This window comes from Pantoea sp. EKM101V (genome assembly GCF_011800325.1).
GTDB lineage: Bacteria > Pseudomonadota > Gammaproteobacteria > Enterobacterales > Enterobacteriaceae > Pantoea > Pantoea anthophila.
Window position 1 is genome coordinate 56,007 of record NZ_JAALFP010000001.1, and the last position, 55,685, is coordinate 111,691.

General features: G+C 55.3%; 55 protein-coding genes, 1 tRNA gene and 1 pseudogene (2 of these 57 cut by a window edge). 33 read left to right on the forward strand and 24 right to left on the reverse strand.

Annotation, left to right across the window (positions count from 1 at the left end; all coding sequences use genetic code 11):
• The 6 genes in view from HFD92_RS00315 to fliF are tightly spaced (at most 19 nt apart) and all read right to left on the reverse strand, a layout consistent with a single transcriptional unit that may run on beyond the window.
• Nucleotides 1–470, reverse strand: partial view of a flagellar hook-length control protein FliK gene (locus tag HFD92_RS00315; RefSeq protein WP_167428085.1) — the 5' portion only. It extends 820 nt beyond the left edge of the window; only the first 470 of its 1,290 coding nucleotides appear in the window; it begins with the start codon at nt 468–470; the stop codon falls past the left edge of the window.
• Nucleotides 467–910: a flagellar export protein FliJ gene (fliJ, locus tag HFD92_RS00320; RefSeq protein WP_009089556.1), complete on the reverse strand. Its 444-nt coding sequence runs from the start codon at nt 908–910 to the stop codon at nt 467–469. The genes HFD92_RS00315 and fliJ overlap by 4 nt, the downstream gene beginning before the upstream one ends.
• Before the next feature lie 19 nt (nt 911–929).
• Nucleotides 930–2,300: a flagellar protein export ATPase FliI gene (gene fliI / locus HFD92_RS00325; protein ID WP_009089558.1), complete on the reverse strand. Its 1,371-nt coding sequence runs from the start codon at nt 2,298–2,300 to the stop codon at nt 930–932.
• Nucleotides 2,300–2,992 carry a flagellar assembly protein FliH gene (gene fliH / locus HFD92_RS00330; RefSeq protein WP_046102078.1) on the reverse strand — a complete coding sequence of 231 codons (693 nt, stop codon included), beginning with the start codon at nt 2,990–2,992 and terminating at the stop codon, nt 2,300–2,302. Before fliH ends, fliI begins: the two co-directional genes overlap by 1 nt.
• A complete protein-coding gene (gene fliG, locus HFD92_RS00335; RefSeq protein WP_009089561.1) occupies nt 2,985–3,977 on the reverse strand; it encodes a flagellar motor switch protein FliG in 993 nt (330 codons plus the stop codon). Before fliG ends, fliH begins: the two co-directional genes overlap by 8 nt.
• Nucleotides 3,974–5,701, reverse strand: a complete 1,728-nt coding sequence (gene fliF / locus HFD92_RS00340; protein ID WP_111208693.1) for a flagellar basal-body MS-ring/collar protein FliF — start codon at nt 5,699–5,701, stop codon at nt 3,974–3,976. The genes fliG and fliF overlap by 4 nt, the downstream gene beginning before the upstream one ends.
• Before the next feature lie 232 nt (nt 5,702–5,933).
• Between fliF and fliE the strand changes: the two genes are divergently transcribed.
• Complete coding sequence (gene fliE / locus HFD92_RS00345) at nt 5,934–6,245, forward strand: flagellar hook-basal body complex protein FliE (RefSeq protein ID WP_167428086.1); 312 nt, start codon at nt 5,934–5,936, stop codon at nt 6,243–6,245.
• A 31-nt stretch (nt 6,246–6,276) separates the two neighbouring features.
• Here fliE and HFD92_RS00350 read toward each other — a convergent pair whose 3' ends face one another.
• Entirely contained in the window at nt 6,277–7,182 is a 906-nt protein-coding gene (locus HFD92_RS00350; protein WP_255461678.1) for a site-specific integrase, read from the reverse strand.
• Nucleotides 7,183–7,269: 87 nt separating this feature from the next.
• On the opposite strand from HFD92_RS00350, the gene HFD92_RS21710 reads away from it, so the two are divergent.
• Together HFD92_RS21710 and HFD92_RS00360 are read left to right on the forward strand one after the other, a co-directional pair.
• Nucleotides 7,270–7,551: a hypothetical protein gene (locus tag HFD92_RS21710; protein ID WP_370525213.1), complete on the forward strand. Its 282-nt coding sequence runs from the start codon at nt 7,270–7,272 to the stop codon at nt 7,549–7,551.
• A 580-nt stretch (nt 7,552–8,131) separates the two neighbouring features.
• On the forward strand, nt 8,132–8,341 hold the full coding sequence (locus HFD92_RS00360; RefSeq protein ID WP_167428087.1) for a hypothetical protein: 210 nt from the start codon (nt 8,132–8,134) through the stop codon (nt 8,339–8,341).
• Nucleotides 8,342–8,353: 12 nt separating this feature from the next.
• Here the strand turns inward: HFD92_RS00360 and HFD92_RS00365 are convergent, their stop codons facing one another.
• Nucleotides 8,354–9,385: an acyltransferase gene (locus HFD92_RS00365; RefSeq protein ID WP_167428088.1), complete on the reverse strand. Its 1,032-nt coding sequence runs from the start codon at nt 9,383–9,385 to the stop codon at nt 8,354–8,356.
• Nucleotides 9,386–9,676: 291 nt separating this feature from the next.
• Here HFD92_RS00365 and HFD92_RS00370 point away from each other — a divergent pair, with 291 nt between their 5' ends.
• From HFD92_RS00370 to HFD92_RS00380, 3 genes and pseudogenes are all read left to right on the forward strand, one after another.
• Nucleotides 9,677–9,916 (forward strand): hypothetical protein, encoded by a 240-nt coding sequence (locus tag HFD92_RS00370; RefSeq protein WP_058957687.1) that lies wholly within the window; start codon nt 9,677–9,679, stop codon nt 9,914–9,916.
• Nucleotides 9,916–11,177 (forward strand): annotated as a pseudogene (umuC, locus tag HFD92_RS00375) (translesion error-prone DNA polymerase V subunit UmuC). Before HFD92_RS00370 ends, umuC begins: the two are co-directional and overlap by 1 nt.
• 502 nt (nt 11,178–11,679) lie before the next feature.
• Nucleotides 11,680–12,021, forward strand: a complete 342-nt coding sequence (locus HFD92_RS00380; protein WP_167428089.1) for a hypothetical protein — start codon at nt 11,680–11,682, stop codon at nt 12,019–12,021.
• A gap of 117 nt (nt 12,022–12,138) precedes the next feature.
• Here the strand turns inward: HFD92_RS00380 and HFD92_RS00385 are convergent, their stop codons facing one another.
• Nucleotides 12,139–12,495, reverse strand: coding sequence for a hypothetical protein (locus HFD92_RS00385; RefSeq protein WP_167428090.1), 357 nt, complete (start codon nt 12,493–12,495; stop codon nt 12,139–12,141).
• Between the two features lie 245 nt (nt 12,496–12,740).
• Nucleotides 12,741–12,941, reverse strand: a complete 201-nt coding sequence (locus tag HFD92_RS00390; RefSeq protein WP_046102075.1) for a hypothetical protein — start codon at nt 12,939–12,941, stop codon at nt 12,741–12,743.
• A 207-nt stretch (nt 12,942–13,148) separates the two neighbouring features.
• Between HFD92_RS00390 and HFD92_RS00395 the strand changes: the two genes are divergently transcribed.
• Entirely contained in the window at nt 13,149–13,397 is a 249-nt protein-coding gene (locus HFD92_RS00395; RefSeq protein WP_009089591.1) for a hypothetical protein, read from the forward strand.
• A 63-nt stretch (nt 13,398–13,460) separates the two neighbouring features.
• Here the strand turns inward: HFD92_RS00395 and HFD92_RS00400 are convergent, their stop codons facing one another.
• Nucleotides 13,461–14,093: a helix-turn-helix domain-containing protein gene (locus HFD92_RS00400; protein WP_111208690.1), complete on the reverse strand. Its 633-nt coding sequence runs from the start codon at nt 14,091–14,093 to the stop codon at nt 13,461–13,463.
• A 136-nt stretch (nt 14,094–14,229) separates the two neighbouring features.
• Here HFD92_RS00400 and HFD92_RS00405 point away from each other — a divergent pair, with 136 nt between their 5' ends.
• The 3 genes from HFD92_RS00405 (at nt 14,230) to HFD92_RS00415 (ending at nt 15,360) form a co-directional block, all read left to right on the forward strand.
• Nucleotides 14,230–14,616 (forward strand): hypothetical protein, encoded by a 387-nt coding sequence (locus HFD92_RS00405; protein ID WP_009089595.1) that lies wholly within the window; start codon nt 14,230–14,232, stop codon nt 14,614–14,616.
• On the forward strand, nt 14,600–14,935 hold the full coding sequence (locus HFD92_RS00410) for a hypothetical protein (protein ID WP_033736205.1): 336 nt from the start codon (nt 14,600–14,602) through the stop codon (nt 14,933–14,935). Before HFD92_RS00405 ends, HFD92_RS00410 begins: the two co-directional genes overlap by 17 nt.
• Before the next feature lie 158 nt (nt 14,936–15,093).
• Nucleotides 15,094–15,360, forward strand: a complete 267-nt coding sequence (locus HFD92_RS00415) for a hypothetical protein (protein ID WP_009089598.1) — start codon at nt 15,094–15,096, stop codon at nt 15,358–15,360.
• Between the two features lie 38 nt (nt 15,361–15,398).
• Here the strand turns inward: HFD92_RS00415 and HFD92_RS00420 are convergent, their stop codons facing one another.
• Nucleotides 15,399–15,638, reverse strand: a complete 240-nt coding sequence (locus HFD92_RS00420) for a DinI-like family protein (RefSeq protein WP_009089600.1) — start codon at nt 15,636–15,638, stop codon at nt 15,399–15,401.
• Between the two features lie 177 nt (nt 15,639–15,815).
• Here HFD92_RS00420 and iraP point away from each other — a divergent pair, with 177 nt between their 5' ends.
• Complete coding sequence (gene iraP / locus HFD92_RS00425; protein WP_009089602.1) at nt 15,816–16,103, forward strand: anti-adapter protein IraP; 288 nt, start codon at nt 15,816–15,818, stop codon at nt 16,101–16,103.
• 69 nt (nt 16,104–16,172) lie between these two features.
• On the opposite strand, the gene HFD92_RS00430 is transcribed toward iraP, so the two are convergent.
• Nucleotides 16,173–16,496 carry a DUF6388 family protein gene (locus HFD92_RS00430; RefSeq protein ID WP_009089604.1) on the reverse strand — a complete coding sequence of 108 codons (324 nt, stop codon included), beginning with the start codon at nt 16,494–16,496 and terminating at the stop codon, nt 16,173–16,175.
• Nucleotides 16,497–16,748: 252 nt separating this feature from the next.
• Here HFD92_RS00430 and yedD point away from each other — a divergent pair, with 252 nt between their 5' ends.
• Nucleotides 16,749–17,222, forward strand: a complete 474-nt coding sequence (gene yedD / locus HFD92_RS00435; protein WP_058958303.1) for a lipoprotein YedD — start codon at nt 16,749–16,751, stop codon at nt 17,220–17,222.
• An 83-nt stretch (nt 17,223–17,305) separates the two neighbouring features.
• Here yedD and amyA read toward each other — a convergent pair whose 3' ends face one another.
• From amyA to fliD, 4 genes are all read right to left on the reverse strand, one after another.
• Nucleotides 17,306–18,787 (reverse strand): alpha-amylase, encoded by a 1,482-nt coding sequence (gene amyA / locus HFD92_RS00440; protein WP_111208689.1) that lies wholly within the window; start codon nt 18,785–18,787, stop codon nt 17,306–17,308.
• A gap of 103 nt (nt 18,788–18,890) precedes the next feature.
• Nucleotides 18,891–19,256: a flagella biosynthesis regulatory protein FliT gene (gene fliT, locus HFD92_RS00445; protein ID WP_009089609.1), complete on the reverse strand. Its 366-nt coding sequence runs from the start codon at nt 19,254–19,256 to the stop codon at nt 18,891–18,893.
• On the reverse strand, nt 19,256–19,663 hold the full coding sequence (gene fliS / locus HFD92_RS00450; RefSeq protein WP_009089611.1) for a flagellar export chaperone FliS: 408 nt from the start codon (nt 19,661–19,663) through the stop codon (nt 19,256–19,258). Before fliS ends, fliT begins: the two co-directional genes overlap by 1 nt.
• 8 nt (nt 19,664–19,671) lie before the next feature.
• Nucleotides 19,672–21,090 carry a flagellar filament capping protein FliD gene (gene fliD, locus HFD92_RS00455; protein ID WP_111208688.1) on the reverse strand — a complete coding sequence of 473 codons (1,419 nt, stop codon included), beginning with the start codon at nt 21,088–21,090 and terminating at the stop codon, nt 19,672–19,674.
• A gap of 337 nt (nt 21,091–21,427) precedes the next feature.
• Here fliD and HFD92_RS00460 point away from each other — a divergent pair, with 337 nt between their 5' ends.
• The 9 genes from HFD92_RS00460 (at nt 21,428) to HFD92_RS00500 (ending at nt 30,373) form a co-directional block, all read left to right on the forward strand.
• Nucleotides 21,428–22,711, forward strand: coding sequence for a FliC/FljB family flagellin (locus HFD92_RS00460; RefSeq protein ID WP_111208687.1), 1,284 nt, complete (start codon nt 21,428–21,430; stop codon nt 22,709–22,711).
• 220 nt (nt 22,712–22,931) lie between these two features.
• Nucleotides 22,932–23,900, forward strand: a complete 969-nt coding sequence (locus tag HFD92_RS00465; protein WP_009089620.1) for an HNH endonuclease signature motif containing protein — start codon at nt 22,932–22,934, stop codon at nt 23,898–23,900.
• 144 nt (nt 23,901–24,044) lie between these two features.
• Nucleotides 24,045–24,767 carry an RNA polymerase sigma factor FliA gene (locus HFD92_RS00470; RefSeq protein ID WP_058958307.1) on the forward strand — a complete coding sequence of 241 codons (723 nt, stop codon included), beginning with the start codon at nt 24,045–24,047 and terminating at the stop codon, nt 24,765–24,767.
• A gap of 50 nt (nt 24,768–24,817) precedes the next feature.
• Nucleotides 24,818–25,321 carry a flagella biosynthesis regulatory protein FliZ gene (gene fliZ / locus HFD92_RS00475; RefSeq protein WP_009089624.1) on the forward strand — a complete coding sequence of 168 codons (504 nt, stop codon included), beginning with the start codon at nt 24,818–24,820 and terminating at the stop codon, nt 25,319–25,321.
• Nucleotides 25,322–25,513: 192 nt separating this feature from the next.
• Nucleotides 25,514–26,500 (forward strand): D-cysteine desulfhydrase, encoded by a 987-nt coding sequence (locus HFD92_RS00480; RefSeq protein ID WP_111208686.1) that lies wholly within the window; start codon nt 25,514–25,516, stop codon nt 26,498–26,500.
• Between the two features lie 113 nt (nt 26,501–26,613).
• Nucleotides 26,614–27,414 carry a cystine ABC transporter substrate-binding protein gene (tcyJ, locus tag HFD92_RS00485; protein ID WP_009089627.1) on the forward strand — a complete coding sequence of 267 codons (801 nt, stop codon included), beginning with the start codon at nt 26,614–26,616 and terminating at the stop codon, nt 27,412–27,414.
• Nucleotides 27,414–28,082 (forward strand): cystine ABC transporter permease, encoded by a 669-nt coding sequence (gene tcyL / locus HFD92_RS00490; RefSeq protein WP_111208685.1) that lies wholly within the window; start codon nt 27,414–27,416, stop codon nt 28,080–28,082. Before tcyJ ends, tcyL begins: the two co-directional genes overlap by 1 nt.
• On the forward strand, nt 28,079–28,831 hold the full coding sequence (tcyN, locus tag HFD92_RS00495; protein ID WP_009089631.1) for an L-cystine ABC transporter ATP-binding protein TcyN: 753 nt from the start codon (nt 28,079–28,081) through the stop codon (nt 28,829–28,831). Before tcyL ends, tcyN begins: the two co-directional genes overlap by 4 nt.
• Nucleotides 28,832–29,290: 459 nt before the next feature.
• Nucleotides 29,291–30,373, forward strand: coding sequence for an acyltransferase family protein (locus HFD92_RS00500; protein ID WP_111208683.1), 1,083 nt, complete (start codon nt 29,291–29,293; stop codon nt 30,371–30,373).
• An 818-nt stretch (nt 30,374–31,191) separates the two neighbouring features.
• On the opposite strand, the gene putA is transcribed toward HFD92_RS00500, so the two are convergent.
• Nucleotides 31,192–35,139, reverse strand: coding sequence for a trifunctional transcriptional regulator/proline dehydrogenase/L-glutamate gamma-semialdehyde dehydrogenase (gene putA / locus HFD92_RS00505; protein WP_167428091.1), 3,948 nt, complete (start codon nt 35,137–35,139; stop codon nt 31,192–31,194).
• A 451-nt stretch (nt 35,140–35,590) separates the two neighbouring features.
• Here putA and putP point away from each other — a divergent pair, with 451 nt between their 5' ends.
• From putP to phoH, 5 genes are all read left to right on the forward strand, one after another.
• Nucleotides 35,591–37,075, forward strand: coding sequence for a sodium/proline symporter PutP (gene putP / locus HFD92_RS00510; protein ID WP_140923187.1), 1,485 nt, complete (start codon nt 35,591–35,593; stop codon nt 37,073–37,075).
• 190 nt (nt 37,076–37,265) lie between these two features.
• Nucleotides 37,266–38,090 carry an iron uptake transporter permease EfeU gene (gene efeU / locus HFD92_RS00515; RefSeq protein WP_058958334.1) on the forward strand — a complete coding sequence of 275 codons (825 nt, stop codon included), beginning with the start codon at nt 37,266–37,268 and terminating at the stop codon, nt 38,088–38,090.
• 52 nt (nt 38,091–38,142) lie between these two features.
• Complete coding sequence (gene efeO / locus HFD92_RS00520) at nt 38,143–39,258, forward strand: iron uptake system protein EfeO (RefSeq protein WP_111207734.1); 1,116 nt, start codon at nt 38,143–38,145, stop codon at nt 39,256–39,258.
• Between the two features lie 2 nt (nt 39,259–39,260).
• Complete coding sequence (gene efeB, locus HFD92_RS00525; RefSeq protein WP_140923184.1) at nt 39,261–40,541, forward strand: iron uptake transporter deferrochelatase/peroxidase subunit; 1,281 nt, start codon at nt 39,261–39,263, stop codon at nt 40,539–40,541.
• Between the two features lie 571 nt (nt 40,542–41,112).
• Complete coding sequence (gene phoH / locus HFD92_RS00530) at nt 41,113–41,901, forward strand: phosphate starvation-inducible protein PhoH (protein ID WP_009089645.1); 789 nt, start codon at nt 41,113–41,115, stop codon at nt 41,899–41,901.
• Nucleotides 41,902–42,086: 185 nt separating this feature from the next.
• On the opposite strand, the gene HFD92_RS00535 is transcribed toward phoH, so the two are convergent.
• The 6 genes from HFD92_RS00535 to eptA form a co-directional block, all read right to left on the reverse strand.
• Nucleotides 42,087–42,174: transfer RNA gene (locus tag HFD92_RS00535), tRNA-Ser, on the reverse strand.
• A 254-nt stretch (nt 42,175–42,428) separates the two neighbouring features.
• A complete protein-coding gene (gene msrA, locus HFD92_RS00540; RefSeq protein WP_111207736.1) occupies nt 42,429–42,962 on the reverse strand; it encodes a peptide-methionine (S)-S-oxide reductase MsrA in 534 nt (177 codons plus the stop codon).
• A 59-nt stretch (nt 42,963–43,021) separates the two neighbouring features.
• A complete protein-coding gene (locus HFD92_RS00545) occupies nt 43,022–43,588 on the reverse strand; it encodes a flavin reductase family protein (RefSeq protein ID WP_009089649.1) in 567 nt (188 codons plus the stop codon).
• 292 nt (nt 43,589–43,880) lie between these two features.
• Entirely contained in the window at nt 43,881–44,939 is a 1,059-nt protein-coding gene (pmrB, locus tag HFD92_RS00550; protein ID WP_167428092.1) for a two-component system sensor histidine kinase PmrB, read from the reverse strand.
• Nucleotides 44,936–45,616, reverse strand: coding sequence for a two-component system response regulator PmrA (gene pmrA / locus HFD92_RS00555; RefSeq protein ID WP_046102013.1), 681 nt, complete (start codon nt 45,614–45,616; stop codon nt 44,936–44,938). The genes pmrB and pmrA overlap by 4 nt, the downstream gene beginning before the upstream one ends.
• Nucleotides 45,613–47,244: a phosphoethanolamine transferase EptA gene (gene eptA / locus HFD92_RS00560; protein ID WP_111207738.1), complete on the reverse strand. Its 1,632-nt coding sequence runs from the start codon at nt 47,242–47,244 to the stop codon at nt 45,613–45,615. Before eptA ends, pmrA begins: the two co-directional genes overlap by 4 nt.
• 454 nt (nt 47,245–47,698) lie before the next feature.
• Between eptA and otsB the strand changes: the two genes are divergently transcribed.
• From otsB to cheA, 7 genes are all read left to right on the forward strand, one after another.
• Nucleotides 47,699–48,487 (forward strand): trehalose-phosphatase, encoded by a 789-nt coding sequence (gene otsB / locus HFD92_RS00565; RefSeq protein ID WP_009089658.1) that lies wholly within the window; start codon nt 47,699–47,701, stop codon nt 48,485–48,487.
• On the forward strand, nt 48,484–49,920 hold the full coding sequence (gene otsA, locus HFD92_RS00570) for an alpha,alpha-trehalose-phosphate synthase (protein WP_009089660.1): 1,437 nt from the start codon (nt 48,484–48,486) through the stop codon (nt 49,918–49,920). The genes otsB and otsA overlap by 4 nt, the downstream gene beginning before the upstream one ends.
• Nucleotides 49,921–50,933: 1,013 nt before the next feature.
• Complete coding sequence (flhD, locus tag HFD92_RS00575) at nt 50,934–51,287, forward strand: flagellar transcriptional regulator FlhD (RefSeq protein WP_009089661.1); 354 nt, start codon at nt 50,934–50,936, stop codon at nt 51,285–51,287.
• Nucleotides 51,284–51,862, forward strand: a complete 579-nt coding sequence (gene flhC, locus HFD92_RS00580) for a flagellar transcriptional regulator FlhC (protein ID WP_009089663.1) — start codon at nt 51,284–51,286, stop codon at nt 51,860–51,862. Before flhD ends, flhC begins: the two co-directional genes overlap by 4 nt.
• A 132-nt stretch (nt 51,863–51,994) precedes the next feature.
• A complete protein-coding gene (gene motA / locus HFD92_RS00585) occupies nt 51,995–52,882 on the forward strand; it encodes a flagellar motor stator protein MotA (protein WP_009089665.1) in 888 nt (295 codons plus the stop codon).
• Entirely contained in the window at nt 52,879–53,823 is a 945-nt protein-coding gene (gene motB, locus HFD92_RS00590) for a flagellar motor protein MotB (protein WP_009089667.1), read from the forward strand. The genes motA and motB overlap by 4 nt, the downstream gene beginning before the upstream one ends.
• Nucleotides 53,824–53,834: 11 nt before the next feature.
• On the forward strand, nt 53,835–55,685 hold the 5' portion of the coding sequence (gene cheA, locus HFD92_RS00595) for a chemotaxis protein CheA (protein ID WP_185185185.1). 132 nt of this gene lie beyond the right edge of the window; the window shows 1,851 of its 1,983 coding nt (coding positions 1–1,851); it begins with the start codon at nt 53,835–53,837; the stop codon falls past the right edge of the window.

A 55,685-nucleotide genomic window follows, 5' to 3' on the forward strand; every position in this document is an offset into this window, starting at 1 on the left:
CCGCCATCGCTCTGACTGATTACCTCACCCGATTCACTGCTGACGGGCGGTGGCGTGCTGGCTGTCGCCGTAGCCGCACCCGGCAGCATGGCGAACAGCGCCTGCACATTCTGCAGCTCGCTGGCGCTTAAGGATGCCGCGTCCAGGCTCTCTTTATCATCGGCTGATTTTGACCCAGCTTTAATATTTTCCGGTTTCAGCAGGGCAGCCAGGGCAGCAGGATTATCCCGTGTTGCCAGCAGCGCACTGAGCGGGGAAGCCAGTCGACGCTCATCGGCCATTTCTGCTTTTGCGTCAGCGGATTGCGCCGCTTTTCCCTGCTGTTTTGCCAGACCAAGCAGCTGGTTTCCCAGCGCGGTCAGAAAGTCCTGAGGCAGGGTATCTGACCCTGCCGCCGCGTCGGTTGCGACTGATGGTTCTGCGTCGGTTTTAGCCGTCGCTTTCATGGCAATGTTTGGCAGCGTAATCATTCGCCTCTCCTCAATGCGGCCCGTTGGGCAAATTCGTCCATCCGTTTCTGGTCGAGACGGTTTTCCTGTCGTAATGCATTTTCCGCTGCCCGCGTGATCAGGGTCTGATAGGCGTTCAGCCGCTGCTGTTTGTCACGCCAGTTGATCAGCGCCTGCTCCAGGCGCTGATTCCAGTTATTAAGCTGATTACGGTGCTGCTCAATCGCTTTTTCCAGCGTCTGAATAAACTGGTGATAGTTAGTCCAGCGGGTACTGGCAATGCCGCTCGACATGTCATCGTTAAGTTTGTTGCGATATTCATCCTGATAGTCGAGCAGCATCGTCAGCTGCTCGTTGGCGGCATGCTGGCCGCGGCGCATATCGCCCAGATAGATGGCGGCCCGTTCGAGATCCTGCTCCGCTAAGTCGCGCAGCGTATCGATAGCATTTGCCGTTTTCATAGCCATTACCTCGCGTTAATCAGGTTGAGGCGCCAAACAGCGCATGGAGATGCAGGCTGGCGTCGTCATAATCGCTGCGCTCAAAGATGCCCTGTTGCAGGAAAGCCTCCATCTGCGGATAGAGCCGGATGGCTTTATCCAGCATCGGGTCGCTGCCGGCGGCATAGGCGCCCACGCTGACCAGATCGCGGTTACGCTGGAAGCTGGAGAGCAACTGCTTGAACTGGCGCACCTGGGCATAGTGGTTCTCATCGATCAGCGAGGTCATCGCACGACTGATCGACGCTTCAATATCAATGGCCGGATAGTGACCCGCTTCACCGAGCCGGCGCGACAGCACGATATGGCCGTCGAGAATCGCACGCGCGGAGTCGGCAATCGGGTCCTGCTGATCGTCACCTTCGGTCAGGACGGTATAGAACGCGGTGATGGAACCGCCGCCGTCGATACCGTTACCGGCACGCTCAACCAGCGCAGGCAGTTTGGCGAACACGGAAGGCGGATAGCCTTTGGTTGCCGGGGGTTCGCCGATCGCCAGGGCAATTTCACGCTGCGCCATGGCGTAGCGGGTCAGGGAGTCCATAATCAGCAGCACATGCTTACCGCGGTCGCGAAAATCTTCCGCGATACGGGTCGCGTAGGCGGCACCCTGCATACGCAGCAGCGGTGAAACGTCTGCCGGGGCGGCGATGACAACCGAACGGGCGCGGCCTTCAGCCCCGAGAATGTTCTCGATAAAATCTTTAACTTCGCGACCACGTTCGCCAATCAGGCCAACCACGATCACGTCCGCTTTGGTGTAGCGCGCCATCATGCCAAGCAGCACGCTTTTACCCACGCCTGAACCGGCAAACAGGCCCATACGCTGCCCGCGACCCACCGTCAGCAGGGCATTAATGGCACGCACGCCGGTATCCAGTACGTCGGTAATCGGCGTACGCTGCAGCGGGTTAAAAGGCGGCGTGATCAGCGGGGCGCGATAGCCGGTATCCGGTGATGGCAGACCATCCAGCGGCCGGCCACTGCCGTCGAGTACGCGGCCCAGCAGTTCGGGGCCCAGCATCAGCTGTTTGCCCGCCTGCGGATTGTCGCCGCTCTGGCGCGCATAGACCCGCGCACCGGGTAAAATGCCGTCCACCTCTTCCAGTGGCATCATCAGCAGCTTCTGACCGTTGAATCCCACCACTTCGCTTTCGATTTCGCTGATGTTTTTGCCATCGTTGCGTTCGATGATGCAGGTTGCGCCCAGCGGCAGCTGTAAGCCTGTGGCTTCCAGCACCAGGCCGGTGGCGCGGGTCAGACGGCCATAACGGCGTACCGGCTGCACCTGGGAAATGCGTTTTTCAAAGGCATCCAGCGAGCCCAGCCAGCGGTTCAGACGGGTGGTCATCAGATTTCTCCCGGTGCGGCGAGGCGGCAGAGTTCCTGCCAGCGTGTCGCGACGCTGGCATCCAGATCGCCATCTTCCGCGCTGAGTTTGCAGCCGCCAGGGTGCAGGGTGCTGTCAGCGATCAGCCGCCAGCCGTGCAGATCCAGCGTCGGACCCAGGGTCTGTTCAATGCGCTGCAGATCGTCAGGGTGGACGCGCAGCTGAGGTTTGCCGCTGAACATCGGTTCCTGTTGCAGTAAACCCTGAATCTGACGCAGCAGGGCGGTGCCATCCACCGTGGTGGCCTGGCCAATCACCGAGCGCGCGGCTTCCAGCGCCAGCTGCATCAGGCGGGCAGCGATGACGCTGTCCAGCGACTCCAGCGTGTTCTGAAACTCGGTGACCAGCTGGGACATCCGCGCCTGCAGGGGGGCCTGCTGCTGCTGAGCATCGGCCAGACCCTGCTGAAAACCGGCGTCGTAGCCCGCTTTCTGGCCTTCGGTGACGCCCTGCTGAAAGCCTTCGTTGTAACCCTGGCCCTGCGCCTCTTTGCGCATCTGCTGCTGCAGACGTTCAAGCTGCTGCTGCTGCTCATCAACGCCGTCGTCAGATTCAGCGATCTCCGGCAGTGCCTCCGGTTCAGGCTCATCAAAACGACCCAGATCGGTAGGCTGCCACAGCTGCCACGGGCGGGCAGAAAATGCATCAGACATAGGTTTCCTCGCCACCACCAATCACCATCTCGCCAGATTCGGCCAGGCGGCGAACAATCAGCAGGATTGCTTTCTGTTCGTTCTCTACAGCAGACATCCGCACCGGACCGCGGTTGGCCAGATCGTCGCGCAGAATGTCGGCCGCACGGGCTGACATGTTTTTGAGGAACTTCTCGCGCAGCGGCTGTTCGGCCCCTTTCAGTGCCACCAGCAGCTGCTCGGACTCCACTTCCTGCAACAGGCGCTGGATGCTGCGGTCGTCCACTTCCACCAGGTTTTCGAACAGGAACATCTCGTCGATAATTTTCTGCGCCAGCTCGCCATCGAAGTCGCGAACGGCTTCGATAACCGCCTCTTCCTGCTGGGTTTTCATCAGGTTGATGATCTCGGCTGCGGTTCTCACGCCGCCCATCTTCGCGCGCTTGAGGTTGGTGCCATCCAGCAGGCCGTTCAGCACTTCGGTCAGCTCGGCCAGCGCGGCAGGCTGCACCCCACCAAAGGTCGCGATACGCAGCATTACATCATGGCGCAGACGCTCGTCGAACAGCGCCAGAATATCGGCCGCCTGACCCCGTTTGAGGTGAACCAGGATGGTGGCGATGATCTGAGGATGCTCGTCGCGGATAAGGTCGGCAGCGGCCTGCGGCTCCATAAAGTTGAGCGTTTCCATCCCGCTGGTGGTTTCCCGCGTTTCGAGAATATCTTCCAGCAGACTGGCGGCGCGCTCCTCGCCCAGCGCACGGGTCAGCACCGAGCGCAGGTATTCGTTGGAGTTCAGGCTCAGCGCCGCAAACTGCTCGGCATCGGTTTCGAACTCACGCAGTATCTCGGTCAGCTGCTTGTGTGACACCTGACGCATGCTGGCCATCGCGGCGCTGAGGTGCTGCACTTCGCGCTGGTTCAGATGTTTAAACACTTCCGCGGCGCGCTCTTCGCCAATGGTCATCATCAGGATGGCGCTTTTTTCAGTTCCGGTCAGACTCATAGCTCTTTACTCATCCATTCGCGAATCACCAGCGCAACAACGCGCGGATCGTTTTCTGACATGTCGCGGATGCGTTGACTCATCACTTCTGCGCTCATGCGGTTGTTAGACTTACGTTCCTGCTCCAGCTCATCTTTGCTGAGCTGCACACTAAAGGCTTCCTCTTCTTCCTGCTGCGTGGCGCGGGCGGCAACGGCTTCGGCGGCGGCTTTCTCGGCAGCCTGCTTACGCACCAGATGCGGACGCACCATCTTGCGGTAGAGAATGAAGGCCACCAGGGCAATCAACAGCCATTTACCCGCACTCATCAGCTGATCAAAGAAGGACTGCTGCTGCCAGAAGGGCAGGTCGGTGCTCACCGGCTCAGTCGAGTTGAACTGCGAGTTCACCACGTTGATGCTGTCGCCACGCGTCTGGGAGTAACCCATCGCTTCACGGGTCAGATCTTCAATCTGCTTCAGCTGCGCTTCATTCAGCGCGACCGTTTTGCCTTTGTCGTCGGTACGGAAGTTCACCACCACCGCAACGGAAAGCCGCTGCACGTCACCCACGTTGAGTTTGGTATGACGAATGGTGCGGTCCAGCTCGTAGTTCACGGTGTCATCACGACGTGAGTTGGTCGGCGTCGCGCTGGCTGTGGCGGTGCTGGTGGTCTGGCCGGCGTTGTTCTGTCCGTTAGCATTCTGACCATTGGCGTTCTGGCCATTGGCCGCAGTGTTATTTGGCGTTGTGACCGGCGCTGAGTTAGCTGGCGCAGGCTGGTTAGAGAGTGCGCCCGGCACGCCACCCGGATACGGGCTGCCCGACTGATCGCTGGTGCTGGTCTGACGCGAACGGATCGCCGTATTCGACGGATTCGCGTTAGGCTGATATTTCTCGTCAGTCTGCTCGCTGGTATCGAAGTTAATCTGCGCGGTGACCTGCGCATGCACGTTGCCCTGGCCCACGATAGGATTCAGGATCGCTTCAATACGTTGCTGATAACGCGCTTCCACTTCAGAGGCATATTTCAGCTGTGCATCATTCAGATCGCGCCCGACTGAGTCGGAGCGGGTCAGCAGGCGACCGGTCTGATCAACGACCGTCACGTTGCCCGGCGGTAAACCCGCGACGCTGCTGGAGACCATGTGGACGATGGCCTGAATCTGGCCTTCATCGAGCGCACGGCCAGGCTGCAGCGTTAAGGTGACAGAGGCAGACGGGGCTTTCTGCTCACGCACGAACAGGGTCGGTTTTGGCATCGCCAGATGGACACGGGCGCTTTTGACCGGGCCGAGTGATTCGATCGTACGGGCCAGTTCGCCTTCCAGCGCGCGCTGATAGTTAACCTGCTCGCTGAACTGGCTGATGCCGAACTTCTCTTTATCGAGCAGTTCAAACCCCACCGAGCCGCCTTTCGGCAGACCCTGCTGAGCCAGACGCAGACGCAGCTCGTGCACGTTAGCCTCAGGCACCATCAGTGCGCCGCCGTTTTCAGCGAAGCGATAGGGGATGTTCATCTGCGTCAGCTGGGTGACGATAGCCCCGCCATCTTCATCAGAGAGGTTGTTGTAAAGCACGCTGTAGCTGGGCTGTTTTGCCCACAGCACCATCGCGATGACGATTGCGATAACGGCGGCGGCGGCGACGATAAGAGGAATACGCGGATTGGCGCGCAGGCGAGCGAGCAGGTCACCGAAGCCTTTCTTTTCTTGATCTGGTGTGGCGGCTGTACTCGCATTCATGACCGATTCCTGCCTGACGTAATTGACCGGGTAAGTTGAGATGGCAAAACAGACTCCCTGACCTGCGTAGATAAAATTTCCACTTCAATGCCAGGCATTATTAGGTGATAAGCAAAATTCGATGCGTGGATAAGGTAGGTTTTTTGCTTTCATTTAGCGCCTTTGTCTCATTGACAACGTGTTAACTTTTGCCTACAGAAAAAATCCCACCCTCTTTTATAAGGTATCGTTCATGTCTATTCAGGCTATTGACGGCGTACTCCAGCAGCTTCAGGTCACCTCACTGCAGGCCAGCAACCGCAGCAGTGAAGTCACAAATCAGATCGACTTTGGTGCAACCATGAAGGCCGCACTGGATAAGATCAGCGAAACGCAGACGACCGCACGCACCCAGGCGCAGGATTTTGAGATGGGGAAACCCGGCGTGGCGCTGAATGATGTGATGGTCGATCTCCAGAAATCTTCTATCTCCATGCAGATGGGGATTCAGGTCAGAAACAAGCTGGTCTCAGCGTACAGCGAGATCATGAATATGCAAGTTTAGGCGGGTAACTGTCTGAAGATGCTGAATTTTATCATACTGCCACTTTGGTGAAGCACGTATGTACCACAAGATCGCTCATTTTCGTGTTGATGAGTGATAGCTGGTCGGTATTGTTCTCTGACATCCAGGCGCCATAAACCCGGTAAACCATCTGCGCATCGGAGTGACCCATTTGCGATGCAACGTAGTTCGGGTTTGCGCCTGCTGAAAGAGCCCAGCATGCGAACGTGTGACGCGACTGATAGGCTTTCCGGTGACGCAGGCCTGCACGCCTCAGTGCGCCGGTCCATATCTGTCCCAGTGACTCTGTTGAGTAATATGCTCCCGACCTGCCGTTGACTGCGTTCACGCCGGGATTAAAGACGAATGTCTTCTGCTCCTCAATTTGCTCGCCATACTCCCTGGTATGAAAAGTGAAAGAGGTCTGAGGATACATTCTGGTCAGCTCCCTTTGGTCACGCAGAATTTCGACAGCTGCATCCATCAGGCATATGACGCGGTTCCCTGCTTCTGTCTTCGGCGGCGTGAACAGACCCTGTGGCGTAAGGTTGCGGCTGACCGTCAGCTTTTTCGCCTCAAGGTCCACATCCTCCCATGCCAGAGCGCATATCTCGCCATGACGTAATCCGGTCAGGATGGCAAGCGACCACATGTTCGCCGTCTGTCGTGTTGAACATGCCGCGATGAGGCGAGGGTACTCTTCCCGGGTAATCGGATTCGGACGCTTATTGGATTTTTTGAGAGGTTTTATTCCTGTCATAGGATTTGCCTCGATATATCCGTTGCCATGAGCAAAGGCGAAGATCGCTTTCAGGTCTGCTATGCTGGCATTAACCGTGGCCGCCGTCCTGCCTTTCTTTTCTATATTCATCTTTCTGCCGGTAAAGTAGCTGCCATTGAGAAGTTCAATGCGCAGGTTGAGCAGGTCTTTTTGCATGACAGACCGGATGTAGTTTTTTGGCTTTAATATTGATAATGACTATATAGCCGGGTTTGACGAATGCGCATGGGGAGTGAATCTTTAATGGCTACAAATAATTTTAAACCACTTGCTATTGGCAGTAGGGCTAATGTCACTAGCCAGGCTGATTACGAAGCTCTGGCTGCTTTAGCTACTAATTTTCAGGCAGGAAAAGCCTCATCTGCCCAAATTAATAAGGCACTCCGACAGGCCACAGTTATGGCTTATGTTTTGGCTCAATACATTTGTGATGCTGCCGCTGTGGACGTCCTAGACAATGGGTCGCCTGCAACTTTGCTAGCAAATCTAAAAGCAGAGCTTCTCTCTTCAAATACAGGACGTTAATAGGGAGCTGCGAAAGTATTTACTGCTTCGGGATCTTACACTAAAACACCGGGAACACGTCTGTTAAGAGTCAGGGTTTGGGGAGCTGGCGCTGGCGGACAAGGTATAAGCGCTGCTGACACAAGTTATACTTCTGGAGCGGTAGGAGCATAGGCGGAATCATATGTAGATGTATCTGGTGCAAGCAACAGTATTCCCGTAATTGTAGGAGTAGGGGGGCAATGCAGTTGCAGCGGGCTCTAGTGCATTCGGTGGATCAGGGGGAGAGAGTTCATTTGGTAGTTATATTACCTGCACGGGAGGTAAAACTAACGCATCAGGTACGACTGGAGGTATAGCGACAGGCGGTAATATTTTTAACGTTTTTGGACAAACAGGCCAGGGTGGTCGCTATGTTTCGTCACTATCATCGATAATTGGCGGGACTTGGTGCATATGGTGCATTGCCGCACTCATCAATACCCGGAGATACAGGTGGTTATCCTGGAGGAGGTGAAGCTGTGGGCTGTCTCTTATCTTCTTCCACTAGCTATGCCTCAGTTGCGGGTGCTTCAGGTCGGGTTATTATTGAGGAGTATGCATGATGAGTTCTTGTGCAGTCATTCAAAACGATATAGTTGAAGTTTTAAACACAATCATTGCAGATCCAGATTTTGAAATCGAAGGCTTTTACTTAATAGAATATGATTCAGATAAGGGCTTCTGCCAGAAAGGAATGTTTTATAATGAAAAGGATGGTGTTTTTTATGATGAAGAAGCTTTTAAATATATAAACGGCACTGAGATGTGAATTAAAAGCCCGTCATTTCGACGGGCTAGCCATTACTTTTTGAACTCTATGTCTGAAGGTTTCTATATTTTTTTCAAAAACAAAGTAAATGATAGCACCTAATAGCAATGAGGCTACTATCGATAGAAGCATCATAGGTATGCTGTCAGTGTACTTTTTTGCAAGCTGAGTCAACACAAACCAATGAGCTAAGTAGGTTGAGAAGCTATGATTTCCAATTTTACGCATTAGCGAACTTGAAAGAATACTTGATGTTACACCTGTGTCTAATAAAGAAAAATAGATAAAAATAGCCCAGACAATGCTTATAGATAGGTAACTTGTCGCCAGGTTTGGCACAATAACTGTACCAGTTATAAGCTTGCAGAAAGATGGTATTATTAATAGTATTAAAAACAATAAGGCAAGAATGTAAAAGCCGTATTTTCGAGGTGGGATATTCAGGTTTCTCAGAATGTAAGATAAAATAATCCCGACGATGAAACTAGATATATACCAGCGGGTTTCTATTGAGTTTTCCTGAAGTAGGCTAACAGGATAGAAGTATCTAAATGCAATAGTGATTAAAATTGCCAAAAACGCAACTGAGAACACTCCAAATCGTTTTTTAATGGCCTGAAATGCTATCAAGAATATCGGCAGCATGAAATAAAACTTAAACTCTACTGGGATAGTCCAAAGGTGTGCAAATCCTTGCTGAAAAGCCAGGACGTTTTTTAGTGTTTCTGTATTATAATAGCCCATGTAAAAATAGAATGCTGAAGCTATAAAAAATAGCGGTAATATCCTTAAAAATCTCCCAAGAAAGTATTCCGAGACGGATTTTATATTTATTCCCTTTTTTAAAAACTTATTTGTAAGCAAAAAAGCACTAAGAACAAAAAAGAGCCACACACCTATTTTCCCCGTTCCTCCTAAATAAGGCCTCGTAGCTGGTATGAACATAACTAACGCATGGGCAACCAGAACAACCAGCACTGCTAGTCCCCTGATTCCATCGGCTGCCGGGAAGTGACCGGCTAAGTTACTTCTTTGCTCTGTCAAAATTACACCATGTTCTGTTGGTTTAAGATTTTCCGCATACTTTGATTAATAAGTAGCTTACCGTCAAATGATAAATAAAAAAGCCCCGGCGATGGGGCAGAGTTATATCGCGCCTCTCTATGGAGGATACGGGGTGGGTGATTTGAGATTAGTCACAATGCAACCGCTAAGCCAACAAAAATCCCAGTGACCTCAGAGGCTTTACAAAACTGCGTCCCGCTTCAGCTTGCTCAAATCTATCGATAGATATTACTGTTCATCCATACAGTATTCATCAAAGAAGGATTTGTCATGCCGCGTGACTACGAAATCATGATTGCTTTCCGGCAGGCTATAAAGCGCGATACTGCCGGTCGCTACACCATCAGCACACTGGATTTCATCAGAGAGCTTGACCGCATTAACTGGCATTACACGCTAAAGGCGGCCAACAAATGGATCGAGATGCACACCACAGCATTCCGCGACATCTCAACCACTGACGGCGAAGAGCGCCTGTTTCAGTTGTACAATCCGAATGGTGTTGTGTGATGTTTGCCCTGGTCGATGTTAATTCGTTTTATGCAAGTTGCGAAACAGTATTCAGGCCCGATCTGCGGGGAAAGCCGGTAGTCGTGCTGAGCAACAATGACGGATGCGTCATTGCCCGTTCAGCAGAGGCTAAAACGCTTGGGATACTCATGGGGGCGCCGTACTTCAAACTTAAGACGAGTTTCGCCGGCACAGGGTTCAGGTTTTCAGCAGTAACTATGCGCTTTATGCCGATATGAGTAACCGGGTAATGACGACGCTGGAGCAGATGGCACCCAGCGTGGAAGTCTATTCGATTGATGAGGCGTTTCTGGACCTGAGCGGCGTGCGCAACTGCATTGTTCTGGAAAACTTCGGCAGGGAGGTGCGGGAAACGGTTAAGCGTAATACGCATCTGACCGTTGGCGTGGGAATTGCGCAGACCAGGACGCTCGCCAAACTGGCTAACCATGCTGCAAAAAAATGGAAGCAAACTGGCGGAGTCGTTGACCTGTCAAATGTTGAACGCCAGCGCAAGCTCATGGCACTGGTGCCGGTTGAGGATGTCTGGGGCGTTGGTCGGCGCATCAGCAAAAATCTCAACGCAATGGGTATCCTGACCGCCAAAGACCTGTCAGAACAAAGCACCTATACCATACGCAAACACTTTAATGTCGTGCTGGAAAGAACCGTGAGAGAGTTACGCGGTGAGCCATGCCTGCAGCTGGAAGAGTTCGCGCCCACCAAACAGCAGATCGTTTGCTCCCGTTCATTCGGTTCCAGAATCACGCAGTACGACGACATGCGAGAAGCCGTGTGCACCTTCGCAGCGCGAGCCGCAGGTAAATTACGCGGAGAACGTCAGTATTGCAGTCAGATAGCGGTATTCGTCAGGACCAGCCCGCACGCTGTGGGGGAAGTATTCTACGGTAATCAGTCTACCGGCAAGGTGCTTACGCCAACCAATGACACCCGCGATATTATCCGGGTGGCCATTGAGGCGCTTGATCGCATCTGGGTCGATGGACACCGCTACATGAAGGCAGGCGTAATGCTGGGTGACTTCTTCAGCCAGGGTGTGTCACAACTGAACCTGTTTGATGAAAACAAACCACAGGCCAACAGCGAGGCGCTGATGCGCGTTATGGACGGCATAAACCTGAGCGGGAAGGGTAATCTGTGGTTTGCAGGGCAGGGTGTTCAGAACACCTGGGCGATGAAGCGGGAAATGCTTTCACCGGCTTATACCACAAGATTCTCTGATCTGCCGGTGGTGTTTTGACCGCCGGCTTTAAGAGCGAGAGATAAAAGGCGGGGGTTGGCCTGAAGGGATTGTCGAACAGGGAAAAGTCACAGCTGAGGTTCTGGCTTTGTATGAGCCTTACCGGCCGACAATTTAGGCGTAGCACACATGTAGCACAAAAAAATACCGCAAATCACCTTAAAACCATCACTAAGGCAGTTTGTGACTTGCGGTATGTCTCTGTAAAACCACACCTCAACGCACAGCAACCTGATATGCTAAATATTCAAAGTGAAATTATGAATATGCAGGTGTAGCAAAACTGAACCGGCTGGACGGGTAAAAGCAGCGTGTGAAGGGTGAGGTCGCATAACGGACCTCCCTCCCAATCCTGCACAGAACGGTGGGGCGAAGAACAGTGGCATCAGCAATCGCGCCACCCTTCGCTATACTCCTTCACATCCCGGGCGGCGAGGGAGGAAACACGGTTTCCCCTGCATCGCTGATCTGTTTCCCTTCGCTCCAGCAGGACGCCAGCATTATGAATAAAAGAGTTACCCTGATAGCCTGTCTGTTCGCCTTGTCAGCCCCCGCCTTCTCTGCCATGCAGTGCGGGCCGTTCTATCTGAAAGCGGATAAAAATCACTGGTTCTCCGTCAATGGCGAACGTGCGAAAACGCAGAAAGTGACGTTCAGTAAGGAGAAGGGGGATTACGAAAACGCAACGGTAAAGCTGCGGGCCAAAAACGCCCGGGCGCCGGGCATGGTTGATTTAGAGCAGACAACGCTTGCGGGGAAAGCAGAGCTCAGGGCTGAAATCGTCCGAACCAGCCAGAATCAGATTCGGATACGCGGATCTTACGATTGTGTAGAGGCGGAGTAAGCCGGGCTGCCATAGCCGCCTCTGTCAGCGTGTCGCCGCTTCCGGTGGTCAGCATCGGACAAAGAGCGGCACATGATGCCTGCGTGCAAACGCCATGATCAAGGCCAGGCTATCAGACTATCGTGATGTCTGGCACGCTGTGACCATATCTGAAATCGCGGCCTGAACATCAGACGCCTTCGGGTCTGCGTAGAAGGTGGCACTGGTCTGATTGCGGCTGAACCTGTCAATCTCGACCCACGCGACCGTTTCGCCATCCTGTTCGAGGTTAAATCTTTTTGTTCCTCCCGGCAGCGGATCATCCTGAGCCAGGTAAAGCTGCTGATTCTGTGCCGCCTCACTCAGGCAGGACTCAAGCTGCCAGGGATGCCCGTCAAAATACGCCATTTTTACCTGAGGATGCAGTCCGACGCGTCCCATGTCCACGCATCCGCTCAGCAGAATCAGGCTCAGGGCAATAACGCTTTTTTTCATTCCAGACACTCTCATCGTTGCTGACACTCTGCGCCGTGACAAAGAAAACGGCTCCCTGTCATTCCGGACAGATAATAGCGTATTACGCAATGATAATCCGGCTGCGTTACGATGGTCGTGTGCTGTTCAGCGTCGTAAAAGAGAAGGGGGGAAGCAGGCTGCGCATCAGACCGGTCAATTAACAGTGGGTAGGGCGACCGAGTGCGTGACAGACCAGCGCGCCCGGAGGACGCGCCTCACAGGAGTTACTGCGCTTTGAAAGGATCTTTTTTATCATCCTGGCTGTCATCATTTTTGCGCGGCACTTCCCCGTGATCTTTTGGGGCATCCGTCGCAGGGTGATCATCTTCCTCATAAGCGTTGCCCACGTGCGGCGCTGCTTCCGGCAGACTCTTGCTCACATCACCTTCATGCTTACGTTCTTCGTTCGTTTTATGCTTAAACATCATTCGCTCCTTTTGGTTCCCAGTGCTGTAAGTCTAGACCAGCGCTGAGATCTCGCCTCCGGCCCTGTCAGAGACATCGACGTGAAAGGAGCTCTCTTCACTGCGGGCAACGCCAGCACCAGGCTGTCAGTAACTTCGATTAAAAAATTCGATTGAACTGATTAATAAAAGGCATATAGTGAGCTGCGTTACCAGGAGATAGAAATTATGTTACGAGATCATTTAAAGATTGAAGCGGAAGACCAGTTAATCGAGCAGCGGTCGCTGAGCCTGCGAAATCGGGGTCAGGAAGAGGTCACCGAGTGGATTATTGTTAACCGCGAAGGGATTAAAAAGGGCGGCGTCACGCTGTTCGATAAACTCACAACCCGCCGTTCATGGCCGGTCAGCTACCGGATTATGCAGACCGATCTGCAGGGTAATGTGGTTGTTGATCGGCTGACCGACGCACTCTGATTTCCCGACATATTGTCACTACGGTTAAATGCAGAACCGATAACCCGCACCCGGCGGGTTTTTTTATGGCTGACGAAAGCGGCGCAGTTCGACCAGTGTACCAATCAGCTTCAGGTTATCGCGCCGGGAGTGCAGCTCAGGGAAATTGATATTGACCGGTGCGAGTTCAAACTGCGTGACACCCTCTTCACTGCCTCGCTGACGCCAGGTTCGCAGCAGGGCGACCTGTTGCTGTAGCGCCAGCACGCTGTCGCCAGGCTGCGGTGACAGGCTGGGATCGATAATCACCACATCATCGCGCAGAATCGCCGGTGCCATCGACTGATCCTCTACCCGAAAGGCAAAACTCTGCTGAGACAGCGCCATATCGTTATGCATCAGACGATCCTGCCGGACAGAACCGGCATCACTCAGCCATTGCGCCACATCGCGCTGCGCCAGCAAAGGAATCTGGTGCAGCCCGGCCCAGGCGCTTTCGCTGAAAACAGGACCATCACCCTCTATCAGAAAGGCCGGTGCGCAGCCCAGTGCTTCAGAGAGCCGAAGCAGGTTTTCGCCACGCGGCAGGGTCTCCTCTTTTTCCCATTGCGAAACGGCCACATGGGACACGTTTACCTGCTGCGCCAGCTGCTTCTGCGTTAACTGCAGTGACTTGCGTCGGAGTCGGATGCGATCACCCAGGGTTTCGTTTTTCATCTGCTTGACTTTTTGGTTAAGAGTGACTTAAGTATACTTAAACCTGGTATTTAAGCAATCTTAAATTCGTGGGGGAAAAGGTGGCTGTTAAGCATGCCGTGAGTTCCAGAGACCTTACCGGAAAAAGGGGTGTGGCATGGAAAGTAGTCTGATTACCAGTATGGGTGCGTTAGTTCTGGGTGGGGGCGCCGCAGCACTTTTCTGGAAACCGTTGTTGGCGGGTATCGCCTCAATCGTGACCAGTAATCGGGCAGGCGGCGAAATTATTACCAGTTACAAAGAGCAGGTGGTGTTGCTGAAAGAGAGCAATGCGCTGATACGGGAGGAGAATGATGAGTTACGCGAACGGCACGACAGAAATCTGCGGCGTATTGCCACGCTTGAAACCGATCTCCGGTTAATCAAAAACGCAGTGGGTATTTTACTGGCAATGACCGAAACCGATCAGAACGATAAGTTTCGTAATGAAATTGATCGGCTTATCTCAACTCTGGAGGATCGCAGTGATGACACCGATAAATAGTCCTTTGACCGTTCTGACATACCGGCGAAAAGTGATTCTTGGCGGGATTCTGCTGAGCTGTTCGATGATCTGCATCCTGATGACCATCATTTTTCTCTATGTCAGCAACACCGCAAATAAACGGGTCGAGGAGATCCGGGCGGATTACCGGGTCATCGCCGCCCGCCGTGAGGACAAAGTCGATCTGCTCACGGATCAGGTTGCGGCGTTGCAGCATAAGCTTGATGCGCTGCCCGATCGCACAGCAGATAAAACGGTCAACAAAGTCAAAGAGGTGGTGAAAGAGGGCGATTTACCTTCGGCCGAAACGGGGCAATAGTCGTAACTTCCGATTATTCCTAGGGCGGCTTCGCTATTATCGACTACGTTTAAATCTCCGGGCGACATTTTCTATCTTAAATGCAGGCCCGCTGATTGGCTGGTTGATGAACCGCAAAGCCTAATCACTTTGGAAAACTGACCAGAAGGAAAATTAGCATGAGCGATTCAACTGAAACCAAGACCAAAAACGATTATCTGCGTGACGTAGCGTCGCAGCTGAAAGAGATGCGCCACTATGCGCAGACCAACACTGAAACCCTCTCCAGCCACTGGTTAGCCTTTGATGCCGGTGAATATAAAGACAAGACCAACGCTGACCGAATCGACGCGTTGCTCAACAAACAGGGTAAGCTGCTGGACGACCTGGATGCCGCCATTCAGGATATTGAGATTGAAATTAATCACAGTGAGCAGGAGAGCTGATTCCTCTCCCGCTGACTGATGCGGTGGCCGATCAGGGATTAATCGGCCACCAGCCACATTTCCGCTTCGTCGAACATCTCTTCCACGATACGCGCAACCGTCGCTTTATCGTTCTTACTCAAATCTGTGTCAATCGCATTACGCTCCATCGGCTTAACCTTAACTTCAATGTCAGGAAAGACCCGATGCACCCGCTTTTCCAGCTCCTCAAGAATCATCTCGCGAGCACCCGGTAAACCGGCAACGTTGCGCTTGTCATAAATCAATTCAACAAACATGATGGCAATCCATTCAGGGCAAAATCGCTGATCTATAATACTGTAAATAAAAACAGTAGCAAGGTTGAGCGCCGGTTTTGACGCAAATTTTTATGCCGTCCGGGCCGCCATCTTCAGCTGGAAAAATGCGCGCGCATCGCGACATAATGGCGGCTTACTCTTCAGGAGGCCTGCGCGATGCGACAACTGGTAATCGATATTCTGCTTAAGCTGGCGAAAATGGATGTGGATGCGAAAGAGCTGACCGCTCAGATTGAAGCCCAGTCGCTGCTGGTTGCGGCGCTGCTGGTACAGGCAAAACAGGATAACTCCCTGACCATTACCGAAACCGTACAGGATGCGATTGTCACCGCGTCCCGCTCGTCAGCCGAATTTATGCAGTCCGATGTTGATCTGCTGCTGACCCACATTAATCGTCTGCTGGCCGTGGCCAGCTATGTTGAGGTGAAGGGCAGGACCCCCTGAACGCGCGGGCAGGGTGAAACTGACCTCTGAAGAAGATTAACCGGCACGCGTCTTCAGAGGTCGCCTCAATCAGAGCTCGTTTTTAATGCAGAACTCTTCCCAGCTCATCCCCAGTGACGCAGCATGCGATTTGAGATAAGCCTCGATAGCTTCAGCCGCCACCGCTTTATCCGGCTCAGCGAGCTGGATAGAAAAAATCATGCCATCCAGATTCTTCTGACGCAGGAAGGCCGCATAGATGCGTTCAGCATGCCATTCGCGTAGCTCTCGCAGTGAGAGATTGGCCGCGCGGGCATCGCTCTCAGTCAGTTCATCAAGGGCAGCCTGAAAGTCCGGGTGAGCGGTAAAAAACATCTCGCGTGCCTGCGCGTAGTAGGCTTCTGGGGTTTTCATCATTCTGTTCCTGAAAGTCTGTTGCAGCGCGCCAGTGTAACGGGTTGTCTCACGGTTGTCAGGCATCGTCGCGCCGGAATGTCGCGGCGGGGGCCGCCCGCAGACAGCCGCGCCGGGAATGACCGGTAACGGATAAGGTGAGAAATGGGCTGCAATCCGGGTGAAGCAGCAGCCCGAACCGTCAGATACCTTGCGCAGCGCGGGGAAAAAATTATAACGTAGCCGCCATTAACGCGATTTTAGGGATTAAACATGAAAAAGTGGATGCTGATTGCGGCGCTGGCACTGGGTGGCTGTGCGCAAATCAACGATTATGAAAATGCGGTGCAGACCCCGGCACCCGCCGATTTGCAGGGCAACTGGCAAACCGTCGGACCGCAGAGCGGTCTGATCAGCAGCCAGGCGACAGGCAGCATCATTATTAATGCGGATGGCAGCACGCTGGATTGCCGTCAGTGGCAGCGGGTGATCGCCAAGCCAGGCAAGCTGACCCGACTGAATGGCGACTACGTTAATGTGACACGTCAGCTGCGTGTGATGCCGCTGGATGTCGACAATGGCGAGCTTAGCTACGATGGCCTGACGCTGCGAAAAGTGGCCCGTCCGACGGTTGAGTGTCAGCAGGCGCTGGAGGAGATGGCAAAGCAACCTAAAGCCACGGTGATCCAGAATATCGAACCCCAGTTGCTGCGTACATCGATTACCGAGCACAACGCGCAGTCATAACGCCACCTGTAAAAGAGCCCCGGCAGGGCAGAGCCACCCTGATGCTCTGTCTGCCGGGGCTTCATACTAAGGTCAGCAGAAAATCAGTCCGCCACTACCCAGACGCTGACGCTGCCGCCGTTGCAGGCAAACACTGCGGTGCCGTGCTCATCGGCGGTGATTGTCTCTTCACGGTTACCCAGATAGTCGCGCCACACCTTACCGGCAAAGCCTTCACCCATGGGCACGCTTTTCTCACCCGCATCACCGTTTGACATAATCACCACGCAACCCGGCTGGGTTTCCGTGCCGCTGCGGCTGAAGGCGACACAGTTGGGATGATCAAAGTAGTCGGTCTGAACACCCCAGCCATACTGCTGCCGCGCCCTGATCAGGCCTTCGAGTTCCGGGATCACCGGCATCTCAATCTTGTGCGTTTCACCGTCGCCACCCTCATCTTCGTACGTCGCGCCGAACAGGTCAGGATAGAAAACGGTTGGCACGCCCTGTTCACGCAGCAGGATCAGGGCATAGGCCAGCGGTTTGAACCAGGCTTCAACCGGCGCCTCAAGTGACTGCAGCGGCTGAGTATCGTGGTTCGCCACGATAGTCACGGCGTGCCACGGGTCAGCGACCACCAGAGAATTGGCAAAAATCTGGCTCATATCGTAGGCACTGCCTGCGGTTGACGCCTGATGGAAGTTCATATGCAGCGGGGCATCAAACAGCATGGTTTTGCCTTCCACCTGATGCACATACTCCTGCAGCTTCTCCGTTTCAAACGACCAGTATTCAGCGACGATAAACATCGGCTCTTCAGCCACCTCCTGAATATGGTCGATCCACTCCTTGTAGAACCACGCCGGGATATGTTTTACCGCATCCAGGCGGAAACCGGTGCAGGGAACCTGTTCCATCACCCAGCGCGCCCAGTATTTCAGCTCCTCTCTGACCGCATTGTTGCGGAAATCGATGTTGGCCCCCATCAGATAATCGAAATTACCCAGTTCGTTATCCACCTGGTCGTTCCAGCCTTCCGCGGTGTAATCGTTGATGATTTTAAACACACCGTTTTCGTCCGGATTTTCGATGTGGTCTACGCCGCTGAAACATTTGTGATCCCAGATGAATTTCGAATACTCCCCGGCGCGCGCCGGAAAGGTGAATTTCGTCCAGGCTTCACACTCGACGACCTCATCGTCAATTTCATCGCGGTTATCCGGATTGACGCGGTTAACGCTGATCGCCTCTTTCTCGTCCGCGGCCATTTTGTGGTTCACCACCACATCGAGCAGCACCCCGATGTTATGGCTGCGCAGCGCCTCTGTAGCGGCCAGTAATTGCTGTTTGTCGCCATATTTGGTGGCAACCCCGCCTTTCTGATCGAATTCCCCAAGGTCAAAAAGATCATAGCTGTCGTAACCGACAGAATAACCACCCGAACCCCCTTTGTAACACGGTGGTAACCACGCCATCGTAATGCCAGTTTCGCTGAGCCACGCCGCGCGATCGGCGACTTCAGGCCACAGTTTGCTGCCATCCGGGTAATACCAATGGAAAAACTGTAATAACGTTGGGTTTTGCATGTACCGCTCTCCAGGGGGGATGATGAAAATCAAGTATGGAGTAAGCGGCAGAAAAGAGACGCCGCGCAGAAAAATAAATCTGGCGGCGTGGCAGAGCAGGGGATCAGGAGAGGGTTTCGCGGGGCACCATCACCACACCGCCCTGGTTACCATAGGCGGACATGACAGATTTCTGGCGGCTGCTCTGACCCACCAGCGCGGCCAGCTCATCCATCCGCGCCTGCAGCAGACGTTTCACTTCACTTTCGTTATCCAGGATATGCCGCAACACCGGGCGCAGCTGCTCCTGCGTCTGCGCCGACGGCGAGGCCTTATCTGTCGACTGGGCTAAATTCTGCACCGCGCTGACATACTCCATCTCCCTGCTGATCAATTCATCCCATTCGCCCTGTGCTGCGTGACGCAGCATACCCTGGCTGAGATCGAGTAACTGTTGGTAAACGGCAATCAGATGCGGTGCAGTAGTCATTAAACGGCGTCCTGAATCAGGTTAGATTGAACCACTTCTTTCCACGCGTCCGCGATGTTGCGCAGCAGGCCTTCGACCTCCCCGACCGCTTCAACATCGTTGTGCAGGTTGGCCTGCAGTAGGCGACGCGTCATGTAGTTGTAAAGATCCAGCAGGTTATCTGCCAGTTCGTCACCACTGTTTTCAGCAAGCCCCTCTTTCAGGCCAGCTTCGATAATATTGATAGCTTTAGAAATTGAGGTGCCTTTACCTTCAATATTGCCATCCTGCATAAACAGACGGGCGCGGATCAGCGCGCTCAGTGCGCCGTCGAACAGCATCACGACCAGCTGCTGCTGGCTGGCGCTCATCACGGCGCTTTCGACGCCAATTTTTGCATAGGCTTTGGTGCCTGTAGCGGTGTACATGGTCACTCCTATGATTTATCAGAAGAACTTGACGTATCGAACTGCTGCGTCAGATAAGAACTGGTTGAGTTAAGTTTACTGATAGCCAGATCCAGCTGAGTAAACTGCGTTTTATAGCGTGCGATATCCGCGTCGATGCGGTCGCTGGTGGTGTTGTAAAGGGCGGTCAGGTTTTTCAGCGTTTTACTCACGCCATCTGTAGCAGACTGAACGATTCCTGTGGATGAGAGCCATCCGGTAACGCTAGTCGCAATTTTGGTGGTAATGCCGGTGGTCTTACCGTCACCCACAATCATCTCTTTGACGCCTGCAGCGTCTTTATCCAATGCGGCACTCACCTTGGTGGAGTCAATGACCAGAGAGCCGGTTTGAGGATCGGTGGTAATGCCAATCTGCCCCAGAGATTTATAGGCAGATGTGCTCTGCGCATTGGTCAGCATGCTTTTCAGCTGGGTCTCAATGGTCCGCAGGGTACTGTCACCCAGCAGGGCGCCATTACTGGAGTCCTGCGAATCGGTGTTGGTATCCACCTGGGTGTATTTGGTCAGGGTATTGAACTGATCCAGCAACGTATTGTAGGCATCAACCCAGCTGCTGATGGCACTGGAGGCTTTGGACGTATCCTTGGCGATAGTCAGCGTCTGGGCGCCAGTGGTCTGCGCGGTAAGATTCAGGGTAATCCCTTCCAGCGCATCGCTGATCTGGTTGCTGCTGTTCTCAATTGCAACGTTGTTAACGGTCAGCTGGGCATTCTGCGCCGGGACGCTTTGCGTCATCGCATTGCTGCTGGCGGAGGCATCATAGCCCACGATCCCCTGCAGGGTGTCATCACCGGTCACGGCAATCTTCGTCACCGCATTGTCGCTGCCGGTTTTGTTGGCGCTCATGGAGAGGCGGAAACTGCCATCTGACACCTTGATAATTGTCGCGGTGACGCCGGCATCTGCGCCGTTAATCGCGTCACGCATGCCGGTCAGCGAAGTCTGATCGCTGCTCAGCGTCACGCTTTTGCTGGTGCCATCTTTTAAGGTGATAGCAATGCTGCGGCTGGATGCGGAGCTGTCGCCCAGTGCGGCGGTGTTGCTGCTCTGCACTGCTGATGTCAGCACCTGCGCCTGCGCCAGCTGGGTAACACTGATGGAGTATTTACCCGCCACGGTGCTGCCAGAGGTCGTGGCGCTGAATGCCGTTGAGCTGCTGGTCGCGGTGGTCGCGGTAAACAGGTCGGCACTGTTCAGCTTGGTGTTGGCAGTCTGGAAGGTCGTCAATGCGCTCTTCATGGTAGCGTAGGCACTGAGCTTGGCAGTATAAGCAGACTGCTGTGTTGAAATCGGTTTGAGCGCCGCTTTTTCAGCGGTCTGCAGGTTATCAAGCATGGTACTGAGTGGCAGGCCGGAACCCACACCGAGATTGCTAAAACTAGCCATAGTTCTTCCTTTATAAGGTCGACAGGGAAAGTGAATAGCTGGGTTATCGGCCTTGAATGCGGAAAGTTTAAAGGTATTTGCCTTAGGGTAATGAGTTAAATAAGGACTATAGAGAAGGGTAATTCAGCGGCTAGAAAATTAATGAATCAGGCCTAAAGAAGTCGGAAAGGGTGGCGATAACCTCAAACGTGACAGGCAGAAGCAAAAAATTTCGCCTGGTACTAAAAAAATTCTAAAGGTTGTTTGACGACAGACGATAACAACTTTGACGGCGCTGAAGCCGGCGGGTTGAAGCCCACACCTTAACCGAAAGACTTGATTAACAGGAAAATTTATCATGGCCCAAGTCATTAACACCAACAGCCTCTCGCTGATCACTCAGAACAACATCAACAAGAACCAGTCAGCTCTGTCTACTTCAATGGAGCGTCTGTCTTCTGGTTTACGTATCAACAGCGCGAAAGATGACGCTGCTGGTCAGGCGATTGCCAACCGTTTCACCTCTAACATCAAAGGTCTGACTCAGGCTGCCCGTAACGCCAACGACGGTATCTCTGCTGCGCAGACTACTGAAGGCGCGCTGTCAGAAATCAACAACAACTTACAGCGTGTTCGTGAACTGACCGTACAGGCTCAGAACGGCACTAACTCTGATTCTGACCTCTCTTCAATCCAGGACGAAATCAAATCCCGTCTGGACGAGATTGACCGCGTTTCTGGTCAGACTCAGTTCAACGGCGTGAACGTACTGGCTAAAGACGGCAAAATGTCTATCCAGGTTGGTTCTAACGACGGTCAGACTATCGACATCGACCTGAAGAAAATCGACTCTTCAACTCTGGGTCTGTCAGGTTTCGGCGTCTCTAAAAACGCACTGAAAACCAGCGATGCAATCACTCAGGTTGGCGCAAGCGGTTCACTGAAAGATGTTAACCTGTCAGCTGTTGCCACTGCTCTGAAAGTAGATGCAAGCTCACTGTCACTGAGAAACGTACAGACTTCAGCTGGCGCAGCCACTGCAACTTACGTTGTTTCTTCTGGCAACGACAACTACGCCGTTTCTGTTGATGACGCGACAGGTAACGTTTCACTGAACACCACTGACGTCTCTTACACCGACTCAGCTAACGGCGTGACTGCTGGTACCATGTCTGGTCAGTTCGTTAAAGTTGGTGCAGATTCAACTGGCGCAGCTCAGGGTTATGTGACTGTTCAGGGCAAAGACTACAACACCGCAGCAGGCGCAATTGTCAATGGTAGCGCAGGTGGTACTACTGGTGTTGCAAGCAACATCGGCGACATCGCTGACGCAGCTAACGCTAACGCTCACAAAGGTTCAGCGACTGCTAACCCACTGGCACTGCTGGACAAAGCTATCGCATCTGTTGATAACTTCCGTTCAAGCTTGGGTGCGGTACAGAACCGTCTGAACTCAGCGGTCACTAACCTGAACAACACCACCACCAACCTGTCTGCAGCACAGTCTCGCATTCAGGATGCTGACTACGCGACTGAAGTGTCAAACATGTCTAAAGCGCAGATCGTTCAGCAGGCTGGTAACTCCGTGCTGGGCAAAGCGAACCAGGTTCCACAGCAGGTTCTGTCTCTGCTGCAGGGCTAATCGCTTCTGTCAAAATTCAAAACCCTGCTTCGGCAGGGTTTTTTTTGATCTTTTTCTCCTGCGCCGGGCTGAAAGCCGGAGAATGCACTGAGCCTGAAGTCGCCTCTGCCGGTACTTTATTACCCCACAACTTCCCCCGCCCGTTACAGTTCCCGCCACGCTTGCCGATAACTCTTCACAGAACACTATAACTTTCGATGTTAACTTTTGTGGAGTGTCTATGCGCTTCAACTATGACCTGCTGCCGGGTGAGCGGCTGACGTTTGAAGAGATCGCCCGGCGTTATGCCCAGCAATACCCTGATGAAAAAGAGCTGACGGCACGTGCACTGCTGAGTCCCTCAACCGGGTTGCGAACCCTGAAGATACGCGCGGTCTTCGCCCAGGAAGAGAGCAACAGCCCGCTGGAGGATCTGCTGTTTATCTCCAGTGATAACGAGCGCAAGAATTACCTGCGCCGCTTTGAGCACTATCTGAAGCAGAATCTCTCTTTCCTCTATTTCCGCCGCAGCGAGAACGAAAAGCGCGACAACCTGTGGAAAGTGATGGGCAGCAGTCAGGTTTTTGCCATGATCGATCCGCAATCTGCTACGGCGCAGAATCTGCTGCAGAGTCGCGGCTATAAACTGGTGATGATGCATCAGGATGAGGATGAGGCCTACTGGCAGCTCTTTAATCCGCAGGCGAACCCCTGTTTTCCGCAGTCGCAGACTATCCAGTTTATCGTGGTGCTGAGTACGCCAGAGCACAAGGTGCCTGCGGCGGTGATGCCGGGGACGGAAGTCGGACGACGCGTCAAGGCGCGGGTGCTGCAGCGGGCCAGCCAGGCGGAGTTTATCGCCGGTGTAAAAGCCCGCTACGGTGCCTGTGTCATGACCGGCACAGAGCTGACCGAACGGCATAGCTGGCCCTGGGTCGAAGCCTGCCATATCGACACCCAGGAGAGCGATGACGGGCTGGTGGCGGACAACAGCATCGATAACGGCCTGTTTTTACGCAGTGATTTGCAGCGGTTGTTTATTAACCGATTGATTAGCATTGATGGTGAGTCGGGACAGATCACCGTGCATCCCGGCGAGGATGCACAACAACATATTTCGCCCTGGTATCAGGAACTGGATGGCCGGATTTGCAGCCTGTGGGCTGCGGTGCCACCCGCCACGCGGCAACGGCTGCGCGCCCGTCGATAATCCCCGCTGAAGAGTGCAGAAGGATCTGCATTCTGAAGTAACAAAAGTGAAATAGCCTCGTTTTACCCCGCCTATTCCTCCAATCGAAAACGCTACAGAATTGGATAATCATGCCGATAACATCATTAACGCAGGGTAGTCAACGTGAACGATTTCTATACCGCCGAAGGCGTGATGGACAAGCATTCGCTCTGGCAGCGCTACGTGCCGCTGGTGCGCCATGAAGCGCTGCGTCTGCAGGTTCGCCTGCCGGCCAGCGTTGAACTTGACGATTTGCTGCAGGCCGGGGGGATAGGGCTGTTGAATGCCGTAGAGCGTTATGACGCGCTACAGGGAACAGCCTTTACCACCTACGCCGTACAGCGTATTCGTGGCGCAATGCTCGACGAGCTTCGCAGTCGGGACTGGGCACCGCGCAGCGTGCGCCGCAACGCGCGTGAGGTGGCCGGAGCGATGCACAAGGTAGAACAGTCGCTGGGGCGTTCCGCCTCCGAGCAGGAAGTGGCGCAGCAGCTGAACGTTTCCATGGAGGAGTACCGGCAGATCCTGCTGGACACCAACAACAGTCAACTTTTCTCCTACGACGAGTATCGGGAAGAGCACGGCGACAGTGCGGAGCTGGTGACGGAAGGCCATGAGGAGGCTAATCCGCTTCATCAGTTGCTTGAAGGGAGTCTGCGTGAGCGCGTCATTGAAGCGATCGAAGCGTTACCCGATCGTGAAAAGATGGTGCTGACACTGTACTACCAGGAAGAACTGAACCTGAAAGAGATTGGCGCGGTGCTTGATGTGGGTGAATCCCGCGTCAGTCAGCTGCACAGTCAGGCGATTAAACGCCTGCGGGCCCGGCTTACGGGAGCGCGCTAGCAGTATCAGTTCCTGGCGATTCAAAAATATAAGAAACCGGGGACTCAGTAATGGGAGCCAAGACCAAGGCCAGACCGTTAAGTCGTTATCTTAAAGACTATAAACACAGCCAGAGCAACTGTTCGCATTGTGGCAAGGTATTAGATCGAATGGCGCTCGTTTTTCGTGGTCAGATCATCAATAAAGAGGCCATCGCTCGGATGGACCAGATGATTGATGAACAACTGTGGCTGAAACTTCAGCCAGAGCTGACCGCGCTCTGTCGCTTCTGCAGCGATATTTTTTGCAATACTCATCCGAATTATTTCGACATTATGGCGTTCAAACAGTACCTGTTTGAACAGACAGAAATGAGCCCCAGCACGATTCGCGAATATGTGGTGCGGCTGCGTCGGCTGGATGAGATGCTCAAAGCCAAAAATTTCCCCGCCGACAGGCTTAAGGGAGAGAGCTGGCATCAGTGTCTGGAAAGCGATCTGCCGGATGCCGGAAATAATAATTACCGCATTGCGCTGCGCAAGTACGATCAATTCTTAGGCTGGCAGCAGGGGTAACCCTGGTCTGCACCGAGGGCTCCCCCGCGTGCCTGCGGCACGTTACTCTGTTATCCGCCTGCCGGGTAACGGAGAAGGGGGGAGCACGGCGCCGCTTCCTCACCGCATCGACGGTCACCTGAATCAGAGTGATCCTTTGCGCATCTTCTGCAACACTGTAAGGATAATTTGAATGCCCGAACGGAGGCAGCATTGTCTTTACATCTGTTACACCAATTCCCGCGTCTTGAACTGCTGGGCGCCCCGACACCTTTAGAACACCTGCCACGCCTCTCCGACTATCTGGGTCGCGATATTTTCATCAAACGTGATGACTTCACGCCAGTGGCGATGGGCGGCAACAAGCTGCGAAAACTCGAATTCCTGGCGGCCGATGCGCTGCGCGAAGGAGCGGATGTGCTGCTGACGGCGGGCGCGATCCAGTCCAATCATGTGCGCCAGACAGCGGCCGTGGCAGCCCGCCTCGGCCTGAAGTGCGTGGCACTGCTGGAAAACCCGATGGGTACCCACGCTGAAAACTACCTGAGCAACGGCAACCGCCTGCTGCTGGATCTGATGGATGTGGAGGTGATCGCCGTAGATGCGCTGCATAATCCCGCCGAACAGCTGGCTGAAGAGGCTACACGTCTGGAAGCGCAGGGATTCCGTCCTTATATCGTTCCGGTCGGCGGCTCAAATGCGCTGGGTGCGCTAGGCTATGTGGAGTGCGCCCAGGAGATTGCACATCAGAGCGAAGGCGTTGTGGATTTCGCCGCCGTCGTGGTGGCATCAGGCAGTGCGGGCACCCATGCGGGGCTGGCGGTTGGCCTGGAGCAGCTGCTGCCGGAAACCGAGCTGGTGGGCGTCACCGTTTCACGTCAGACCGACGCGCAGTTGCCGCTGGTTGAGCGGCTGCGTCAGTCGCTGGCAGCCTCTCTGGAGGTGCAGGCAACGGCCCCGATCACGCTGTGGGATGAGTATTTTGCGCCCCGCTATGGTGAGCCCAATGAGGAGGGCATGGAGGCGGTGAAACTGCTGGCAAGGCTGGAAGGCATTTTGCTGGACCCGGTCTATACCGGCAAGGCGATGGCCGGCCTGATTGATGGCATCAGTCAGAACCGCTTCCGTCGCGAAGGCCCGTTGCTGTTTATTCATACTGGCGGCGCGCCCGCGTTATTTGCTTATCATCCTTCGATCTGAGACAAGCGAATAAAACAGTTTATACTCCGGGCGTTATCATTCTGGACTGGCAGCGACTCGCCGTGCTGCCCTTATAAAAACACACACACAATACTGTCAAAAATGGGGTAAATATGTCCTTTTCTCGTGCAGGTCGTCAGATGGTGATGGGCGTTATGGCCGTGGCGCTGATTGCCGGCGTCAACGTTAAAACCTTTGCAGCGGAAAATCTGCTGAACAAGATTAAAGAGCGCGGCACGCTGCTGGTGGGTCTGGAAGGCACCTATCCGCCGTTCAGCTTCCAGGATGAGCAGGGCAAGCTGACCGGTTTTGAAGTGGAATTTGCGCAGCAGCTGGCACAGCACATGGGCGTTAAAGCGAGTCTGAAACCGACCAAATGGGATGGCATGCTGGCTTCCCTCGACGCAAAGCGCATCGATGTGGTGATTAACCAGGTGACCATTTCCGATGAGCGTAAGAAGAAGTATGACTTCTCTACGCCTTACACTATCTCCGGTATTCAGGCGCTGACCATGAAGGCTAACGCCAGCACCATCAGCAAACCGGCTGATCTGGCGGGTAAAAAGGTTGGTGTGGGTCTCGGCACCAACTACGAGCAGTGGCTGCGTGAGAACGTGAAGGGCGTGGACGTGCGTACCTATGATGATGACCCGACCAAATATCAGGATCTGCGCTCAGGTCGTCTGAATGCCATTCTGGTTGACCGTCTGGCGGCGCTGGATCTGGTGAAGAAAACCGGCGATACCATGGCGGTAGCGGGTGACGCTTTCTCCCGTCAGGAAGCGGGCGTTGCCGTGCGTAAAGGCAACGACGATCTGCTGAAAGCGATCGACCAGGCCATTGCTGATATGCAGAAAGATGGCTCGCTGAGCAAGCTGTCTCAGAAATGGTTTGGCGCGGACGTGACGAAATAATGCAGGAAAGCCTTCAACTGGTGCTGGATTCAGCACCTTTTTTATTAAAGGGCGCGCTGTTCACGCTGCAGCTCAGCATCGGCGGGATGTTCTTCGGCCTGCTGCTGGGCTTTCTGCTGGCGCTGATGCGGCTGTCTCACTTCTGGCCGTTTCGCGTGCTGTCGCGGATCTATGTCTCGATTTTTCGCGGCACCCCGCTGATCGCGCAGCTGTTTATGATCTACTACGGCCTGCCACAGTTTGGCATTGAGCTGGACCCGATCCCCTCGGCGATGATTGGTCTCTCGCTCAACACTGCGGCTTACGCCTCGGAGTCCCTGCGTGGTGCCATCGCTGCGATTGAGCGCGGACAGTGGGAAGCGGCGGCGAGTATCGGCATGACGCGCTGGCAAACCCTGCGCCGGGTTATCCTGCCGCAGGCGGCGCGCACCGCACTGCCACCGCTGGGCAACAGCTTTATCAGCCTGGTAAAAGATACCTCGCTGGCCGCGACCATCCAGGTGCCGGAGCTGTTCCGTCAGGCGCAGCTGATCACCTCGCGGACACTGGAAGTCTTTACCATGTACCTGGCGGCTTCGCTGGTCTACTGGGTGATGGCCACGGTGTTGTCTGCGTTGCAGAGTCGTCTGGAACAGCATGTTAACCGTCAGGATTCGGAGTCGAAATGAGTGCCATCGAAGTCAGAAAGCTGGTGAAATCATTTAATGGCCAGACGGTGCTGCACGACATCGATCTTGATGTGGCCGCCGGTGAAGTGGTGGCGATTATCGGCCCCAGCGGCTCAGGTAAAACCACGCTGCTGCGCAGTATTAACCTGCTGGAAGTGCCGGACAGCGGCACTATCCGGGTCGGCGAGATTACGGTGGATGCCGCGCTGGCGCAGAGCAAACAGAAAGAGCAGGTGCGTCGTCTGCGTCAGCAGGTCGGTTTTGTCTTCCAGAACTTCAATCTGTTTCCCCACCGTTCGGTGCTGGAGAACATTATTGAAGGACCGGTGATCGTAAAAGGTGAAGCGAAGGCGGAGGCCGTCGCCCGCGCCCGCACGCTGCTGGAGAAGGTCGGCCTGCACGGCAAAGAGGGAAGCTATCCGCGCCGTCTGTCGGGTGGACAGCAGCAGCGTGTGGCCATTGCGCGTGCGCTGGCGATGCGACCGGAGGTGATCCTGTTCGATGAACCCACCTCGGCGCTGGATCCGGAGCTGGTGGGGGAGGTGCTCAGCACCATTCGCGCACTGGCCGAAGAGAAACGCACTATGGTGATCGTCACGCATGAGATGAGCTTTGCCCGCGACGTGGCAGATCGCGCCATCTTTATGGATCAGGGGCGCATTGTGGAGCAGGGCGACGCGAAAGCGTTGTTCAGTAACCCGCAGCAGCCGCGTACCCGCCAGTTCCTCGACAAGTTCCTCAGTCAGTAATTCAGTGGCCTTCTCCGGAAGGCCGCATTGCTTTTTACTCCTCCCTGTTTAATCCGGAATAGCGCGCTCTCATGCTATTTCGGGTCGCCGTACCATAATGCGCTGATAAGCGGTTAAACCTTTTGCCACATCTGACAAATCTTTTCTTTTCATCAACGGCTGACTGGTTTTTATTTCTTCCGCTTTCTCTTATTTATCCCGTCAGCATTATCAAAGATTATTTTCCTTTAATTCATCGCTTCGGATGATATCGGGCGCAGAGCAGGGAAAATCAATAAGTGTAAGGAAACGTTCTGCTAAGTAAATAACGGTAACGTCAGGGCCAGATAATGGTTTTTAGGAGTTTCGCTACATTCAATGCGGCATCAATGGCGAATAATCGCTGGATAATCATAAAAGCCACAGAGATTCCCTCGCTTTCCTTTTCCGCATTCTGACCTACGCAGCAGGAGTCAATTAATGAGCCAGACGAAATCAGACCAGATATTGTGGGTAGACACCCTGAAGGGGGCCTGCATATTGCTGGTGGTCCTGTACCACACCGTGTTACCCGGTTTTGAGGGGACAATAAAATATCTCTCCGCCGGATGGTTCCCGGCCGAAATATGGATACAGTTTAATACGGTTCTGTCACCCTTACGGATGCCAGCCTTTTTCTTTGTTTCGGGACTGCTGGCCGCCAACGGTATTCTGAACCGGCCCTGGAAACAGGTATTTACCAGTCGTATTACCAATCTTTTTTATCTCTATATTCTGTGGGGCTTTATTCAGTGGTGGTCCATTATTGGTATCTCCACGGAAATTACCGGGCAGCGTATTTCACAGAACCTGAATGCTGCGTATGCCGGTTCGCTGTTTGAGTTTCTCAAGCTGACCTTTATGGCGATGAGTACCTCCTGGTATCTCTATGGCTTAGGACTCTATTTCCTCTGCGCTAAAATTTTCCGTGAATATAAGCTGGCCCTGGTGGCGGTGGCTATCCTGCTTAATTATCTGGCGGTCGAGAAAGTGATCCCGTTCTGGGGACCACAGAGCCTGGCCCAGTATTTCCTGTTTTTCCTGTTGGGCGCGTTCTGGAGCCAGACCATGCTGCGTCTGAGTGAATGGCGTCGTGAGAACGTCATGCCCTGGGCGATACTGGCCGCCGTGGCGGGTATCCATGTGATCTTCGGTCTGGATAAGAGTCTGTTCCTTTGTGTGCTGGCGGTGTTGTTCAGCATTGCGGCCTGTCGCTGGCTGAATCAGCATTTCAGCATGCGTTATCTCAACTGGGTGGGCCGCAATACCCTGCAGATTTATGTGATTCATCGCATCTTTATCGAGTTCTTTGGTATGTCTGCGATCCTCTTCGCGCAGCGGCATCACCTGTTTGAACAGGCGTGGTTTTCATTTTTCTGGGCCTGTTTCTATCCGGTAGTGATCGTGGCGCTCTGCTCGCTCTGTTCCGTGGCGATCTGGTCGCTGACCAACCGCGGGGTGGGGCAGTCGCTGTTTCTGTTTCCGACGCTGCTTAAGCGGCAGCGGAATGCGGTTTCGCAGTAAAAGGGGAGCGCCTGGCGGCGGGGTGGCTCTGAGAGGGTTTCGCCCGCCAGGCGTGAGGGAGTTTCAGTTCGCCCGTGCAGGCGGACGCGTCAAGGGGCGGACGCCCGCCCCTTAACAATCCCGGCGTCCGGCAGCCTCCGCGCCCCGCGTTGCGGGGTACCTTCGTCACGCCCTGCGGCCGACGGACCGTCCGGACTCGCCATCCCTGGCTCGTGCCGTCCTCTCGCCGACGTCCTGTCGGCTCATCCTGGCCTCCGGTTGCTCCTCAGCGCGCCGGATGCCTCTCCCACACCCCCGCCTTTGATATCTTCGTTTCTCCTGGACGGATAATTGTCTGCTGGTCTGAAAGCGGAAGCCAGTGACGGAAACTCACCGCAATTCTCACCGCAATAAGAGAGCCACATAAAAAAAGAAGAGATAACAGCGGGGAGGGAGGCCGTCTGAGCCGCTGAGCGGATGAGGGATTTCAGGACGAGCGACAGGGATGTCGCGAAGAGGCAGGGTCGCGCCAGGGATGGCGCGTCCTGCCGGTCCGTGAGAAATCCGGAAGAAGCGAAGGGACCGCGAAGCGGCGGTGAGGCAGGCCGGAGCCCGGGGTCAAGGGGGCGCGGCGACTGGCGCCCCCTTGTCGGTCGCCTGCAGAGGCGAAGCTGAAACTGCCCGGTTTACCCGGCGAACGAAACCTTCTCAGACTCAACCCGCGCAGCGAAACCCATTAGTCCCAGTTACCCGGCGAACGAAACCTGCTCAAAGCCCGTTCACGCAGCGAACAATCCCAGCGCCCGTTCGCGCAGCGACCTCGCCGGCAACCCGCCCCCTTACCCGATGGTCATCAGGCTGGCGTTACCGCCTGCGGCCGCGGTATTCACACTCAGTGAGCGCTCAATCAACAGACGCTCCAGCAGCAGATTCGTCTCGCCGCGGGCGAAGCCCTGCACCGACACAATCGCGCCGTCACGCGCGGCAATCTGTTCGCACAGGGCGCGCAGCTGATCGGCATCGCCGTGATAGATTACCGCATCAAACTCCGCCGTCAGCGGGTCTCGCGCCAGCGTAATGCGCGCTTTCACCGCATCCGGCAGCGAGGCACGCAGGGTGCGATGCAGCTCATCATCCTGCCACAGCGCCTTACTGCCGACGCTGGTCACGGCCGCCAGCTGAATCAACGCATCCTGCTCGTTGTCAGCCAGGCAGAGCACCTGATCGCGTGGCAACAGCGAGAAGGTATTGCGCTCACCCGTCGGGCCGGGCAGCAGCCGTACCACACCGGCCTGGGCCAGCTGGTCGTAGCGATCACAGAGTTCAGCCAGCGCCGGTTTATCTTTGGCCCAGCTGCTGAGTGCCTGATGCGGAGCCAGCAGAGCGTGACGCAGCGTGCTGTCAGCCGGGCGCTCCGCATCCTGGCGATCGAAGGTCAGACGCAGCGCGCCATCCGGACGATGTGCCAGCAGGCGGTAGAGATAGAGCGGACCGCCCGCTTTCGGACCGGTACCGGATAAGCCTTCACCCCCAAACGGCTGCACGCCAACAACGGCGCCCACCATATTGCGGTTAACGTAGAGGTTACCGACCCGGGCGCTCGCCGTGACCTGCGCAATGGTCTCATCGATACGCGTATGGACACCCAGCGTCAGGCCGTAACCGGAAGCGTTAATCTGCTCAACCAGCTGCGGCAGCGTGTTGCGGGTGAAGCGCACCACGTGCAGCACCGGTCCGAAAATCTCTTTATCCAGGTCGCTGACCTGATCCAGCTCAATCAGCGTGGGTTTGACAAAGGTGCCGCTGTTCCACTCTTTGCTGTCCTGCGGATTATCCTGCACCGCCTGATAGACCGTGAAGCCCTTGTTACGCATCGCCTGAATATGGCGGTCGATATTGGCTTTGGCTTCGGCGTCAATGACCGGGCCGATATCGGTGGAGAAGCGCTCCGGGTTACCCATGCGGCACTCTGCCATCGCACCGCGCAACATTTTCAGCGTATGGTCAGCGACATCTTCCTGGATGCAGAGCAGACGCAGGGCGGAGCAGCGCTGTCCGGCGCTGTCGAACGCCGAGGCAACGATATCAACCACCACCTGCTCGGTCAGCGCGGAGGAGTCAACGATCATCGCATTCATCCCGCCGGTTTCCGCAACCAGCGGCACTGGGCGGCCGTGCTGGTCAAGACGACCGGCGAGATTACGCTGCAGCAGGGTTGCCACGGCAGTGGAGCCGGTAAACATCACACCGCGCACCCGGTTGTCGCCGGTCAGCTGTGCGCCAACGGTTTCACCCTGGCCTGGCAGCAGCTGCAGCACGCCTGGTGGTACGCCCGCATCCAGCAGGATCTGCACCGCCTGCGCGGCAATCAGCGGCGTCTGTTCGGCAGGTTTGGCCAGCACGCTGTTGCCTGCTGCCAGTGCTGCCGCAATCTGACCGGTGAAGATCGCCAGCGGGAAGTTCCACGGACTGATGCAGACCACCGGGCCCAGCGGGCGATGGGTTTCATTGTCGAAATCGTCGCGCACCATGCCGGCGTAGTAATAGAGGAAATCGACCGCTTCGCGCACTTCCGCGATGGCGTTGTTGTAGGTCTTGCCCGCTTCACGCACCAGAATGCCCATCAGCTTCTGCATCTGGCCTTCCATAATCTGCGCCGCGCGCTCCAGAATCGCGGCACGCTCCTGCGGCGGGGTGGCAAACCAGATTGGCCCGCTGTTCACGGCGGCATCCAGCGCCACAGACACTTCCTGCTCTGTCGCTTCACGCACCTGACCCACGCGATCGCCAGGCACGGCCGGGTTCAGCACGTCGTGCAGCTCACCGGTGCCCGCTTCGCCATCGATCATCGGTTCGGCCAGGTAAGGGTGGGCGGTGCTGCTCAGCAGGGCGCTGGAGAGTGAGGCGAGGCGGTGTTCGTTGGCCATATCCAGACCCGCAGAATTGACGCGGTTCTCGCCATAGAGGTCACGCGGCAGCGGGATCTTCGGATGCGGCAGGCCGATCGCGCCTTCGCTGGCCCCGAGTTTTTCAACGGCGAGCACCGGATCGGCAACCAGCTCGTCAATCGGCAGCGAGGTATCCGCGATGCGGTTAACAAAGGAGGTGTTGGCTCCGTTCTCCAGCAGACGACGCACCAGATAAGCCAGCAGGGTTTCATGCGTCCCCACCGGCGCATAGATGCGGCAGGGGCGATTCAGTTTCCCGTCCGCTACTTTGCCGACCACCTGCTCATAGAGGGGTTCACCCATGCCGTGCAGGCACTGGAACTCATACTGTCCCGGATAGTAGTTGTTGCCCGCCAGCTGATAGATGGCGGCCAGGGTATGGGCATTGTGCGTGGCGAACTGCGGATAGATCAGGTTCGGCACGGAGAGCAGTTTACGGGCGCAGGCCAGATAGGAGATATCGGTGTAGACCTTGCGGGTGTAAACCGGATAGCCTTCCAGACCTTCCATCTGCGCGCGTTTGATTTCGCTATCCCAGTAAGCGCCTTTCACCAGACGGATCATCAGGCGGCGGCGACTGCGCTGGGCCAGGTCGATCAGCTCATCGATGACAAACGGGCAGCGTTTCATATAAGCCTGGATGACGAAGCCGATCCCGTTCCAGCCTTCCAGCTCCGGCTCGAAACAGAGTTTCTCCAGCATATCCAGCGACAGTTCCAGCCGGTCAGCTTCTTCGGCGTCGATGTTGATGCCGATGTCATAGGAGCGCGCCAGCAGCGTCAGCGACTTCAGCAGCGGGTAGAGCTCTTCCATCACCCGCTCATACTGCGCGCGGCTGTAACGGGGATGAAGGGCTGACAGTTTGATGGAGATGCCCGGACCTTCATAGATGCCCCGGCCATTGGAGGCTTTACCAATCGCATGGATCGCCTGCTGATAGGAGAGCAGGTAGGCTTTGGCATCGCCTGCGGTCAGTGCCGCTTCGCCCAGCATGTCATAGGAGTAGCGGAAGCCTTTCTCTTCCAGCTTGCGGGCGTTCGCCAGGGCTTCGGCGATGGTTTCGCCGGTCACGAACTGTTCGCCCATCAGTCGCATTGCCATATCCACACCTTTGCGGATCAGTGGCTCACCACTCTTACCGATAATGCGGTTCAGAGAGCGCGACAGGTTTGCTTCATTATGGGTTGAGACCAGGCGGCCGGTAAACAGCAGACCCCAGGTGGCCGCGTTGACAAACAGGGACGGGCTGCGTCCCAGGTGTGACTGCCAGTTCCCGTTACTGATTTTGTCGCGGATCAGCGCGTCGCGGGTTGGCTTGTCAGGAATACGCAGCAGCGCTTCGGCGAGGCACATCAGCGCCACGCCCTCGTGAGACGATAATGAAAACTCCTGCAGCAGGCTTTGCACCATACCGGCGCGTCCGGTTGCACCTTTTTGGTGCCGCAGCTTGTCGGCAAGCTGATAAGCGAGCTGATGGGTTTTCTCTGCCAGCGGCGCTGGCAGGCGCGCCTGCTCCAGCAGCATCGGCACCGCATCCGTCTCCGGACGACGCCAGGCGGCGGTCACGGCGGAACGGGTCACGGACTGCGGTAAAATCTGCTCTGCGAAGTCAAGGAACGGCTGATGCAGCTCCTCTGGCTGGATGTCGTCAGACTCGGCGGCGACCTGTGCAGTGAGAGGGATCTCCGGCACGGCATCCCCGGTTTCCAGCTGGCCCAGGTAGTTAAAAATCGCCTGTTTGATCAGCCAGTGTGGCGTGCGGTCGATGCGCTGCGCAGCCAGTTTGATGCGCTCACGTGTCGCGTCATCCAGTTTTACACCCATGGTGGTTGTACCCATGACTTCCAGGCTCCTTAATAGTGGTTCGATACGGCGTGGGCTGCACTATCACTTAAGTTGCAACTTTGTGCAACCGTGTTAAATGTGAGCCAGTTAACACCCCTGTGACATCGCCAATTGTTAAATCTGACAATTCGGCACGGATATTGCTGCAAGATCCTCGCCAGGTTGGCAGACCCGATAAAATGCGGGTTTCCGGCAGGTTACACGGTGGTGCAACCGGATAACTGTGAGCGAGTGCAACCTCTGGACACTTTTTCACAACCGGTTAGTGAAATCACTGTAACGCCTGTGTTAAATCCATTGTGCGCGCCACGCCTTTCCGGCAGGATACCGCGCCGCTGGGAAATGACTGACGCCCTGACGAAAACAATCGGCCCGTACTGCCCCGTTCCGGCAGGCGGGTAGCTGGCGATTTCTCTGGGATATCAAATAATAAGTGGAGAGACAGATGAGTGTAAGTACACCAATGCTGGTGACCTTTGTGGTTTATATACTTGGGATGGTGTTAATCGGTTTTGTGGCCTACCGTTCGACCAAAAACTTTGATGACTACATCCTGGGTGGCCGCAGTCTGGGTAGTGTGGTCACCGCACTCTCTGCGGGTGCCTCAGATATGAGTGGCTGGCTGCTGATGGGATTGCCGGGGGCGATCTTCATCTCAGGGATCTCTGAGAGCTGGATTGCGATCGGTCTGACCATCGGTGCCTGGCTGAACTGGAAAATCGTCGCCGGCCGCCTGCGTGTTCAGACCGAACACCACAACAATGCGCTGACGCTGCCAGACTTCTTTACCAGCCGCTTTGAAGATCACAGCAAAATTCTGCGTGTGATTTCGGCCATTGTGATCCTGGTGTTCTTCACCATCTACTGTGCCTCTGGCGTGGTTGCCGGTGCGCGTCTGTTTGAAAGCACCTTTGGCATGAGCTATGAGACCGCACTGTGGGCGGGGGCGGCAGCCACCATCCTTTATACGCTGGTGGGGGGATTTCTGGCGGTGAGCTGGACGGATACCGTTCAGGCCAGCCTGATGATTTTCGCCCTGATCCTGACGCCGGTGTTTGTGATTATCGCGGTGGGCGGCTGGTCTGATTCGCTGGCGGTGATTGAGGCGAAAAGCCTGGAAAATCTCGACATGCTGAAAGGGCTGAACTTCGTTGCGGTGATCTCGCTGCTCGGCTGGGGCCTGGGCTACTTCGGCCAGCCGCATATTCTGGCGCGCTTTATGGCGGCGGATTCGCATCGCTCAATTCGCACCGCACGTCGCATCGGCATGGCATGGATGGTGTTCTGTCTGGCGGGGGCGGTCGCTGTTGGCTTCTTTGGTATCGCCTACTTCCAGAACAACCCGACGCTGGCGACCGGCGTCAACGACAACGCAGAGCGCGTCTTTATCGAACTGGCACGCATCCTGTTTAACCCATGGATTGCCGGTATTCTGCTGTCAGCGATTCTGGCGGCGGTGATGTCAACCCTGAGCTGTCAGCTGCTGGTCTGCTCCAGCGCCCTGACTGAAGATCTCTACAAAGGCTTCCTGCGTAAAAACGCCAGCCAGCAGGAGCTGGTGTGGGTAGGGCGTCTGATGGTGCTGCTGGTGGCGCTGATCGCGATTGCACTGGCGTCTAACCCGGAAAACCGCGTACTGGGTCTTGTCAGCTACGCCTGGGCAGGCTTCGGGGCGGCCTTTGGACCGGTCGTGCTGTTTGGCGTCTGCTGGAAGCGCATGAACCGCAACGGCGCGCTGGCCGGTATGATTGTCGGTGCGCTGACCGTGCTGGTGTGGAAACAGTATGGCTGGCTGGGTCTGTATGAAATCATCCCAGGCTTCATCTTCGCCAGCATCGCGATTGTGCTCTTCAGCCTGATGGGACGTGAACCTTCAGCCGAAGCGCAGCAGCGTTTTGCCGCCGCTGAGGCGGAGTTCCAGACCAAATAAGCAGAGCGTCAGGAGTGAAGGCCCGTCCCGCAGGGGGCGGGCCTTTTTGTTACAAAGATAAAAGCCTCAGAAATGCAATTATCTCCATCGGCAACTTGTTTTTTTCGCAGCGATAATGATAATCGGTATCGTTTACACTTTACCTGAATTTACCGTTAATTGACGCTGCTTAACATTCAAGAGGCTGGCAATGTTCGTTCCCTTTCTCATCATGCTGCGCGAAGGACTTGAAGCCGCGCTGATTGTCAGCCTGATCGCCAGCTACCTCAAACGCACCCAGCGCACCCAGTGGTTTCCGGCCATGTGGGCAGGCGTCTTTGTCGCCGCGGCACTCTGCCTGGGGCTGGGTCTGTTTATCAATGCCACCACCGGCGAGTTCCCGCAAAAAGAGCAGGAGCTGTTTGAAGGCATTGTGGCGCTGATCGCCGTCGTGATCCTCACCTCCATGGTGTTCTGGATGCGCAGAGTGGCGCGCAATATCAAAGTTGAGCTGGAGCAGGCGGTCGACCAGGCGCTGCAACGTTCGGGCCGGGGCGGTCTGGCGCTGGTGCTGATGGTCTTTCTTGCCGTGGCACGGGAAGGCCTGGAGTCGGTCTTCTTCCTGCTGGCCGCTTTTACGCAGGATGTCGGGTATGCGCCGCCGATTGGCGCGGTGCTGGGGCTGGCGACAGCGGTGGTGCTGGGCATGCTGCTCTACTGGGGCGGTATCCGCCTGAACATGGCGCACTTCTTCCGCTGGACCAGCGTCTTTATTCTGTTTGTGGCGGCCGGTCTGGCCGCAGGGGCGATTCGCGCCTTCCACGAGGCGGGTCTGTGGAATCACTATCAGGATGTGGCCTTCGATCTCAGCAATACCTTATCGACCCATTCGCTGTTTGGCACCCTGCTGGAAGGCGTGCTGGGTTATCAGGAGGCCCCCAGCGTCAGTGAAGTGACCCTTTATTTCGTCTACCTGATCCCGGCCCTGATTCTGTTTTTTATGCCTGCGCGTCCTGCTGCGTCGGCCACTGTGTAATACGACCTTTAACGGGCGCATCTTACGCCCGCAACGTGATAGGGAAAAAGAGATGACAATGCGTTTCCGCCGCAAGGCACTGCTGCTTCCTCTGCTGGCGATTTCTGCTTCTGCGGCGGCAGCCGTTCCTCAGGTTACCGTAAGCGTCAACGACAGGCAGTGTGAGCCGATGAGCTTAACGGTGAAGGCCGGTAAAACTCAGTTTCTGATTAAAAATAACAGCCAGAAAGCGCTGGAGTGGGAGATCCTGAAAGGTGTGCTGGTGGTGGAAGAGCGTGAAAACATTGCGCCGGGCTTCAGCCAGAAGCTGACCGCTAATCTGGAGGCCGGGGAATATGAGATGACCTGTGGTCTGCTGAGCAATCCCAAGGGCAAACTGATTGTGCAGGCGGGGGAGAGCGCGACGCCCGGCGCAACCTCCGCGCGGATGCAGCTGGAAGGCCCGATCACGCAATACAAAGCCTGGGTGACGGAGCAGGTGAATCAGCTGGTGAGCCAGACGCAGGCCTTCACCGATGCGGTCAAAGCCGGGGAGGTCGAAAAAGCCAAAGCGCTGTTTGCCCCGACCCGCCAGTATTACGAGCGCATTGAGCCGATTGCTGAACTCTTCTCCGATCTCGATGGCAGCATTGATGCCCGTGAAGATGACTATGAAAAGAAAGCGGAGGATCCTAAGTTCACCGGCTTCCACCGTCTGGAGAAAGCGCTGTTTGCGGAGAACAGCACTAAAGGGATGACGGGCTATGCCGACCAGCTCAACAAAGATGTGAAAGATTTGCAGGTGCGCATCAGTGAACTGGCCTTCCCGCCGGCCAAAGTGGTGGGCGGCGCGGCCGGTCTGATTGAAGAGGTTGCCTCCAGCAAGATCTCCGGCGAAGAAGATCGCTACAGCCGTACCGATCTGTGGGACTTCCAGGCGAATATTGATGGAGCACAGAAGATCGTTGATCTGCTGCGCCCGCTGGTCAGCAAAGCCAATCCGCAGCTGCTGGCGAAGGTCGATGCCAACTTCAAAAAAGTGGATGCGATCCTGAGCAAATACCGCACGAAGACCGGTTTCGAATCGTACGAGAAACTGAGCACGGCTGACCGCAATGCGCTGAAAGGGCCGGTCACCGCCCTGGCGGAAGATCTTTCCTTACTTCGTGGCACGCTGGGTCTGGATTAATCATGAGTCGTAAGCCAGAGGACGCGCAGCAGCCTGCGCGTCGTCGTTTATTAAAAGGGCTGGGCCTGCTGGGGGGCGCCGCTGCCTTCTCCGGCGGTTGCCCGTTTCATGCCGCCGCCGCTGACACGTTTTCGCCGGGTACGGTAACGCCTCAGGCGCGGCAGCAAAAGCAGCCGTTTTATGGTCAGCATCAGGCGGGCATTATCACGCCACAACAGGCATCGATGATGCTGGTGGCGTTTGACCTGCTCAGCAGTGATAAAGCCGATCTGGAGCGGCTCTTCCGGCTGCTGACCCAGCGCATCGCCTTTCTTACCGCGGGCGGGCCGGCACCGGTCGTCACCAACCCGCAGCTGCCGCCAATGGATTCGGGCATTCTCGGCCCGACGATCGCGCCGGATAATCTCACCATCACCGTGTCGGTCGGCAGCAGCCTGTTTGATGAGCGTTTTGGTCTGGCCCCGCATAAGCCGAAAAAACTGCAGCCGATGACGCGCTTCCCTAACGATTCGCTGGATGCCGCTCAGTGTCATGGCGATCTGCTGCTGCAGATCTGCGCCAACACCCAGGATACGGTGATCCATGCCCTGCGCGATATCATCAAGCACACCCCCGACCTGCTTGGGGTTCGCTGGCGACGGGAAGGCTTTATCTCTGACCACGCGGCACGCAGTCAGGGGCAGGAGACGCCGATTAACCTGCTGGGCTTTAAGGATGGCACCGCGAATCCGGATACGCACGACGCTGCCCTGATGAATCAGCTGCTGTGGGTGACGGCGGATCAGGATGAACCGGTCTGGGCACGTCATGGCAGCTATCAGGCGGTGCGTCTGATTCGCTTTCACGTGGAGATGTGGGATCGCACCCCGCTGGGCGAGCAGCAGACCATCTTTGGTCGCGATAAGCTGAGTGGAGCTCCGCTGGGGATGCAGCATGAGCATGATGTTCCTGACTATGCCCGCGATCCGGACGGGCAGGTGATTGCGCTGGATGCGCATATTCGCCTTGCTAACCCCCGCACGCCAGAGACGGCCAGCAGTCTGATGCTGCGCCGCGGCTACAGTTACTCCGCCGGGATCTCGGCGTCAGGACAGCTGGAGATGGGCCTGCTGTTTGTCTGCTATCAGCACGATCTGGAGCGCGGATTTCTGACGGTGCAGGGGCGACTGAACGGCGAGGCGCTGGAAGAATATATCCGGCCCTTTGGCGGCGGTTATTTCTTTGCGTTGCCGGGTGTCCCGGACGCCAGCCATTATTTAGCCCAATCCCTGCTGGAAGCCTGATTAAATTTCAACCACTGCGGACGGCCCGATTTCTGGCCGTCCGGCTTTTCTTTCCCGTAATCTGACTGACTGAGTTTTAACTGAGAATCAGCCGCAGCTTCGCCGAATTAAAATAATATAAGTGACTGAAATTAATGGTTTTTAAGTGAAATGGTAAAATAAAGGCTTACCCGCGAATAGCAATTCCTTTGCCAGCAGTTAAAATTACTGTTGCAAAGGTTCAGCAAAATGATGCACTTTATTAAACAGGCGTAATCGGACGTGTCGATGTATCACACTGGAGTTCGCGCATGGGTCGAGTCTTTTATGGAAAGTCATTGTCAGTAAATAGATTGCGCCTGACCGCGAGGGCCATTCTGCCTCGTTATTTCTTCCTTCCTTCAACCAACTCTTTTGTCTTACCGTTTCCTTTTTTATCCGGTGTTCAGCCACGCTTCTGCGCTGCTGCATACCCACTATCCTGTCCTGTCATGGCTTAAAAGGAAGCCAACTGAAACCTCTAAAGCGTTCACGTAATCGTAACGGGCCACCGGCCTGACACGGGAAATGAAACCAACTGAAAGGTGCCACTATGGGAAGACAGAAAGCAGTGATCAAAGCGCGTCGTGAAGCGAGAAGAGTGCTTCGCAATGACTCACGGAGTCATCGTCAGCGCGAAGAAGAGTCGGTCACTTCGCTGGTGCATATGGGCGGACTGGATTCGATTGGCATGGCACGCGATGCGCGCGACCGGCTACCGATTGAAGCCCGGAATGAGGCTCAGGCGCACTATCTTAATGCCATAGAGACGAAGCAGCTGATCTTCGCAACCGGTGAAGCCGGATGCGGTAAAACCTGGATCAGCGCCGCAAAAGCGGCTGAGGCCCTGATTCATAAGGATATCGACAGGATTATCGTTACGCGCCCGGTACTGCAGGCAGATGAGGATTTGGGATTCCTGCCCGGCGATATTTCTGAGAAATTCGCCCCTTATTTCCGTCCGGTTTATGACATTCTGGTTAAACGTCTTGGCGCATCCTTTATGCAATATTGTCTGCGTCCGGAAATTGCCAAAGTTGAGATTGCGCCTTTCGCCTATATGCGAGGCCGCACTTTTGAAAATGCTGTGGTGATTCTGGACGAGGCGCAGAACGTGACCGCCGCGCAGATGAAAATGTTCCTGACCCGACTGGGCGAAAACGTCACGGTCATTGTTAACGGCGATATTACCCAGTGCGACTTGCCCGCTGGGGTGCCTTCTGGTCTCGCAGACGCGCTGGCGCGGTTTGAAGAGGACGAGATGGTTGGCATTGTGCGCTTCGGCAAAGAGGATTGTGTGCGTTCAGCGCTGTGTCAGCGCACCCTGCACGCGTACAGCTAGTGTTCGATTGAGTAGAAGTGTAGCGCCCAAACCCGGCTCCGGCCGGGTTTTCTTATTGTGGAGGGCAGGCTCCGCTGTCCATCGGGCTGCGCCCGCTGTCGAACCCCGGCGGGGCTTCTCACCCCCTCTCCGTGCAATATGCAAAAAAAAAGCCTGAACTTTCGTTCAGGCTCTTCTTCAGAATGTGGCGGTGAGAGGGGGATTCGAACCCCCGATACGTTGCCGTATACACACTTTCCAGGCGTGCTCCTTCAGCCACTCGGACACCTCACCACATTTGTTTCGCTGACCGCGCTGGGTCAACGGGGCGGTACTATAGGGAGTCGGCTGAAAACGGTCAAGCACTATTTTTTTCTTTTGATCTATTCGCTTAAGCTCTGAACGAATTGATTTATTCCGGCCTGAAACTGGCCATTTCTCCGCCTGATTTCCCGTCCTGTCTGCGCAGTGGGACAGAGCAGGGCAGCGGGCAGGACGACATCCTGAGCAACATCTCAAACCGGATGCCGTCCCGCGGAAGGCTGAAATCAGCTCTTCACACGGTTAGCGAAGCTTTTGCGCAGCTTCTGCAGCTTCGGCGGGATGACCGCCATGCAGTAGCCGTTGCGCTGACCCGCGCCTTCCCAGTAATCCTGATGATAGGCTTCGGCAGGATACCACTCCTTCAGCGGCTCGATGGTGGTTACCACCGGCACATCATGGTCGGCCTGAGCTCGTTCAATGGCGGCACGCGCTTCCGCTTCCTGCTCAGCATTGGCCGGGAAAATGGCAGAGCGATACTGGGTGCCGATATCGTTACCCTGGCGGTTAAGCTGGGTCGGATCGTGCGTCACGAAGCTGATATCCAGCAGGTCGCCAAAACTCACCTGCTCGGGGTCAAACCCAATGCGGATCGCTTCCGCGTGGCCGGTCGCGCCGCTGCAGACCTGCTCATAGGTAGGATTCGGGCGCGCGCCGCCGGTATAACCACTTTCAACCGACTCTACGCCGATCACATCCTTAAAGACCGCTTCGGTACACCAGAAACAGCCACCCGCGATAACTGCGTATTCGATTGCCATAATATTTTACTCCTGTCAGGTCGAAAGAGGTGAATGGGGGCGCAGCGGAGGGCTTTCAACTAGATCAGCATCTCTGGTTTAAAATCTCCGCTCTTATCCAGCATTTTATCGCTCATCACGCTGAAGCGGCCTTCGCCGGTGTAATGCAGGGTCGCCGGGTATTCAGGCTGTTCGGCCACATGTGCCTTAACGATCTCAAAAATAAACAGGTTGTAGTTAGCCACCATCGAGTCGTCATAGAGCTGGCACTCAAAGCTGGCAAAACATTCGGCAATCATGGGGGCGTTGACCACCTGACCCGGCTCCGGCGTCAGGCCGAATGCGGCGAACTTATCCAGCTGGTCGCCGTGGCTGTTGCCGACCGCCACCACCTCATCAATCAGCGAAGCGGCCGGGATATTAAGGACGCACTGGCCACTGTTGCGAATCAGGGCGTGGCTGTGATTCATACCGGCAATCATGCAGCCCACCAGAGAGGGCGAGAACTCCAGCACCGTATGCCAGCCGAGCGTCATGATGTCCTGCTCATTGTTGTACTGCGAACTGAGCAGCAGCACCGGACCCGGTTCGAGATATTTACGGGCTTTACTGACCGGAAAGGCATATTTGTGCATGCGTTGGCTCATGGCTTAACTCCTTTAACGGAATGTCGTCATTAAGTGTAGAGCACGCAGCGCATGCAGCAGGGGGTAGGCAGAGGGGCGAGGGCGGGCAGCGCGGATATTTTTTCGCCCGCGCCGCGATCTTAATGTTTCCTTAATCTGCAGTCGCGATACTGGCGGCTCCTGTTGAGGAGGTTACTATGAAAACTGTGTCTGCTTCCCTGCCCGTTGCGGCTCCGCGTCCGCTGAGTGAATATGCTGCCCTGCTGATTACCGCAGCGACCCTTATTCTGTTCCTCAGTGCCTGGTTCAGCGCCTAACATCTGACCACGGCCCGGCAACCGCTTCTGTCCCGGCGGTTCTCCAGAAAAAACTGAAACCGGTGTAACTGGACGATGCGGCTGACAATGCTTAGCCCAAGTCCGATGCCGCCGTAGCGGCTGTCCATGCGGATAAACGCTTTACTCAGCTCACCACTTTTACTCTCATCAATGCCCGGCCCCTGATCTTCCACCACCAGCATCGGTTGCGGAGACGCGAGCAGCTGGACAGTGATCGTACTGCTGTCCGGGCTGTAGCGATGGGCATTCTCGACCAGGTTGCGCAGCAGCATCTTCAGCAGCGTCGCATCCCCGCGCACAAACTGCTCCTCCGGCAGATCGAGCAGCAGCGTCTGCTGATGCGCCTCCAGCATGATACTCAGCTCCGCCTCCATCGGCAGGATCACATCTGCAATCAGTCCCACGTTCTGGTAGGTGCCGGAGGTAAAGGACTGGCCGGCGCGCGCCAGACTTAAAAGCTGCGAGACGCTGTGCGTCATCTGATCCAGTCGCTGCACCAGCGGCTGCACTTTCACATCGCTGTTGCGCTCGATTAACTCCAGATGCAGCCGTAAGCCGGCCAGCGGCGTGCGCAGCTCATGCGCCACATCGGCGGTAAACAGACGTTCACGCTCCAGGCTGGTGTTAAGGCGCGCCACCAGCTGATTGATCGCCAGGGTGACCGCCTCGATCTCATGAACCGGACTGTGGCAGGTGATGGGATGGAGATTATCTTCACCCCGACTTTCCAGCTCACGCTGTAGCTGATAGAGCGGCCGGGTGATCCATTTCACCGCCTGGTAGCAGAGCAGCAGCGTCAGCGTAATCATCACCAGGCTCGGCACCGCCAGGCTGGCGACCGCTTCATGGACCTCGCGCTTGACGTGGCTGTCCATGTTGCGCTTCTGCAGCTGCGCTTCCACCAGAAACTGAATCTGCTCTTTACTCTCATGCCAGAGCCAGACCACGCTGATTACCTGAAAGACCAGCAGGATCAGGCCGATGGTCAGGATCAGGCGAAAGCGCATACTGCGGTGATCGAATCGTCCTGTCATGTTGCCTCGCGCGGGGTCTCCTGCGTGACCAGCGCATAACCAAATCCGCGTACGGTGCGGATGGCGCTTTTGCCTATTTTGTCGCGCAGATTATGAATATGAACTTCCAGCGTATTGGTCGACGGCTCGGTCTCCCAGTTATAGATGTCCTGGTAGAGAATTTCGCGGTGAACCGGATTGCCGGCCTTGAGCATCAGCCGTGACAGGATCGCAAACTCTTTCGGGGTGAGATCCAGCAGCACATCGCTGAGCGTGATCTGACGGTGGGTCATATCCAGCGCCAGCGCGCCCACTCTGACCTGACTGTCGCCCTGATTGACGTGGCGGCGGATCAGCGCACGGATGCGCGCCAGCAGCTCATCCAGCGAGAACGGTTTGATCAGATAATCATCGGCACCCGCGTCCAGTCCGGCAATGCGTTCGCTGATGGTGTCGCGGGCGGTGAGGATCAGGACCGGGGTCATCTTCTTCTGCCGCCGCAGACGGATCAGGAAGTGCAGTCCATCCTCGTCCGGCAGGCCGAGATCCAGCACCACCAGACTGTAGAGGCCGCTGGCATAATGCGCTTCCGCATCCCGTACGCTGGTGACGCCATCGCAGACATAACCTTCACCTTCCAGCGCCAGTATCAGACCCTGCAGCAGCAGGGCGTCATCTTCCACTATCAGTATCTTCATTCGTGTTGGCTCCGACACGACGTCAAAATATCATCCGCAGGCACATATTCGTGGGTTGCGGTGCCGGTTAATCCCAGCAGCGTTGAGAACAGATTATCCTGTGAGAAATCGTCTGTCGCCGCCAGTTTATTCAGGCAGGTGCGGTTAACCGCATAACGCTGCTGATAATCCGGGGAGAGCCAGATCAGCAGCGGCACATGCTTTTGCGTATCGGGCGCTATCGCATAGGGCAGTCCATGCAGGTAAGCCCCGTTTTCCCCCAGCGACTCGCCGTGGTCAGAGAGATAGACCAGGCTGGTGGTAAAGCGATCCTGATGCGCACGCAGCACGCCAATCGCCTTATCCACGATGTGATCCACATTGAGCAGCGTATTGTCGTAGGTGTTGATCAACTGCTGCTGTGAACAGTCCTGAATCTGATTCGTGTCACAGGTCGGCTCAAACTGACGGAACTGTGGCGGGTAGCGATGGCTGTAGGTCGGGCCATGACTGCCTATGGTGTGCAGAACGATAATCGCGTTGCCCTTTAACTGGCTGATGTACTCATCCAGGCCGTGGAACAGCACGTCATCATAACATTCGCCCTCAATACACATGCCCGGCAGGTTCAGGCTGGTCATATCCTGATGCGGCACCCGATCGCAGGCTCCCTTGCAGCCACCGTCATTCTCATTCCACAACACGCTGACCCCGGCGCGCTGAATGACATCCAGCACCCCCTCTTCATGGGCCGCCAGCACATCATCATAGTGGGCACGCGGCATGTTGGAAAACATGCAGGGCACGGAGACCGCCGTGGCCGTTCCGCATGAGGTGGTATGCGGGAAGTAAATCACATCATCTTTCGCCAGCAGGGGGTTGGTCAGCCGGTCATATCCGCCCAGCGAGAAATTCTGCGCGCGTGAGGTTTCACCCAGCACCACAATCGTCAGGTTCGGTTTGCCCCGGCTGTGGCTGGCGTCCAGATGGGCATCTTCACCGATCCGTACCAGCGGCACATTCTGCAACTCATGATGCTTATACCAGGAGAGCGTGGCGGCGATGCTATTAGAGGGGCTCAGCGCTTTGACCAGCTCGCGGTTGTTGCGGAACAGCGAGGCGTAATCCTTATAGAAGAGCAGGGCGATCAGCGCGATCAGCATCGCTGATAGGACAATGCTGAGCAGGCGTGCCAGCACCCCGCGCCACTGCTGCCGTTTTATCCGCGGCCAGAACATCATCAGCGCCATCAGCACGCCTGAGGTGAGCAGGGTGAGGAGCAGCTGCGGTGTCAGCAGGGCAAAAGACTCGGAGGCGGTGGTATCCATCATGTTAGTGATCATCGAGCGATCGATCACGATGTTGTAGGTATGTATAAAGTACTGCGCCGACGCGGAGAGCAGAATAAAGAGCGCCGCCAGCAGGCGATCCAGCCAGAAAAATGAGGCCAGCGTAAGCACGATATTGATGACGCTGAAGGCGACCAGCGGCATGGATAAAAACACCAGCGTGGTATGCAGGCTCGTCAGCGGCATCACCGCCAGCACCTGACGGTAATAGACCAGATTAAGGAAAACCGCGATATAGATCGCCGCCAGGAGGAGCAGAGTCAGGCGGCTAATCAGCGGCCTCTTCAGTGTAAACGCCATGTGTGCAGGCACCCGAGGAAAGGAAAGTGTGCTGAGAGTGCGCTTTCAATATTAGGAATACCTTAAGAAGCTTAAGCTTCGTTTCAGGCCGCCGGATCCCCGAAGCGAAACGGCCGCAGCTCTGGCCAGCACTGGCCCGGCGGGCCAGCAGGGGAAGCACCACGCCCCCTGTCTGGGCTACTTTTCTGCTTACTTAACCGCAGCGGCTGGCATGAAAAGTGCATCTTTCTGGCATTACCCCTATTAATGACTACACTTAATCTGAAGATGTTCTCAGTGAGTCAGTATTGTCAGCAACGCGTTTGCACGTTTGAGGAGAGTGACCTATCTATTCACCCAGCTTTGCCCCTCAATCACCGCTTTATCAGAATTTCCCGCTTGCTGACCTGACTGCGTCAGGACATTCTTGTTTCAACTCAATGTTTTATTAAATCTGATTTTCAGGAGAAGTGACGTGACCCAGGTGGAAGAGACACATCCCACGTATCCGGCATTACGCAGCGGACAGTACGCCTTCTTTTTTGATGTCGACGGCACGCTGGCAGCGATACAGTCCCGTCCCGAAGCGGTATTCATTCCTCAGCAGGTCATCGCGCAACTGCAACAGCTTTCTGACCATTGTCAGGGTGCCCTCGCGCTGGTTTCCGGCAGACCCATTGCACAGCTTGATGCGCTGGCCGCGCCCTGGCACGGACCCGCTGCGGGCGTCCATGGTGCAGAGCGCCGCAATGCGCAGGGTGAGCTGCATCGCATCAGCCTGCCTGCCGAGGTCGAGCAGGCGCTCCGGCAGGAACTGCAGGATGCCATGGCAGGCTGGCCAGGTACGCAGCTGGAGGTGAAAGGCATGGCCTTTGCGCTCCATTATCGCCAGGCGATGCAGCATGAGCAGGATGTGATGCGACTGGCCGAACAGTCCGTGAAGCGTTTTCCCGGACTGGCTCTGCAGCCGGGGAAATGTGTCGTTGAAATTAAACCGGCAGGCATCGATAAGGGCGCTGCGATCAGCGACCTTATGCAGCAGGCCCCGTTTGCCGGACGTACCCCCGTTTTTATCGGTGACGATTTGACCGACGAGAAGGGCTTTGTGGCGGTTAACGCGCAGCAGGGCATCTCGATTAAGGTCGGTGAAGGTTCCAGCCAGGCCCATTATCGGCTTACTGATGTCGATGCGGTTTACGGCTGGCTGGAAAAAACATTATTACTATTAGAGCAAGACAACGTCGGTAAGGAGTTTAGGTTATGAGTCGTTTAGTGGTTGTATCTAACCGTGTCGCCATGCCAGATGGGTCTAAAACCAGTGCAGGCGGTTTGGCCGTCGGCATCCTCGATGCCCTGAAAAGCACGGGTGGATTGTGGTTTGGCTGGAACGGTGAAATCAGCGAGTTTTCTGGTGAAGAAGAGGAGCAGGTCAGCGTTCAGGAACATGAAGGCATTGAGTATGCCTCTTTCCCGCTCAACCAGAACGAATATGATCTCTACTATTGCCAGTTCTCCAATACCGTCATCTGGCCCGCTTTCCATTATCGTCTCGACCTGGTGCAGTTCCAGCGTGAAGCCTGGGAAGGGTATTGTGACGTTAACGATATGGTTGCGCAGCGTCTGAAACCGCTGATTAAGCCTGATGATATTGTCTGGATCCACGATTATCACTTTTTACCGTTTGCCGCCGCGCTGCGCCGCGCGGGCATTAATAACCGCATTGGTTTCTTCCTGCATATTCCGTTCCCGACCCCGGAAATATTCAATGCACTGCCGCCGCATAAAGAGCTGCTGGAGATGCTGTGCGAGTATGATCTGCTCGGCTTCCAGACCGAATCTGACCGCGTGGCTTTCCTCGACAGCGTCAGCCAGCTAACGCAGTTGCAGAATAAGGGCGATAAAAAGCACCGCGCCTTTGGCAATACCTTTATGACAGAGGTTTACCCTATCGGGATTGAGCCGGACAGTATTAAAGAGATGGCCGAAGGACCTCTGCCGCCAAAAATGGCAGCGATGAAAAAAGAGCTGGGCGATGCGCGCAACATTATCGCCTGTGAGCGTCTCGACTATTCCAAAGGTCTGCCGGAGCGTTTTCTGGCTTATGAAGCGCTGCTGGAGAACTTCCCGCAGCACCGCGGCAAAATCCGCTACTCGCAGATTGCCCCGACTTCGCGCGGCGATGTGCAGGCGTATCAGGATATCCGTCATCAGCTGGAGACCGAAGCCGGGCGTATCAACGGTAAGTACGGCACGCTGGGCTGGACCCCGCTTTACTACCTTAACCAGCATTTTGACCGTCGCCTGCTGATGAAAATCTTCCGCCTGACTGACGTCGGCCTGGTCACGCCGCTGCGTGACGGGATGAACTTGGTCGCTAAAGAGTATGTCGCCGCTCAGGATCCGGACGATCCCGGCGTTCTGGTGCTCTCCCGCTTTGCCGGGGCCGCCAACGAGCTGACCTCAGCGTTGATCGTGAACCCTTATGACCGCGATGAAGTGGCGGCGGCACTGGATAAAGCGATTACCATGCCGCGGACGGAAAGGATCTCGCGCTACAACGACATGATGGCGGTATTGCGTAAGAACGATATTACCGCCTGGCGTGAAAACTTCCTGAAAGACCTGGAAGCCATTTCCCCGCGCAGCGCTGACCACGGCACCGATAATAAGGTCGCGACCTTCCCGAAACTCGCCTGACCTCGTTAACAACGGCGGCGATATCCCTGCGATATCGCCGCCGTTTTTCGTCCCACCGCTTTTCAAACCTTTCTGCAGGCACCACACCTTATCTGCTACGCCGTTTTCGGCGCATTGCGTCTGGCAGGCCGATCAGGGCGTGAGGCTGGCCCGATAAATGCAGCCCACGCAGAAATCCCGGTCTGTGGGGCTTATCCACTTTCTTTACCTTTTTAACTCAAGTTTTAGCCCCGCGTGCTGATACTTATAGTGCCATCGTATGCATACCCCTCAACTCATTCGGCTTTCTTATGTAAACCCTTGTTACATCAGGTGCCGGTTCCTTAGCGACCCCTTGTCACTGTTAACGCCAGGTTGTCAGAAGGCCTTCTCACAGCCGTTATACCCTGACGATTTATTTACATACCCGCAGCGTTGCTCCCCTTAAGTAACTAATTTCACAGCAAATACCCGGCCTGTATTTCAGCATAAAATGCTGATTACTCATCTTTAAATGGTTCTAAATAGGGTGTTAAAACGATTAACACCCATTATTCATTCCGGACTGCGCAAACCGTCGAATAACGCTGCTTTTACCCCCTATTAAACCTTTCTCAGGACAAATTGGACTTAAAATCGCTCTTTTTTGCTCAAAAAATGACCACTCGATAAGCAATGGTAAAGGGTTGCTGAAGAAATTTGCCTTAAAAGTGTGATCTGCGTCACACTTTATCTAAAATTTCTCCTGGCTGTCGTTGTAACCCGAAATCAGACGATATAGATTTGCGTTGTTTTCGGAATAGTCCTAAAAAAAGTAAGAAGGCGTCACGGAAGATGTCCGGAACTCGAAAATAAAATGGCATGGATTTTCGACCTTCGGTGGGTCTGAAACTCACAAAAAACAGAAGGCGAAAAACAGTGACATCAAATTTATGTGAAATTTTTTTGCCATCTTTTGATTTATCAAACAGCAGCTCGAACCGCAGATCTTATTCTGCGATACAGTTACGTCGCATCTCTCAGGATGGAAAATAATGGGCACCTCTGAAGTACTGAAACATATTTACGATCTCAACTTGTCTTATTTACTGCTTGCGCAGCGTTTAATTAACCAGGATAAAGCTTCTGCAATGTTTCGCCTCGGCATTGACGAAAAAATGGCGAATGCATTATCAGAATTAACATTGCCTGAAATGGTAAAAATGGCGGAAACCAATCAGCTGGTTTGCCAGTTTCGTTTTACCGACAGCAGCACGATTAATCGCCTGACGCAGGAATCCCGCGTGGATGATTTACAGCAGATTCATACCGGCATTTTATTATCCAGCCGTTTACTGCGTAATGCGTCTAAAGAAGATCTGCCTGCTAAAAAGAGAGCAATGTCATGAGTGAGAAAAGTATTGTTCAGGAAGCGCGTGACATTCAGCTCGCAATGGAGTTGATTTCGTTAGGTGCACGCTTACAGATGTTAGAGAGCGAAACCCAGCTGAGCCGGGGTCGCCTGATCAAGCTCTATAAAGAACTGCGTGGCAGCCCGCCGCCAAAAGGCATGCTGCCGTTCTCCACGGACTGGTTCATGACCTGGGAGCAGAACATCCACGCTTCCATGTTCTGTAACGCCTGGAAATTTTTGCTGAAAACCGGCCTGTGCAGTGGCGTCGATGCCGTCATCAAAGCCTACCGGTTATACCTTGAGCAGTGTCCGCAATCGGACGAGGGCCCGCTGTTGGCGCTGACCCGCGCCTGGACCCTGGTCCGATTTGTTGAAAGTGGCATGCTGGAACTGGCTGACTGCAAATGCTGCAATGGCAGCTTTATTAACCATGCACATCAGCCGGTTGGCAGCTTTACCTGCAGCCTGTGCCAGCCACCATCACGTGCCGTAAAAAGACGTAAACTTTCTGCAGAATCTGCCGATATGTTTCCACAACTGCTGGATGAACAGGTTAAACACGCCGTTTAAGTTTGTTCGCACTGTGGAAGCCATCCAGCAGCGGTTAATACCGCTGCTTTTTTTTTGCTTCCGGTTTGAGAATAACGCCTGCGGCTCTCTGGCTTAACTTCCACCAACACGTTACGGACGTAAGGATTTTTTGTGCTGATAATTATAGGTTACCTGGTTGTTTTAGGCTCCGTGTTGGGCGGATATGCACTGGTCGGTGGCCATCTGGGCGCGCTTTATCAGCCAGCCGAATTATTAATGATCGGCGGCGCGGGTGCCGGTGCTTTTTTAGTCGGCAACAACGGCAAGTCGATTAAAAAGACCATGAAAGCGCTGCCGCTGTTATTTCGCGGCTCAAAGTACAACAAAGCGGTTTACATGGATCTGATGGCGCTGCTTTATCGTCTGATGGCCAAATCGCGTCAGCAGGGCATGTTATCGCTGGAACGCGATATCGAAGATCCCAGCCAGAGTGAAATTTTTGCTAATTATCCCCGCATTCTTGCCGATAAACAGTTAGTCGATTTCATTACTGACTATCTGCGTCTGATGGTCAGCGGCAACATGAACGCCTTTGAAATTGAAGCGTTGATGGATGAAGAAATTGAGACTTACGAACATGAGTGTGACGTACCAGCCCAGAGTATAGCGGCGGTGGGTGACGGACTGCCGGCATTCGGTATCGTGGCAGCGGTCATGGGCGTGGTGCACGCACTGGCGTCGGCCGACCGTCCGGCGGCGGAACTGGGTGCACTGGTGGCTCATGCGATGGTGGGAACCTTCCTGGGCATTTTGCTGGCCTACGGATTTATCTCTCCGCTGTCATCCGTTCTGCGTCAGAAGTGTGCGGAAACCACCAAGATGATGCAGTGCATCAAGGTGACGCTGCTGTCGAGCCTGAACGGTTATGCCCCGCAGATTGCGGTGGAGTTTGGTCGTAAGACGCTCTATTCCGCCGAGCGCCCGTCGTTCAGCGAACTGGAAGAGCATGTGCGTAACGCTAAGAACCCGGCTAAACAGACTTCGGACGAGGCTTCATGAAACACGGCAATCGCCCAATTGTGCTGATCAAAAAGCGCAAACATAAAGGCCATGAAGGCAGCCACGGTTCGTGGAAGATTGCCTACGCCGACTTTATGACGGCGATGATGGCCTTTTTTATGGTGATGTGGCTGCTGTCGATCGCAAACCCGCAGCAGCTGGTGCAGATAGCAGACTACTTTAAAACGCCACTGAAAGTGGCGATCACCGGCGGGCAGCGCAGCAGCGACAGCGAAAGCCCGATCCCCGGCGGCGGGGATGATCCGACGAAAAAGATCGGCGAAGTGAACAAAAAGGTTGATATGGATGCGCAGAAACGTCAGCTGGATGAGATCCGTCTCAACCGGCTGCGGGAGAAGCTCGATCAGATGATTGAGGCCGATCCGCGTCTGAAAACGCTGCGTCCGCATCTGATTATTAACATGGTGGAAGAGGGGCTGCGTATTCAGATTATCGACAGCCAGAATCGCCCGATGTTTAAGACCGGCAGTGCCGAGGTGGAGCCTTATATGCGCGACATTCTGCGTGCGATAGCGCCGATCCTCAATGACATCCCGAACCGCATCAGCCTGGCCGGACATACCGATGACTTCCAGTATGCCGGCGGCGACAAAGGCTACAGCAACTGGGAACTCTCGACCGACCGCGCTAACGCCTCCCGCCGTGAACTGGTGATGGGTGGCCTGGACAGTGGCAAAGTTTTGCGGGTGTTGGGTATGGCCGACACCATGCGCCTGAAAAATCGCGGCGGGAATGATGCAGTGAACCGCCGCATCAGCCTGCTGGTGTTGAACCATGACACCGAAGCGGCAATAGAAAAAGAGAACGCAGAAAGTGATGCCGTCCAGATCAGCGATCCGGCGGCCATTGAAAAAATTACCGCACCGCCAGCACCCCAGGGCAGCGCGGTGAATACAGCAGCCCCCTCACAGCCGAGGTGATTCCCGTGAGTATGGACATCAGCGATTTTTACCAGACGTTTTTTGATGAAGCCGATGAGCTATTAGCGGATATGGAACAACACCTGCTGGGCCTTGACCCGCAGGAACCAGATTCTGAACAGCTCAACGCCATCTTCCGTGCCGCTCACTCCATTAAGGGTGGGGCCGGAACCTTTGGTTTTACGGTATTACAGGAAACGACTCACATCCTGGAAAACATTCTGGATGGTGCTCGTCGCGGCGAGATGCAGCTCAGCACCGACATCATCAACCTGTTTTTGGAAACCAAAGATATTATGCAGGAACAGCTCGATGCATATAAAACCGCGCAGGAGCCGAACGCGGAAAGCTTCAAATACATCTGTGAAGCACTGCGCCAGCTGGCGCTGGAGGCTAAAGGTCTGCCGGCAGAACTGCCGGTCAGCGTGGTGCCTGTCAGTGAAGAACCTGTCAGCACCAGCACCAGTGGCCTGCGTGTTCAGCTGATCGACCTCAAAGAGAAAGAAGTCGATCTGATGCTTGAAGAAATGGGCAATCTCGGCACCCTGACCAACGTGCAGAAAGGCAGCACCACGCTGGATGTCTGCATCGATGGTGTGGGCAAAGATGACATCGTGGCGGTGCTCTGCTTCGTCATCGACGAAGCACAGATCCGCTTCCCGGAGGCGGACGACGCCGTTGCCGCACCGGTGGCGGCGGTTGCCGCGCCCGTGGTGGAAGAAGTCCACACGGCCAGTGTCACCGAACTGCCGGTGGCACCAGCGAAGCGTGAAAGCAAGCGCGCCGCGGCCCCGGCCAAATCAAGCGAATCCACCAGTATCCGCGTGGCGGTAGAGAAGGTTGATCAGCTGATCAACCTGGTGGGCGAGCTGGTGATCACCCAGTCCATGCTGGCGCAGCGTTCCGGCGAGCTGGACCCGGTCGCGCATGGCGACCTGCTGAACAGCATGGGTCAGCTGGAGCGTAATGCCCGCGATCTGCAGGAATCGGTGATGTCGATTCGTATGATGCCAATGGAATATGTCTTCAGCCGCTTCCCGCGTCTGGTGCGTGACCTGGCCAGCAAGCTCGGTAAAGAGGTTGAACTGACCCTGCTGGGCAGCTCGACCGAACTCGATAAGAGCCTGATTGAACGCATCATCGACCCGTTAACGCACCTGGTGCGTAACAGCCTGGACCACGGTATCGAAACGCCTGAGAAACGCGTGGCGGCTGGCAAGGTTGCGACCGGTAACCTGACGCTCTCCGCGGAACATCAGGGCGGCAACATCTGTATCGAAGTCTCCGACGATGGTGCCGGCCTTAACCGTGAACGTATTCTGGCTAAAGCGCTCTCATCCGGCCTGCCGGTCAGCGAGAACATGAGTGATGAAGAGGTCGGCATGCTGATCTTCGCGCCAGGCTTCTCCACCGCAGAGCAGGTGACGGATGTTTCCGGACGCGGCGTCGGTATGGACGTGGTGAAACGAAACATTCAGGAGATGGGCGGTCACGTCGAAATCGCCTCGAAGCAGGGCAAAGGCACCACCATTCGCATCCTGCTGCCTCTGACGCTGGCCATCCTCGACGGCATGTCCGTTCGTGTGGCCGACGAAGTCTTCATTCTGCCGCTGAATGCGGTGATGGAGTCGCTGCAACCGCGCGCCGAAGAGCTGAAGCCGCTGGCGGGTGGCGAGTGCGTACTGGAAGTGCGTGGCGAATATCTGCCGCTGGTTGAACTGTGGAACGTCTTTGATGTGCAGGGCGCGAAAACGGAAGCCACGCAGGGCATCGTCGTGATCCTGCAGAGCGCGGGCAAACGCTATGCGCTGCTGGTCGATCAGCTGATTGGTCAGCATCAGGTGGTGGTGAAGAACCTGGAG

What these genes read in the sequence shown, in the direction of transcription:
- HFD92_RS00395 (WP_009089591.1), top strand. Translation starts at nt 13,149, where the DNA reads ATGTTACGAGATCATTTAAAGATTGAAGCGGAAGACCAGTTAATCGAG.
- HFD92_RS00390 (WP_046102075.1), bottom strand. Translation starts at nt 12,941, where the DNA reads ATGTTTAAGCATAAAACGAACGAAGAACGTAAGCATGAAGGTGATGTG.
- fliI (WP_009089558.1), bottom strand. Translation starts at nt 2,300, where the DNA reads ATGACCACCCGTCTGAACCGCTGGCTGGGCTCGCTGGATGCCTTTGAA.
- fliF (WP_111208693.1), bottom strand. Translation starts at nt 5,701, where the DNA reads ATGAATGCGAGTACAGCCGCCACACCAGATCAAGAAAAGAAAGGCTTC.
- flhC (WP_009089663.1), top strand. Translation starts at nt 51,284, where the DNA reads ATGAGTGAGAAAAGTATTGTTCAGGAAGCGCGTGACATTCAGCTCGCA.
- HFD92_RS00380 (WP_167428089.1), top strand. Translation starts at nt 11,680, where the DNA reads ATGAATAAAAGAGTTACCCTGATAGCCTGTCTGTTCGCCTTGTCAGCC.
- fliJ (WP_009089556.1), bottom strand. Translation starts at nt 910, where the DNA reads ATGAAAACGGCAAATGCTATCGATACGCTGCGCGACTTAGCGGAGCAG.
- HFD92_RS00415 (WP_009089598.1), top strand. Translation starts at nt 15,094, where the DNA reads ATGAGCGATTCAACTGAAACCAAGACCAAAAACGATTATCTGCGTGAC.
- motB (WP_009089667.1), top strand. Translation starts at nt 52,879, where the DNA reads ATGAAACACGGCAATCGCCCAATTGTGCTGATCAAAAAGCGCAAACAT.
- flhD (WP_009089661.1), top strand. Translation starts at nt 50,934, where the DNA reads ATGGGCACCTCTGAAGTACTGAAACATATTTACGATCTCAACTTGTCT.
- yedD (WP_058958303.1), top strand. Translation starts at nt 16,749, where the DNA reads ATGAAAAAGTGGATGCTGATTGCGGCGCTGGCACTGGGTGGCTGTGCG.
- tcyN (WP_009089631.1), top strand. Translation starts at nt 28,079, where the DNA reads ATGAGTGCCATCGAAGTCAGAAAGCTGGTGAAATCATTTAATGGCCAG.
- HFD92_RS00405 (WP_009089595.1), top strand. Translation starts at nt 14,230, where the DNA reads ATGGAAAGTAGTCTGATTACCAGTATGGGTGCGTTAGTTCTGGGTGGG.
- HFD92_RS00400 (WP_111208690.1), bottom strand. Translation starts at nt 14,093, where the DNA reads ATGAAAAACGAAACCCTGGGTGATCGCATCCGACTCCGACGCAAGTCA.
- HFD92_RS00370 (WP_058957687.1), top strand. Translation starts at nt 9,677, where the DNA reads ATGCCGCGTGACTACGAAATCATGATTGCTTTCCGGCAGGCTATAAAG.
- HFD92_RS00465 (WP_009089620.1), top strand. Translation starts at nt 22,932, where the DNA reads ATGCGCTTCAACTATGACCTGCTGCCGGGTGAGCGGCTGACGTTTGAA.
- efeU (WP_058958334.1), top strand. Translation starts at nt 37,266, where the DNA reads ATGTTCGTTCCCTTTCTCATCATGCTGCGCGAAGGACTTGAAGCCGCG.
- fliZ (WP_009089624.1), top strand. Translation starts at nt 24,818, where the DNA reads ATGGGAGCCAAGACCAAGGCCAGACCGTTAAGTCGTTATCTTAAAGAC.
- HFD92_RS21710 (WP_370525213.1), top strand. Translation starts at nt 7,270, where the DNA reads ATGGCTACAAATAATTTTAAACCACTTGCTATTGGCAGTAGGGCTAAT.
- putP (WP_140923187.1), top strand. Translation starts at nt 35,591, where the DNA reads ATGAGTGTAAGTACACCAATGCTGGTGACCTTTGTGGTTTATATACTT.
- HFD92_RS00460 (WP_111208687.1), top strand. Translation starts at nt 21,428, where the DNA reads ATGGCCCAAGTCATTAACACCAACAGCCTCTCGCTGATCACTCAGAAC.
- HFD92_RS00360 (WP_167428087.1), top strand. Translation starts at nt 8,132, where the DNA reads ATGATGAGTTCTTGTGCAGTCATTCAAAACGATATAGTTGAAGTTTTA.
- pmrA (WP_046102013.1), bottom strand. Translation starts at nt 45,616, where the DNA reads ATGAAGATACTGATAGTGGAAGATGACGCCCTGCTGCTGCAGGGTCTG.
- fliE (WP_167428086.1), top strand. Translation starts at nt 5,934, where the DNA reads ATGTCTATTCAGGCTATTGACGGCGTACTCCAGCAGCTTCAGGTCACC.
- HFD92_RS00500 (WP_111208683.1), top strand. Translation starts at nt 29,291, where the DNA reads ATGAGCCAGACGAAATCAGACCAGATATTGTGGGTAGACACCCTGAAG.
- efeO (WP_111207734.1), top strand. Translation starts at nt 38,143, where the DNA reads ATGACAATGCGTTTCCGCCGCAAGGCACTGCTGCTTCCTCTGCTGGCG.
- HFD92_RS00385 (WP_167428090.1), bottom strand. Translation starts at nt 12,495, where the DNA reads ATGAAAAAAAGCGTTATTGCCCTGAGCCTGATTCTGCTGAGCGGATGC.
- tcyL (WP_111208685.1), top strand. Translation starts at nt 27,414, where the DNA reads ATGCAGGAAAGCCTTCAACTGGTGCTGGATTCAGCACCTTTTTTATTA.
- eptA (WP_111207738.1), bottom strand. Translation starts at nt 47,244, where the DNA reads ATGGCGTTTACACTGAAGAGGCCGCTGATTAGCCGCCTGACTCTGCTC.
- HFD92_RS00545 (WP_009089649.1), bottom strand. Translation starts at nt 43,588, where the DNA reads ATGAGCCAACGCATGCACAAATATGCCTTTCCGGTCAGTAAAGCCCGT.
- tcyJ (WP_009089627.1), top strand. Translation starts at nt 26,614, where the DNA reads ATGTCCTTTTCTCGTGCAGGTCGTCAGATGGTGATGGGCGTTATGGCC.
- fliH (WP_046102078.1), bottom strand. Translation starts at nt 2,992, where the DNA reads ATGTCTGATGCATTTTCTGCCCGCCCGTGGCAGCTGTGGCAGCCTACC.
- putA (WP_167428091.1), bottom strand. Translation starts at nt 35,139, where the DNA reads ATGGGTACAACCACCATGGGTGTAAAACTGGATGACGCGACACGTGAG.
- fliT (WP_009089609.1), bottom strand. Translation starts at nt 19,256, where the DNA reads ATGACTACTGCACCGCATCTGATTGCCGTTTACCAACAGTTACTCGAT.
- HFD92_RS00420 (WP_009089600.1), bottom strand. Translation starts at nt 15,638, where the DNA reads ATGTTTGTTGAATTGATTTATGACAAGCGCAACGTTGCCGGTTTACCG.
- efeB (WP_140923184.1), top strand. Translation starts at nt 39,261, where the DNA reads ATGAGTCGTAAGCCAGAGGACGCGCAGCAGCCTGCGCGTCGTCGTTTA.
- iraP (WP_009089602.1), top strand. Translation starts at nt 15,816, where the DNA reads ATGCGACAACTGGTAATCGATATTCTGCTTAAGCTGGCGAAAATGGAT.
- phoH (WP_009089645.1), top strand. Translation starts at nt 41,113, where the DNA reads ATGGGAAGACAGAAAGCAGTGATCAAAGCGCGTCGTGAAGCGAGAAGA.
- msrA (WP_111207736.1), bottom strand. Translation starts at nt 42,962, where the DNA reads ATGGCAATCGAATACGCAGTTATCGCGGGTGGCTGTTTCTGGTGTACC.
- HFD92_RS00350 (WP_255461678.1), bottom strand. Translation starts at nt 7,182, where the DNA reads ATGCAAAAAGACCTGCTCAACCTGCGCATTGAACTTCTCAATGGCAGC.
- fliG (WP_009089561.1), bottom strand. Translation starts at nt 3,977, where the DNA reads ATGAGTCTGACCGGAACTGAAAAAAGCGCCATCCTGATGATGACCATT.
- fliD (WP_111208688.1), bottom strand. Translation starts at nt 21,090, where the DNA reads ATGGCTAGTTTTAGCAATCTCGGTGTGGGTTCCGGCCTGCCACTCAGT.
- amyA (WP_111208689.1), bottom strand. Translation starts at nt 18,787, where the DNA reads ATGCAAAACCCAACGTTATTACAGTTTTTCCATTGGTATTACCCGGAT.
- pmrB (WP_167428092.1), bottom strand. Translation starts at nt 44,939, where the DNA reads ATGACAGGACGATTCGATCACCGCAGTATGCGCTTTCGCCTGATCCTG.
- HFD92_RS00430 (WP_009089604.1), bottom strand. Translation starts at nt 16,496, where the DNA reads ATGAAAACCCCAGAAGCCTACTACGCGCAGGCACGCGAGATGTTTTTT.
- otsA (WP_009089660.1), top strand. Translation starts at nt 48,484, where the DNA reads ATGAGTCGTTTAGTGGTTGTATCTAACCGTGTCGCCATGCCAGATGGG.
- fliS (WP_009089611.1), bottom strand. Translation starts at nt 19,663, where the DNA reads ATGTACACCGCTACAGGCACCAAAGCCTATGCAAAAATTGGCGTCGAA.
- HFD92_RS00410 (WP_033736205.1), top strand. Translation starts at nt 14,600, where the DNA reads ATGACACCGATAAATAGTCCTTTGACCGTTCTGACATACCGGCGAAAA.